The sequence below is a fragment of the Polaromonas sp. LjRoot131 genome, from assembly GCF_964252805.1.
Lineage (GTDB): Bacteria > Pseudomonadota > Gammaproteobacteria > Burkholderiales > Burkholderiaceae_C > Polaromonas.
The window spans coordinates 440,091-494,449 of sequence record NZ_CAXUPF020000002.1 but is presented as its reverse complement, the minus strand read 5'-3'; the positions used below and the strand labels follow the sequence as shown (position 1 = coordinate 494,449).

Sequence of the window (54,359 nt, the reverse complement as noted above, 5' to 3'; positions counted from 1 at the left end):
CCGGCGCGGACCTCGTTGTCACCGTGACGCGCTCCAAGCAGCCGCTGTTTGACGGCGCCTGGCTGCAGCGCGGCGCAGCCATCTGCGCGGTGGGCACCAGCCTGCCCAACGGCACCGAGATCGACCAGGTCAGCCGGGCGCGCAGCGACCGCGTGATCGTCGAGTGGAAGCCGCAAAGCCTGGTGGAAGCCGGCGAGATCGTGATCGGGCTGGCCGACAAAAGCCTGGATGCCTCGCAGATCAGCGACCTGCCCGAGCTGCTGGGCAGCGAAGCGCCCTGGCGCCGTTCGCCCGAGGACATCATATTGTTCAAAGCCGTCGGCGTGGGCCTGAGCGACCTGGTCGCCGCGCGGCGTGTGGTGGAGGGTTTGCGCGGGCACATCGCCGCGAAAGAGACTGTCACCGCCAGCCAGTACTGAAAGCCGGCTCCGGGCCCTTCAGGTCCGTGGCTGCCAGGTTGCGTCCTGGACTTTCTGGAGTTCGTCACTCACGCACTGCGTGAGCGCGCGCATGATGTCGGTGACGGCCGCCGCCTTGAGGTACATCGCGCAGACCGGGAACTCGGCGCGCGGCTCCAGCGGCAGGACCTTGAGCTTGTCGGAAAAGAAATTGGCGCTGGCCGAATCCACGATGGCCACGCCCTGGTCCAGCTCGGCCAGCCGCACCGCCATCTGGTAGGTGCGCACCGCCGTCTTGCCCTGCTGCCAGTTGAAGCGGTTGGCATAACGCGAATAGATGCGGCCCAGCGGGTCCTTGCCCGAGAGCTCTATCAGCTCCATGGTCGCCAGCGCCTCGGCCGAAATCGATTTGTTGCGCGCGTATTTGCCGAGCCGCGCGGGCAGGCAGGCAGCCACCAGCTGCAGGTGGCCTATCTCCACGCAGTCCAGCGAGGGATGCAGCGGCGGGTCGAAAGCGATGGCCAGGTCCACCTCGTGCATGAGCAGCTTTTGCATCATGTCCTCGGTGTGGCCGGTGTTGAGCTCGCTGCGCATTTTCGGAAACAGTTTTCGGGCGGCCAGCACCGCGGACGGCAGCACGCTGTTGGCCAGCGAGGCCACGGCCGCCACGCGCACCGCCTTGTCGGCGCCCAGCTTGAGGTTGCGCGCCAGTTCGCGCACCGCGTCCAGGCCGCCCGTGGCCTGCTCCACAACGGGAGCCAATGCGTGCGTCTCCTTCGTCGCCACCAGCCGCTTGCCTTCGCGGTTGAAGAGCGCGAAGCCGACGGTCGCCTCGGCGTGCTGCAGGGCCTTGGTCACGGCGGGCTGCGACACATGCAGCAGGCGCGCCGCGCCGCTGATGGTGCCGGTGCGCAGGATGGCCTGCAGGACTTCAATGTGGCGGGTTCTCATAGAAACAAGCGTTGTGGTTGGCGGCGCCCACCTTGGAAGGCAAAGGCCTGAAGCCGGGCAGGCCCGTCAAGGCATTTTGCATTGAAATCCGCGTGGAGCCGAGGTATTTGACACCCCCGCACCCTCGCGCGCGCTCAGGCTTTGTACTGCTGCGCCAGGCTCTGGGCCAGGTCTATGAAATTCTTTTCGGCAGGCGAGTTGCCGTCGTCCCGGCTCACCAGCGTGATGGGCGCCACCAGAGCCGGCCTGGCATTGCGGATGCGGCAGTACACCACGCTCTCACGGTGGAAATCCTTCATGGATGCGGGAACCACGGAAACGCCCGCACCGGCCGCGACCAGACTGATGTTGGTCAGCATGCGATCCACCTCCGAGGCGATCCTGAGTGTGAAGCCCGCGTTCTCGCACGCCTCGATCAGGTTCGAATACATGCCCGGCGCGCCGTGCCTGCGCACCAGGATGAACTGCTCGTCGGCCAGGGACTTCAAGTCAAGGGCCGGCATCTTGCCCTTGGCGGCGCCTGCCACCAGCGCATGGCCCACCGGCAGGATCAACAGCATCTCTTCTTCGAGCAGGGAAACAAAGCTCACGCCGCGCGGATGGCTGACAGGGGTGCGCAAAATCGCGACATTGACCTTGCCCCTGTCTATGCCCTCGGTCAGCTCGGCCGCATTGGCTTCCCTGAGATCCAGGTGCACATCGGGGTAAGCGCCGCGGTAGGCGCGGATGATGCCGGGAATCAAGGGATGGGCCGCGGCCGAGCTGGTAAAGCCTATGGACAGCGTGCCTTCAAAGCCCTGCGCGGCGCGCGCGGCGCGCTTCGCGCCCTGCTCGACACCCCGCAGGATGGCCTGGGCTTCCTGCACAAACACCGCGCCACCGGCCGTCAGCGCCGCGCCCTTGGGATGGCGGCGGAACAACTCAAAGCCCAATTCCTCTTCCAGCAGCCGGATCTGGTGGCTCAGCGGCGGCTGCTGCATGTTCAGCCGTTCGGCGGCGCGCGTGAAATGCTGCTCCTCGGCAACCATCAGGAAATAACGCAGATGTCTGAGTTCCATGAGGTCGACCCATCTTTTTTTAGTATCAGCGATGTAGCTTCCGGATTTTATGCATATACCCATTGCGCCGGGTGACGCCTTGGCGTCTTTACTCTTGCCGTCCATCCTCGGAAAAGCGCCGTACGGCGCGGCGCCCAAGCCACCGCATCAGGATCGCCCGTAGACTGGGTCATCGATGACCAGAACCAGAAAAACGCTCCGCCATCCCATCGCGCAGATGGCCCTCGCTTTTGCCGCCGGCATGCTGCTGGGGCATTTCTTCCCCTCAGCCGGCGCGCAGATGAAACCCTTTAGCGACGGCTTTTTGCGCCTGGTCGGTATGCTGATCGGATTGCTGATTTTTTGCCTGGTGGTGTCCGGCATCGCCGGCATGCGCAGCCGGCTCCAAGCCACGCAGGTGGGTGTCAAGGCCATCGTCTACTACGAGACCATGACCGTCATCTCGCTGGCGGCGGGCATCCTGGGCGCCACACTGCTGGCACCGGGCAAGGGCTTTGCACCGATTTTTTCCGATGCCGTGCCGGCCGCCGTGCCGGCCGCGGGCAGCAAGACCCGCTTTCTGCTCGACATCATCCCATCGACATTTACCAGCGCCTTCACCGGCGGCAACAGCCTGCAGATCCTGCTGCTGGCGACGCTCTCGGGCATCGCGCTGGGGCGCGTGGGCGAACGCGGCAGCGGGCTGCTGGAACTCATCGAGTCGGTGCAACAGGTGCTGCAGGGCATGGTCGGCATGGTCCTGAAGCTGGCGCCGCTGGCGGCCTTTGGCGCCATGGCCTTCATGATAGGCCGCTACGGCATCTCCTCCATGCTGCCGCTGCTGCATTTTGTCGCCGCGATCTATCTCGTCAGCATCCTCTTCGTCTGCGTCGCGCTGGGCCTGGTCGCGCGCGCCGCCGGCTGCAACATCTTTCGCCTGATCGCCTACGTGAAGGAAGAACTGATGCTGGTCTTCTTCACCAGTTCATCGATCGCCGCCCTGCCGGGCCTGCTGGTGAAGCTGGAAAAAATGGGCTGCGCCAAACCAGTGGTGCGCCTGATGCTGCCGACCGGCTACAGCTTCAACCTGAACGGCAGCAACATCTACATCGCCATGGCGGCGGTCTTCCTCGCGCAAGTCTCGCACGTCGAACTGGGGTTCTGGCATTTGCTGTCACTGCTGGGCATCGCGATGCTGACGTCCAAGAGCGCCACCAGCATCGCCGGTTCCGCTTTCGTGGCCCTGACCGCGACGCTGGCCAGCCTGAACATTATTCCGGTGGCCGGCATTGTCCTGCTGCTGGGCATAGAGCGGCTCATGAAATGCCGCTCGCTCACCAACGTGATCGGCAATTGCGTGGGCTGCATCGCCGTGTGCGCCTGGGAAAAAGCGCTGGACCGCCAGGCCATGCATCAGGCCCTGGCGGGCAAGCCCTCCTCGGCCGCGGCCAACCAGATCTGATGCAAACGATCGCCCAGGCACTCCGCGCGGCCTTCGAACAAGATATTCAGGCACTCGCGCCGCTCAAGCCGCCGATATAGCTCGGCCCGCTCCGCGTAGCTGTCGGCCATGCGAACGGCGGCGGCGACATAGTCCTCCACGCTGGCGGCAATAGTCCAGTCCGGCAGGCCCAGTCGCCTGAACAGGGCTTCGTCGATGTGCTCGAACACCTCGGGTCCCGTCTTGCACACGCCGGGCAGGCCGACCGTCACTGCGTCGGTGATGCCGTTGGTATTGCCGAAAGGAAACGGGCTCAGGAACATGTCGCAGCGGCTGAAGATGGCCAGGTAATCCGGGTAGGGCTGGTGCGCGTAGATCTCGGCGTCGGGCAGGTAGCGGCGTATCAACCGGCGGACCTGCGGATAGATCAGCCCGGTCGCCTGCCCGATCAGGAAATGAAAACGGACCTGCTTGCGCGTCCCCGCGCGTATCTTCTGGCAGGCCAGCAGAAACTTCGGGTTGAGCTTCATGGTGGTCGCGGCCACGGCGATGTTGACGACGGCCGCGTCCTGCCGCTGCGGCCGCGCGAGTGAGACCTCGATGGCCGAGGGCCGGTAAGGTTGCCCGTCTTTCGGCAGGCGCAGCAGGGTTTCGCTGAAGCAGGCAGGGTCGCCGACAAAATCGTCTTCCACACTGATGTAGTCGATGCGGTCGGAATGCGTGGTGGCGGGGTGGCCCAGCGCGGCCACTTGCACAGGCGCCAGGCGCTGGTTGGCCGCGAACATCGTGATGGGGAACATGCCGACGCTGGGCATGTAGAACACGGCGGGCCTGAGGGCGCCGGCCAGCGCGTGCAGCTGGCGCAGGCAGGCGATCATGTCGTTGGGCGCGGCAAAATCAATCACCTCGTCAAACACCGCTCGCCCCAGTTCGTCGATGTTGCCGGAGTAGGCAATGGCCACCAGGCGGAAATGCCGGCGCGCGGCCTCCAGGCTCCTGGAATGCGTGCGGTAAATCGAATGCCCGCCGGAGAACCACTCGAGCAACACCAGCATGATGGGCTTGTCCACGCTTTGCACGGCGAGCGCGGGCGCAACACGGTCCAGGCCCAGCGCTTCGAGCTTTTTGCGGACCAGGCGGTTGATGGGGCGCTTGATTTCATGGCGGCCGGGCAGGTCGGCATAGCTGCAATGCATGTAAACGTCATGCAGGATGCCCACCGGCAGGATGTCCAGGCGTTCGATTTCATCGAGGTGGGCGGGCAGCCAGGCCAGCAGCGCCTCGCGCTTGGAATGCGCGGCGGGCGAGCCGAGGAAGCGCGGCGACAGCAGGGCCACGAACAGCGCGGCGGCCAGCCTCTTGTTCTGCCGCCACAGCAACTCCACGTCCAGCGGGATTTCCGATTCAGGCGAATACAGGAAGCAGAACTTCACGAGGTCCCGCTCGCTCACGTGGAACTCCGGCGCGCCGGAGCCCAGGAAGTTGAGCGACCTCAGGATGTGGTCGCAATGCACAAAAGCACTGGCGGCGAACAGCGCCGACAGCCAGCGCTGGAAATTGATGAGCTGGCCAAAGCCGCCGGGCGAAACATGAAAAGTCGGATCCGAAAACAGGGCCGAGATGGCGCTGGTGAGGCGGGTCAGGCCGTGCGCGTCGCGCTCCCGCACGCCTATGGCTGCCGACAGGCTGAGCGCGAAGTTGCCGTCCAGGTTGCCGTAATTCCGGTCGATGAGCAGCAGCAGCTTGACCAGCTCGCGCGCGGCCGGCTCCTGCTGCCGTGAATAGCACAGGTATTCAAAATTCTCGAGCGAAAAGATGTCGTCGGTCATGTACGCCCCTGTCGCAGAAAGCCGAAGGCCGCCGGCCCGGCAGCGCCAGTATCGCCGCAGCCGCCCATCCCGACTACCTCGCCCTTCCCCCTCACTGGCCCAACCGCGAAAAAGTGCGGTCCAGGGTGTCCTGGGCGCGCGCGAGCTTGTCCCGCTGCGCCTTGAGCCAGGCGGCATCCTGGTCCAGCCGGCCCTTCTCGGCCGCCAGCATCCTCACGGTCTCGGCGCGCTGCGGGCCGCCCAGGCCCTTGCTGGAGGCCAGCATGTTCTGCGCGGTCAGCGAGGTGCGAAAGCGTTCCTGCGTCAGCGGGAATTCCGCCTTCGGAAAATCAAAAGACTTCACCGCTTCGGCATACAGCTGCCTGACGACGTCGAAGGGGATGTCGGCCGGCTTGAGCTTGTTGGCACGCCCGTAGTTGACCAGGTCCGAGGCGAAATGGTGGCCGACCCGGAAGGGAACGTCGGCGTCGCGCTGCAGGATGTCGGCCAGCTCGGTGGTGGTGGAATACTCGGCGTCGACTTCCTGCAGCGCGCGCTGGCGGTCGATGACGAGGTGGTTCATCAGGTCGGCCAGCTTCACGAAGGCATTGGCCGTGAGGTCCAGGGTTTTTCCGACCTGGTCGCGTTTGTAGTCGGGCATGCCGGGCGTGACGTTGTGCGCCTCCAGCTGGAAGGTGAAGGCCCCGCCCACCACTTCGCTGGCTTGCAGCCGCAGCACGTTGAGGGCATAGGGGTTGCGCTTTTGCGGCATGATGCTGCTCGTGCCGGTGAGCCGCCCTTCCTGGATGGTGATCCACGGAGACGTCTGGTGGTACTGGGTGTGCATGTCCTGCACCAGCAAGCCTATCGCCAGCGCCGCGTTGCTGCACAGGCCCACGAGCTCCACACCCTGGTCGAGTGCGCCTAGCTGGGCCGCGTCGTAGGAGTTTTCCACCACGCCGTCAAACCCCAGCAGTTCCGCCAGGCGCCGGCGATCGACCGGAAAGCTCGAGGTGCCGAGCGCGCCCGCGCCCAGCGGGCTCATGTTGAGGCGCGCATAGGCTTCCTTCAGGCGCGCGCTGTCGCGCCCGAAGACCGAGGCAAACGCCAGCAGGTAGTGCGCGTAGGTGGTGGGCTGGGCCTGCACGCCGTTGGTGTAGGCCGGCACGATGGTGTCCAGGTTGTTTTCGGCCACGGCCAGCAGCTGCGCCTTCGATTCGATCATCGCCGCCATCAGCGCCAGCGTGCGCTCACGCTGCATCAGGCGCCGCGTGGTGGACAGGATGTCCTGGCGGCTGCGGCCTGAATGCATGCGCGAACCGTCGGGACCGGCCAGCGCCAGGATCAGCGGCTCGTACTGCAGATAGTCCCCGGGACGTTTGGCGCCGGGCTGGTTGCCGTCTTTGATCACCTGGTCGACCGCCCGCGCGATCTTTTTGCCGAGCTCAGGCGGGACGATTTTGGTCTCGACCACCATGACGGTCGAGGCCTTGTTCATCTCGCCGAGGAAATGAAAGTTGTCGTGCTCGGGCTGGCCGGCCGGCTTGTCCGCGGCGATGGCAGCGGCGGACAGCGCCACCACCAGCAGCGGGACCAGCACCAGCCGCCCGGCGCGGCGTGACAGCCTGGCGAGACCGGAAGCCGCGGCGGATGAGGGTCCGGCAAGTTTCATTCTTCGCCTGCGCTGGATGGCGTGGACACCACGGAAATGATGAGCTTGTCCGCGCCGTTGCCGGGAGGGGGGAATGCGGTATCGGCAAGAGGCGCCATCCAGTCGCCGCCGGCCATGTCCGACTGCAGCGCGGCGGTGGCGGCGGCCGACGCCGCGCTGGTCAGGCTGTTGTTCATCAGGCCGCCGAGGCTGCGCAGCACAGTGCCGGAACCGGTGGCGGAAATCGTCGTGACGTCCGAGGACTGGCTGAAGGGCTGCCCGTTCGGCGCGCTGGCACTGATAAGCAACAGGCCGTTTTCCACCTGCAGCTTGTTGGTGCCGCCGTCTATGCGAACGCCGTAGCTGCCGCCGGACCCTGACACGCGCATGCTGCCGCTGCCGCCCGTGCTGATGGAGTTGAAAGCGTTGGCGCTGCTGCCGACGATGGAAAGGCCTTCAGCGGAGCCGGCGGTTGTCGCCTGGATGTCGATGTCGCCGCTGCCCGAGGTGATGCTGACGCCGTTGGCGGCACCCGAGGCCGCACTGCGCAACAGGACCGCCGGCGCGGCCGACGCCGCGCCGCTGTTGCCCGTGACCGAGAGCTTTCCCGACACCGTGGAGATGACCGCGGAGCTGGTCGCCGTCGAGGGATAGACGGTGACGCCGCTGCCGTAGGTGGAACTGCCGGTGACACTCACCGACCCGCTGCCGGTGGCGCGTATGACGTTGTTGCCGGTCAGCACGCCCAGCCCGTCGCCGTAGACGCTGCTGCCGGTGATCGCGAGCGCGCCGTTCTCGACGCTGAGCAAAGCCTTGCCGCCGCCGTAGATGCTGACGCCGTTGCCCTGGTCGGCGGCGTTGCCGACCAGCGTCACGTTGCCCGCGCCGGTGGTCTGGATGCGGTTGGCGACGTTCTGGATGGCGATGCCGTGGTCCAGCTCCGCGATGTTCGGCGAATGGAAGTTGCCGGCCAGCGTGATGTTGCCGCCCTGTGAGGCGATGTTGTTGACCGAGTTGGTGCTGGTGGCGTTGCCGCCCAGGGCGATGGCATCCGAGGTGCCTATCGAGTCGCCGCGCAAGGTGATGTCGCCGGTCACGGTGCTGACGTTCACACCGCTCGAATTGCCGGTGGAGTTCAGGTAGATGCCGTAGCCGCCGAAGCTGCTGGTGCTGTTGCCGTTGACGGCAATCGCGCCGCTGCCGGTCGTGATGTTGATCGCCGCATTGGCGCCGGACGGCGCGATGTCCACCCCGCGCCCCGAGTAGCTGGTGCCGTCCACCGTCAGCGCGCCCGACTGCGTGCCCAGGTTGATGCTGGCATAGGCGCCGCTGGCATCCAGCGACACGGCCTTGAAGGAGCCGGTGGTGGGGTTGACCACGCTGTTGTTGGCCAGCAGCTTGAGCGCGCCGGCCGTGCTGTTGATGTTGACCTGCGAGGCGGTGGCCGCGCTGGTGCCGCTGCCCGAGCTCAGCAGGCCCAGCGCCGGCGTGGTGCCGCCCGAGGTGTTGCCGGCCACCGTGATGTTGCCGTCGGAGAAGATGCTGATGGAAGAGCCGGAACCCGTCGAGTTGAGCACCGTGCCGTAGCTGCCGGTGCTGCTGCCGCCCAGGGTGATGGCGCCACCCGCCGTAGCGTTGAGCACCACGGCGCCGTTGCCGGAGGCCGCGAGGTAAACGCCGCGGCCGGCGCCGGCAAAGCCGTTGGCATTGGCCTGGATGGTCAGGTTGCCGCTGCCCACGCTGAGTTTTTGCGTGGAGCCGCTGGCTGTCGAGCAGATCAGCACGCCGAAACCCGAGCTGGCATTGCCGCTGATCGTCAGGTTGCCGGAGCCGCTGGCGGCCACGGTGTTGTTGGTGCTGAAAATGCGCGTGCCGTTGCCGCTGCCCAGGTTGGTGCTGTCCACCGTGATGGAGCCGGCGCCGCTGGTGAGCACGTTGCTGCCGCCGGTGAGCACAAAGGCGTCGCCGGTCGCGCTGGTGCTGGCGACGTTGGCCAGGATGGAGATGTTGCCGCCGCCGGCATTGAGCGTGGAGGCGCCGGATATATTCACCGCGCTGGTGGTGGCGCTTGTCGAGGTGGAGGCGCCGCGTATCGTGATGTTGCCGCCGCTGGTGCTCAGCGTGGCGCCATTCAGTGCCACGCCCGAGGCGCCGCTCTGGTTGGTGGCGGCATAGCCGGTCAGCGGATTGCTGCCGCCGCTGATGGTGATGGCCCCACCGTTGGTGGTGATGGTGCTGCCCGTCAAGGCCACCGAGCCGTTGCCGGTGTCGCCGTAGTTGGAGACCAGCGAGACATTGAGGCTTTTGCCGGTGCCGTTGGAAATGACGCGGCCGCTGCCGATGATGATGTTGCGGTGCGCCTGCAGGGTCAGCGAGGCATTGCCCACACCCTTGACGTTGTCCAGCACATTGATGTCGCCCGACGTGCCGCCGACGGCAGAAGTCTGGACGATCACGTTGGCGCCTTCGGACAGCGAGGCGTTGAGCACGGCCGAACTCAGGTTGGAACTGGCTGCGCCGCTGGAGGTGAAAGGGGAGCTCCCGGTCGCGCCGACGCTGGCCGTGCTCGTGATGTTGATGTTGTAGGGATCGATCAGCCAGGTGCCGCCCTTGCCGGAGGCCGCGCTGATGTCCACCGAGCCCGTCGCCTCCAGGTTGTGGCCCGAGGTCTCGACCAGGCCGCCGCCGCCGGTCTGCCCGCCGCCCAGCACGGTGATGCCGCCGTGAAACTGCGTGCTGTCGGTGGACCAGAGAATGACCTTGCCGCCGTCGCCGCTGCTGAGCGCATCGGCGTGGATGCGGGCGTCTTCGCCCATGTAAGTCCCGACGGCCTGGCGCTCGGTGCCGCTGCCCTGGTAGTTGCCGCCCACCAGCACGGTGCCGCCGCCGGCGTCGCCCGAAGCATCGATACGAGCGGCGTCGAAGACGCCGACGTACTGGCCCAGGGCCTTGACGCTGCCGCCGGTTTCGCCGGCGTTGCGGCCGGAGACGTCGATGCGGCCGCTGATCGCGACGATGCCGGCGTCGCCACCGTCGAGCAGGACGGTCCCATTGCGGCGCTGCAGGCTGGTCGCCTCAATCACGCCTTCGTTGTTGACCACATTGGACAGCAACGCGTCGCCGGACCGCGCCGACATGACGACCACACCGCCATTGGCCTTGAGCAGGCCCTGGTTCACCACGCTGGCGCCCAGCGAAGGGTCGCTGACCTGCATGTTGATCAGGCCGTCGCCGTTGAAGTCCAGCGTGATTTTCTCGCCGGCGCCCAGCATCACGCTGCCCAGGCGGGCCGTGATGCTGCCTTCGTTGCGCACCTGCGCGCCCAGCAAGGCCACGTAGCCGCCGTCGGCCGCGACGATGCTGCCCTGGTTGATCACGGCGCCGCCCGCGCCACCGGCGTCAAAGCGATTGCTACCGGCCATGAAATTGGCATCGGAGAGGTTCAGCGAGCTGGCCACCAGGCCGCCGACATTGACGGCGGAGCCCTGGCCGAACAGGATACCCGAGGGGTTGATGAGGAAGACCTGGCCGTTCGCATTGAGCTGGCCCATGATCTGCGAGGCATCGCTGGAGGTGACGCGGTTGAGCGCCACCGCAGAGGCCGAGGGCTGCGCGAAATTGACTTTGGCCGCGCTGCCGATGTTGAAGGTGTTCCAGGTGGCGACCATGCGGTCGCTGCCCTGCACCACGTTCATGACGTTGCCGCTCTGGCTGATGCTGCCGCTGCCGGCCGTGACCTGGCCGTTGGTCGGCAGGGCGCCGGCGTCCAGCGCATACACCCGCAGCGGGTAAATGCTGCACAGCGCCGACAGGACGGCGGCGCTCAGCGGCGTCAGCGCCGGGCGGTTTCTCCGGGTGAAGGGAAATGAAGAGGCCGGGGAAGAAAGGTGTGCCATGCGAACTCCTCAGAATGTGTAGTTGATGCCGACACCGATCGCGCGGATCGTGGTGCCGACGCCTGCGGTGCCGAAGACGCCGGCGACGGCGTAGTTGTAGTTGGCCAGCGGCTGGTTGCGCAGCAGCACGTACTGCCCGAAGATCCTGACCTGCTTGCTCCAGGCATAGGAAAAACCGACGGCCTGGGAGGTCGCGCCCATGCCCTCGGTCGAGCAGTTCACGCCGTTGCCGGAAATCATGCTGCAGTCGCCCGCGAAGGCCTTGGCATGGCTGGCGCGCAGTTGCCAGGCGCCTATCTTGTGCGAGATGCCGAGCATGTAGGCACGGCGGCGGTAGCTGGACATGTCACTCGAGGTGACGCTGGTGTTGATGACGCCGGACTCGGCGTAGTTCAGCTCGTCGGCGATCAGCGACACCTTGGTGGCGCCGAAATCGTAGGCCACGCCGACGCGCACGCTGTAGTCGTTTGACGACGTTCCCTGGGTGACGTGGGTGTTGGTGCCGACGCCGCGCGCGTTGCGGCCCAGGCTGGCGATGCCGAAGTAGTTCACATGCTGCTCGGCCGCCACCACGGCGGAGAAGCCGCCGTTCTCATACGACAGGCTGCCGCCGTAGAGGTAGCCGGTGTCGACGTCGGGCGCGGCCTTCATGCCGTTGTTCGAATACGCCAGCTTGAGCTGGAAACCACCCATCTTCGGCGTCCAGTAGCCGTACATACCGGCCTGGCGGCGGTTGAAGGCGGTGTCGTCGTTGTTGTTCACCGCCGCCGTGCCCACCGGGCCGGAGTTTTTGGTGATGCTGGTGGCAAAACCCGGCGAACCGATGATGTTGTAGTGCGCGGCGCTGGTGGTAGCCCCGAAAGGGTCGAAGGACGTGGTGCTCTCCTTGAGCGGCATGTCCCAGTTGCCGTACATCGCGGTGCCGGCATCGGGATGGGCGATCGCCACGCCGGTGTTGCGCAGCTCCTGCCGGTGCGTCCAGTCCGGCGTGGCGTCGACGCCGGCGGCGCCCGCGCTCAGCGACAGGCCCAGCTCCAGCTGCCACAGCGCCTTCCACTGTTCATAAATCGGGATGCCGCCGCGTGCGCCTATGTAAGACACGTTGTCGCGCGCGCGCCAGAAACCCGACATGTTGCGACCGTTGGGTGTGGCCAGCTTGCTCTGGTCGGCGGGCGCCGCGGGCGTCGCACCCGAGCGGCTCACGTATTCGGGAATGATGCCCAGCGAGCCGTACAGCAGCATGCCGTCTTCGGCTTCCTCGAAATCCTCGCTCCGGCTGCGGCTGCTGGAGGCCAGGCCGGTGAAGGCCTGGGGTGAGCCCGAGACCGACAGCCACAGGCGGCGCGCGCTTTTCGGTTCGCTGGCCGGGTTGACACCCGGCGACACCGCGTAGCTCGCATTGAAGACCAGATCCTTGTTGTAGACGTTCAGGCCGACACCGTAGCCGTAGCGGCTTGCGCGGTTTTCGCTGTTGTCCCAGGGTTTCTTGTTGACCGTCACGCGCCCCGCGTCGGCGAACAGCGCGCCTTCCACGACGGAGTTGCCCACCATGCCCAGGGTCTTGCGCAGTTCCAGCCGGGCCAGCATGCCCTGGTCGCCCGCGGCTTCGCCGACCGGGTAGGCGCGCACGCCGCTGGAGCCGCCCAGGCTCATTTTCTCCGACGCATCCAGGTTCTTGTCGGCGTACTGCGCGCTGACCGATCCCAGCAGGGAGAAGCCGCCGCCGAGTTGCTGCTGGCGGCTGAAGGACAGGTTGAGTTTTTTGTAGTCGCCGGCCGCATTCGCGGTGAAGCGGTCCAGCGCGGCGTCGTTGGGCGTTTCCTTTTTCAGGTGGCCCATGCCCAGGCGCGCGCTCCAGCTGTTGCCGGCCGCCGCGCCGGTCCATTCATCACGCCAGTCGCCGGAGAGGCCGGCGCTCAGCACGTGGGCGGACTTGTCGACGGTGGTGCTGCCTGTGGTGTCCTGGAAGTGCCGGTATTCCGCCGCCACCGACAGGTTGACGTTGGCGCGCCGGCTGCGCAGCAGCGCGGCGTTGAGGAACAGCGTGCTGACGCGGGCTTCGCCGCTGGCCTGCACTTCCTTGAGGTTTTTGCCGATGTTGTATTGCAGGCCCGCGAAGTTCGCGCCGGCCGTCAGGCCGGTCGTGCCCAGGGGCTGCTGGTAGCCGACGCCGGCGATGCGCAGGCCCTCGAAGGTCTGCTGCGTGTTCAGGCTGAAGCTTTCGCCCATGCCCAGCGCGTCGTTGAGGGCCAGGCTGACGGACAGCCGGTTGGCGCCCGTGTAATAGCTGCCGCCGTTGTCTATGCTGACGCGCGAGGTGATCGCGCCCATCTCGCTGAGCTTGACGATGATGTCGGTGGCGCCCGGCTGCGCTGACGGGCGCAGCACCGCCTTGACCGACACGCCGGTGATGTCGGACAGCCGCAGCAGCGTATTTTCCAGGTCGAGTTCCTGGATCACCTCGCCCGGCTTCAGCCCCGCGAGGTAGCGGTCCACCAGTTCCCGGTTCAGGCGCACGCCGGCGTCGGGCTCGGCCGTCACCCGGCCGATGACGCCTTCACGGATGCCGAGGGCGACCACGCCACCCTGTATTTCCTGCGCGGGCAGGTAGGCGCGCGCCACCAGGTAGCCCTGGGCGCGGTAGTAGGCCGTGATTTTGGCGGCGGCTTTGCCCAGCCCGGCGAAGTCCAGCTCGCGGCCGACAAACTCCTGCAGCTGCTCCTGCAGCACCGCGGCCGGCAGGGAGCGGTTGCCGCTGAGCACAAAGCCGGTGACCTGGATGCCCGGCCCACCGGCGGGAAGGCCCTGGCCCTCGTCGTTGCCTTCCGTCTCTTTTTCGATGCGCGCGGGGCGCTGCAGCGCTGCCGGCGCGCCGGTACTTTCGGCGGGTGAGAGCTGCTGCCGGTTGGCGTCAAACAGGGTGCCGGCGCTGGGCGGCGTTTGCGCATGGGCGGTGAAAGGCGCGGCGGCCAGCATCGCGCAGATTTGCGATGCGAGGATTTTTCGCCGGTGCGTGGCAAGGCGTGGGGATTCCATATTGTTGTTCTCTTGTCTTGTTGTTGTGTTTGCGCCTGTGGTGCGCGTCGGCTCTCTTTTGTGTCCCTGTTTTTCTTTGGCTTTTCCCTGTTTGTCTCAGCTCTTCGCTAGTTGCCGGCGGCCGGGAAAATTTTTGCGGCGACGTCGCGTGACTCAAAAATGTCAGCCGCCTCGTGGCCCGCCTGCGGCACGACCATGACTTCGCGCGTCACGGGTGTCTGCCACTTCCGGGCCAGGAATTGCTCGTAGCGCAGGTAGTTCCTGTGCCGGTCCAGCCGGTCCGTGCCCTGCATGGCGGCGCCGCAGGATTTGTCGAGCGACTCGTAGGCGGGGTCGTTGTCGTCCGCGCCCACCAGATAAAGGACCTTGCGCGCCGCATAACGCTTGAACAGCTGCTCGCCGTCCAGGCCCTGGCCATAAGGAACCATGTTGGCCAGGCCGTAACGGAAGTTGTTGTAGCCGGGGCACAGGATGCTGTTCACCGGCTTGAAGTCCCCGCCCTCGGGACGGCTGGCGTCCAGGTACAGGTAGGAAGACGGGCTGGAGACCACGTAGCGCACGCGGATGCCCGCCTTGCGCAACGCCTCCTCGCTGTTGTTCAGCACGGCGTACCGCTGCATCAGCTGCCCGCCGGCCGAGTGGCCGATGAAGACGATTTCCTTGAGCACGGGGAAACGCTGGCCCGTGACCAGGTAGCGGGCGATGTCGTCCAGCACGCCGCAGGAGTTGATGGCCTCCTTGCCGCGGGAGTCCTGGCACTGCATCCAGTTGCCGCCGCGCCAGAGCGGGATCTTGCTGTCCGGCGACGGGTCCGACGCCGTCAGGAAATGCGGCACCAGCAGCAAGGTGCTGGAGGCATCGAGTTGCGCGGCCCGGAGCAGCCCCTGGCCCACGCCAAAGTAGCGGTCGGCATCGCGCTGCACGCCATGCACAAAAACAACTGCGCGGCGGATGCCGGCGTCCGGCCGGCGCATGTCGAGGTTGGAATAGACGGCAAAGGGATAGGCGGCGCCCGCGGTTTCGAGGTCGATCACCTGCTCACGGGGCGGTTCGCCGGCAGCCTTGTCGGCTGCGGCGAAGAGACGCGCACACAACAGAGCCAGGCCCATTGCCACGGCTACTTGTAACCATCTATTGCGAATGCACGTCATATCGAATCCCGCCTTGTCGAAAAAGTCGGATCGAAAAGGCTTGACGCGTTGTGCGCAGATGCTGGCTCTGGCATATGCACACAAATGGATTACAAATCCAGCGTTCCTTCGCGACCTTCTGGCTGGCTACGGGAAAGGCGGTTTGTAACAACCTGCAAATCCCGGCGCCGTTTTTCGCGATTCTAGGAACGCATTTGCAGCATGTAAAATATCTTGATTCGGGCTATTGGATACTTTTAAAGTATTCAGAATGGATGCCCTTCACCCTCCAGCCACCCGCCGCGAGGCCTGCCCCACGCCGCGGGAATCGCCCCAAACCCGTACGACCGGCTCGCCGTCCCAGGCTTTTGGCAGGGTGCTCCGGCCCTAGGCCTGCGCGGCCTTAGCCTTGGCCACCTCGTGCCTCAGCTGGTCGAAACCGGTCGCCGGCACGGTCTCTGCCTGGCGGTCGGCGATGTCGCTGAACCTCATCATCAGCGCCTCGGGATGGCACTCCCCGGCGGAAAGAAAGATGCCCTGGGTCATGGTGATGTTGGCCTGCTCAAAACTGCCGGCGCCCGCCAGCAAGGTCATACGGGTCGGGGCATCATCGGCGACCAGGGCCACCAGGCCCGGGCTTACCGCCTCCGGCGCCAGCAGGGCGAGGTCTTCCACCGTGAGCAAGTCCTCGGTCATGGCCGTCGCGGCAGTGGGTGCAAGGCAGTTGACGCGCACGTTGTGGCGCTCACCTTCCAGCGCCAGAGTTTGCATCAGCCCCACCAGCGCCATCTTGGCCGCGCCGTAATTGGCCTGGCCGAAGTTTCCGTACAGGCCGGACGACGAGGACGTCATCACGATGCGGCCGTACTGCTGCTCGCGCATCAGGTTCCAGACCGCATGGGTGCAATGCACCGCGCCCATGAGGTGAACCTCCATCACGAGCCGGAAATCGTCGAGGCTCATCTTGGCAAAACTTTTGTCGCGCAGGATGCCGGCGTTGTTGACCAGGATGTCGACACGGCCCCAGCGCGCGACGGCGGCCTTGACCATCAGCGCGACCTGGACGGGGTTGGTGACGTCCACGTCGATGGCAAAGGCGGCGCCGCCCAGGGCCTCAATGGCTTTCACCACAGCGTCGGCGGGCGAGCCCGGCGTGCCGGCGCCTATGTCGCTGACCACGACGCGGGCGCCGTGGCGCGCGAGCTCCAGCGCATGCGCCCGGCCCAGCCCCCGGCCGGCGCCCGTGACGATGGCGACCTTGTTATGCAGCAGTTTTGTCATTTCGTTTCTCTTTCCATGCTTTGATAAAAAAATCAGGCGACTTCAAACAGGCCCGCGGCACCCATGCCGCCGCCCACACACATGGCGACCACCACGTAGCGGACGCCGCGCCGTTTTCCTTCGATGAGCGCGTGGCCGGCCAGGCGCGCGCCCGTCATGCCGTAGGGGTGGCCTATGGACACACTTCCGCCGTTGACGTTGTAGGCCTCCGGGTCTATGCCCAGATGGTCGCGGCAATACAGCGCCTGGCAGGCGAATGCCTCGTTGAGTTCCCACAGACCGATGTCGTCGATGCCGAGGCCGTGTAGCTTGAGAAGTTTCGGGATCGCATACACGGGCCCGATTCCCATCTCTTCCGGCGCCGTGCCGGCCACGGCCATGCCGCGGTAAATGCCCAGCGCGTTCAAGCCCTTTTGCTGCGCGAGCTTGCCGCTCATGAGGACACAGGCGCTGGCGCCATCGGACAACTGGCTCGCGTTGCCGGCGGTGACAGTGCCGCCATCAACGACCGGTTTCAGGGCGGCCAGGGATCCGGCCGTGGTACCGGGCCGGTTGCCTTCATCGCGGTTAAAGATGACGTTCTCGGCAACAGCATCCTCGCCGGGCACGGCCCTCAGCATCGTCGCTTCTATCGGCACGATCTCCGCGAGGAAACGCCCCTCGGCCTGCGCCCGCGCCGTGCGTTGCTGCGACAGCAGCGCGTAGGCGTCCTGCGCCTCGCGCGATATGCGGTATTTCGCAGCGACGTGTTCGGCCGTCAGCAGCATGGACATATAGGCGTGCGCTTCGAACTTCGTGACCCGTGGATCCTGCTCGGCCTGCATCCACTCGAAGTAGCGGTTCTGCACCTGGGAAATGTTCTCCTGCCCGCCGGCGACCAAGACCTCCATGCCGTCGACCATGATCTGCTTGGCGGCCGTGGCGATCGCCATGAGGCCGGACGCGCACTGGCGGTCCACGGTCTGGGCACTGACGATGTTGGGCAAGCCGGCCGCGATGACCGCCTGCCGCGCGATGTTGGAGGCTGCCGTGCCCGCCGTGAGCACCGAGCCGATGACCGCGTCGTCGATGCGGCCGGGCTCAATGCCGGCTCTCTGCACCGCATGGCGGATGGCATGCGCCATCAGGGCCGGTGACTTGATGTTGTTCAAAGAACCGCGAAAGGCCTTGCCTATGGGCGTGCGGGCCGTGGAAACGATGACAGCGTCGATCATGGATAAGTTCTGTGAGGGTTGAATCGGTGCGGCCGTGCCCCTCCCCTGCGCGGGAAGCCACGCGCCGGGCGGATGCGCGCTCGGGTGGTCAGGCGCTCAGCGCGGCTTCACGCGGCGACACGCGACAGCGACGCAGGAGGTGCCGTGGGCGCCGCAGAGGTGGCACGGACCACACCGGCGCGGGCCAGTGCCGCGACGGCCTCCGTTCCCACGCCGATTTCAGAGAGCAGTGCCTGCGTGCTTTGCCCCAGCGACTCGGCGCCCCGCGCGCTGGGCCCGCCTTCGTCGGCGTAGCTGAAGCCCAGGCCGCGTGTGCGCACTTCCCGCTGCTGCTGCGAAAAGCGGAAGTCCGGCAAGCCAAGGCGGCCGCTGCCGTCGGTTTCGCGCAGGAATTCGCCCAGCCTGCGCACGCGGGCGGCCGGCACGCCGGCGGCGTTCAGCCGCGTTTCCAGGTCGGCGGCTTGCCGGTTGGCGAATGCCGCGCGCAGCCGGCCGATCACATAATCGGCATCCCGCGGGACAACAAAACCCCGGCCCGGCGCATTGAAGGCCTCGAGGTCCAGCGCGCGCGCGTCTTCGCAGAGCTCCTCCATGCCGAGCGTCGCGGCGAGTTTTCGGAACTGCTGCGGCGTGTTGGCCGCGACAGCCAGCCAACCGTCCGAGCATTGGTAGGTGTCCGCCGCCGGGCTGCCGGTGTAACCCCGGTTGCCGATGCGCCGGGGTTCGGTGCCGTCGGTCAGGAAGGCGCTCGCGTTCGGGTACATCAGCATCAGCGAGGCCTGCACCATGGAGGCATCGATGTACTGGCCCGCACCGTCGCGTGCGCGGCGGTGCAGCGCGGAGACGATGGACAGCGCCCCCAGCATGCCCACCGCCACGTCGATCACCGGGAAACCGACCTTGAGCGGCGGCGCATCCGGGTGTTCGCCCGACATCATCATCATGCCGGTCAGCGCCTGCACCACGTGGTCGTAGGCGCCGCGCCCGGACCATTCGCCTTCCTGGCCGTAGCCGGAAATCGAGCAATAAACGATGTCGGGCTTGATGGCCTTGATGGCCTCGAAATCAAGCCCATACCTGGCCACCACACCGGGGCGGAAATTCTCGATGAAGACATCCGCCGTCAGCGCCAGGGAGCGCAGCATCTCCGCGCCTTCCGGCGAGCGGATGTCCAGGGCCAGGGAGCGCTTCCCGGCATTCAGGGCGACGAAGCCGGTGGGCGTGTCCCCCTCGCTCGCGTTCTTGCCGGTCCGCATGACTTCGCCGCCGTCCGGCGGCTCGATCTTGATGACCTCCGCACCCATCTGCGCGAGGTAGAAGGAGGCCAGGGGGCCGGCGATGACGTGCGACAGGTCGAGCACACGAACGCCTTCCAGCGGTTTTGACATTTTTCTTGCTCTCTTTTGTGGGCTTGTTTTTTAACTCGCGGTGATACCGGTGAGCTTGATGATCTCGGCCCATTTGCGGTATTCGCTGCGGACAAAAGCCGCGTCGGCCTGCGGGCTGTCGCTGTAGACCACCCGGTTGCCCGCGGCTTCAAACTGGGTTTTGATCGCCGGGTCCGCCAGGGCGCGCACGGTGGAGGCATAAAGCTTCGCGGCCACTTCGGGTGACGCCTTGGCGGGCAGCCAGAAGCCAAACCAGAACTCCTGCACGGTGAGTTCGTTGCGCATGGCCTCGTTGAGTGTCGGCACGTTGGGCAATTCCTTCAGGCGCGCGGCCGACGTGACGGCCAGGGCGCGCAACTTGCCGCCCTTGACCTGGGGAATCGCCGTGCCGGCGATCGCAAAGGCAAACGCCGTGTCGCCGCGCAGCAATGAAAGCGGAATCTCGACCGAACCCTTCAGGGGAATGTGCGTGGCCTGCGCGCCGCTCAAGGACAGCAAGGTCGCGCCGCCCAGGTGCGCGGCCGAGCCTATGCCGCCCGAGCCGTAGTTCATCTTCCCCGGGTTCGCGAGCAGCGCCGCCACCAGGTCTTCGACCTTGCGGTAAGGCGAGTTGTCGGCCACGACCAGCACGCTGGGCGAGGTGCCGATCAGCGTGACCGGCATGAAATCGCCGACCGGGTCAAATTTGAGCGAGGGCTGCAGGGCTTTCTGGATCAGGTGCGAATTCGATCCCAGCAGCACGGTATAGCCATCGGCCGGCTGCTGCGCGACATACTGCGCAGCCAGCACGCCACCCGCGCCGACCTTGTTCTCGACCACGATGGCCTGGCCCAGCACCTCGCCCAGTTTGGGGCCCAGTTGCCGCGCCAATATGTCCGGCCCGCCACCCGCGGCATAGGGCACAACGACACGCACGAGTTTGTTGGGATAGGAAGCATCGGCGCGCGCGGCGGGCGACGCGAACAAGGCGGCGGAACAGGCGCTGAGGCAAAACGATCGGCGGTCCATGGTTGTCTCCTTTTGTGGTTTTCCCGAAGGATAGGACTACCGCAGGATATCTAAAAGTGATATCTTTTCAGTGATTGATTACTTTAGGTTATCGCTATGTCCGCAGCTCCCTCACAAGTTGACCACCTGGTGGCGCGCCTGCGCTTTAGGCACCTGCGGCTCATCACCGAACTGCAGCGCGACGGCAGCCTGCGCGCCGCGGCGCAAACACTGAACCTGACCCAGCCCGCCGTGAGCAAGGCGCTCGGTGAGATTGAAAGCGCTTTCGGGTTCGCGCTGTTCACACGCACGGCGCGCGGCGTCACACCGACCGCCCAGGGCGCCATCGCGATCCGCGGTGCGGCACTGCTGCTGCAGGAGCTGGCCCACTTGCGCAGCGAAGCGCAGGCCGGCGAACACGCGGCCGCGATCATCCGCATAGGCGCGCCGCCGTTTGTGGCCCAGGGCTACCTGCCCAAGGTGCTGGCCAGGCTGGCCCAGCGCGACCCACCGGTGCGCGTCCACTTGTTAGAGGAACGTGTGCCTGTGCTGATCCAGGCCTTGCTGCAAGGCGAGGTGGATGCGCTGGTCACCAGCCATCCCATGCAGATGCCCGAAGCCGGGCCCGCGGCCCTGCGCTTTGAAAGATTGTTCGAGGTGGAGTTCAGCGTCATCGCGCCGCCCGGGCACCCGCTCACGCGCGCGCGCAAGGTCGACTGGCAGCAACTCGCGCGCGAACCCTGGGTGATGCCCGCCAAAACCTCGATGGCACGGCGCGTGATGGAGGAAAGTTTTATGCGGGCCGGCGCCGTCCCGCCGCTGCCGGTCATCGAATCCACCAGCCCAGTGACCAACGTGCAACTGGTCGCCGCCGGCGCCGGCCTGAGCATCGCACCAACCACCACCTCGCGCCACGCGCAAAGCCTGGGGCAGGTCAAGTCACTGAAGGTGTCGCCGGCGATTCCGCCGTCGCCTGTGGAGCTGATTTATCGTGGCGCGGTGGCGAACCCCCGGGTGGAATTGCTGCGCGAGGCGCTGGGGTTGCGCTGAGGCAAACAGATGTTGGTGCGGCTGGCGGGGATCGAACCCACGACCCTTGGCTTCGGAGGCCAATACTCTATCCACTGAGCTACAGCCGCAACGCTGGAAACGGTTTGCGCCGGAATTCGCGGCCCGATGGGCGCGAAATCAGGGCGATTTGCATCGCGCGGGCGGTTTACGCCGCGCAACGTGCCCGATTCTACCAGCCGGCCGCGGCGCCCCCCGGGCTCCGCAAGGCCCCAGTTATAATGTGAGGTTGCTGAGCAAGCGCTGTACAGGCGCGCCCCACCAATACGCGATAGCCCCCCGATTTTTAGTTTTTTGAGGACGCCATGAGCGCAAACGACCACACCACGGCCCACGAAGAAGCCCACACTGGCCCGATCAAGACGCCCCAGCAACTGCTGGCAGCGGTTTTTTTCTCTTTTGTCGTCCCCGTTTTCGCCATCATCGGCCTGGTTTATTACGTCGCCTCGGCCAACAAGCCTGCCGCCGGCGCCGACGAAGATGCCAAGGCCGTCGCCCAGCGCATCCAGAAAATCGGTTCGGTTGAAATCCGCGATGCAAACCGCCCCCTCAAGTCCGGCGAAGAAGTCTACAAAGCCGTGTGCGTGAGCTGCCACGCCACGGGCGCCGCCGGCTCACCGAAGTTCGGCGACGCGGGCGCCTGGGCCCCACGCATCAAGACCGGCTTCGACGCGCTCTGGCATTCGGCCCTCAAGGGCAAGGGCAGCATGCCTGCCCAGTCGGGCGGCGACTTTGACGACACCGAAATCGGCAAGGCCGTGGTGTACATGACGGCTGCCGCCGGCGGCAAGTTCGCCGAACCCAAAGCGCCTGCCGCTGCAGCCTCGGCGCCTGCCGACGCAACAGCCGCTGCCGCCCCGCCGGCAGACGTGGTGGCCGCCCTGGCCGCCGCCAACAAAGGCGCCGCACCCGCTGCAGCACCGGCCACCGCCGCTGGCGCCGTCCCCGCGCTGTACGGCCAGGTGTGCGCCGCCTGCCACGTAGCAGGTGTGGCCAACGCCCCCAAGCTGGGCGACAAGGCCGCCTGGGCCCCGCGTGTGGCCGCCGGCGTCGATGCACTGACCGCCAGCGCCATCAAGGGCAAGGGCGCGATGCCTCCCAAGGGTGGCTCCTCAGCCTCCGATAGCGAGATCAAGGCCGTGGTGCAGTACATGGTCAACGCCGCCAAATAAGCGGCTCGCCTCCTCCATCAAAAAGCCGGTCACTGACCGGCTTTTTTTGTATCTCCCGCAAATGTCAAACGGCGGCGGGCGGCTGCTTTTCGTTCAAGGCCTGCGGGCTGCGCACATACCCAAAGCGCGCCGGCAAATCACGGGCGGGATATTCCTCGGGCACCCACAGGCCCTGCTCCACCGCGTCGGCGGCATGCGTCATGTCCTGGGTGTGGACCAGGCCGAAGCCCAGGTCGGTTTCCAGGTAGACGCGGCCCGCTTCATCGACGATGCAGCGCTGGGTGCGCGCGGGCGTGCCGGTATGCGATGTAACCGCAAACGAAGGTGCTGGACCGATGCGCCAGACCAGCGGTGTAGCTTCAAGCTCCACATACACGCGTTGCGGGCCGTTCTGGAAAAACCAGCGGCCGGCGGCGTCGCTCTCGTAATTGCGCTGGATGAAATCGATCAGCTTGTCGTGCTTGAGCAGCGAGCCCTTGGCGGCCTTGTTGCGCGCGGTATCGGCGCCGGGAACACCGCTGAAAGGCCCGGCGGCCTGGGCCCTGTCGTCGCGCATATACCAGTTGCCGCGCGCGTCCAGCCCGAGCCAGCCGTAGCAGTCGGGAACGTTGGGCCATTTGGCGATCGCTTGTCGAACTATGTCGTCCATGGCCCTATTTTGCCCCCCGGCCTATAACTGCGCCGCCAGAAAGGCGGTGACGGCGTCGGGCATGGCGCGCACATGGCCGGGGAAGGGCGCGGAGGGAAAGCCCACATGGCCGCCCTGGGCCGGCTGCCACAGCGTGACATGAGGGCCGGCTTCCGCGGCCTGCGGCAGGCTGGACGCCGGCACAAAGGGATCGTTGAGCGCGTTCAAGGCCAGCGCGGGCACGGCGATCCGGTGCAGGTGCGGCTTGGCGGAGGCCCGCGACCAGTAGTCGTCGGCGTCCTTGAAGCCGTGGACGGGCGCGGTGAAGACGTTGTCGAAAGCGTACAGGTCGCGCGCGGCCAGCAGTCGGTCGCGGTCGAACAGCCCGGGGTGCTGCTCGAGCTTCAGCAAGGCTTTGGGCACCATGGTCTTGAGGAACATGCGGGTGTAGACCTGGCGGTTGAAACCCCGGCCTATGGCCCAGCCGCTGGCGGCGAGGTCCAGCGGCGAACACACGGAGGCGATGCCGGCGACGACCTGCCGGGCCTCGGCGCCCATCTCGCCGGCCCAGCGCATCAGCGCGTTGCCGCCCAGGGAGATGCCGACGGCCATCAACGGCCCGCTGCGCTGGCCCGCGAAGCGCCGCAGTATCCAGTCGATCTCGGCGAAATCGCCCGAGTGGTAGGCGCGCGGCGCGAGGTTGAGCTCGCCAGAGCAGCCGCGGAAGTGCGGAATCGCGCAGGCCCAGCCGCGTTCGCGCGCGGCGTCGGCAAGCGCTTCGGCGTAGTGGCTGGCGGAGGAGCCTTCAAGGCCGTGGAACACCACCAACAAGGGCTTTTGCGCGGGGCTTGTGTCATCAGCCGAATCGCCGGTGACCAGCCAGTCGACGTCAACAAAATCCTCATCCGGCGTTGTCCACCGCTCACGGCGGAACACCGGCTGCGGGCCCAGGAAGCGGCGCGAGCGCAAGGCGGCCCAGATGGTTTGCAGGTTGCCGCCCGGGAGCCACCAGGGCGCGGCATAGTTCATGGCGGGTTCCACGCGCAGGCCCGGTCAGTGAAGAACGGTGGGTGTTTCCGACACTTCCTGCATTTCGCGCGGCGTGCCGGGACTGGCATGGTGGGCCACCAGGCGCCAGCCCTGTGCGGTCTTGTGGTACACGTTGGTGGCGATGACGTAGGCGTGGCGCGGGCCCTCTTCGGTCAGCACCTCGATGCGCTCGAGCACGCTGTGCACGCTGGCGCTCATGGTTTCGACCTTGCGCACCTTGATGGCCTGCGCGCGTATGGTGCCGTTGGAGAACATCGCGTCAAACGTCGCGCGTATGGCCGCCGGCCCGACCAGCCGGGCGCCCCCCGGGTGCACGCAGACGATGTCGTCATCGTCGCCCCAGCAGGCCATGAGCTTTTCAATGTCGCCGCTTTGCAGCGCCTCGTAAAAAGCCGCTTCGATGTCATCGGCGTTGCCGGTGCTGGCGGGCGGGACTCTGGGTTTGGGCATGGAGGCAATCAAAAGGGTTCGGGCAAGGGGGTCGCCGGCGTCAATCCTGCCCGGCATTTGGTGTTGAATTCTGCGCGGGATTGCGCGCCGCAGCAAGCCAGGCCCGGACCACGCCTTGCATGCTGCCGCCGCCCAAGCGCCCGCCGCCGCTCTGGTTGGCCTGCCACAGCAACTCCGGCGCGGCCACATGGGTGCCGGGCGGCAAGGCCTGCAGCGCGGCATCGACAAACTCGGCGAGCTTGGCGGGCCGCACCGGCTGCTCGGCCTGGGGGATCATGAACTTGAGGGTGGACAGCATCCAGGCTGCGACCTTCTCCAGAAAGTTCTTCCCCGCAGCGTCCTGCGCCTTGCGCGCCGAGCGCACCAGCAGCAGGCGTTCAAAACCCAGGGCGGCGACGGCCTGCTCGTCGAGATTGGCCAGGCCGCGCTTGAGTGCGTCGGGCAGGCGCCCGGTGGCATGCGGCACCACCACGACCAGGGTCTGCACGCCGCATCGCTTGAACCACTGCGCCAGCGCGGGCAACTCTGAAGGCGCCGGCGTCCAGAGCGTGCGCTCACGTCCGTAATACATGCGCGGCGGCTCGAACATGACCAGCCCGGTATGCGCCGGCTGCGGCCTGGCGGCCCATTGCGCTATCGGCAAGGGTGCACCCGTCAGCGCGATGCCGACGCCTGACAGCCCGGTCGCCATGGCTTCGGTGGCCAGCACTTCGGTGTGCGCATAGCGGCCGCTGCCGGCCAGGCGGCGCAGCACCTCGTTGCCCAGCACGCCGGCGGCGCCGGCCACCAGCAGGCGCGGCTTGCCGGGGGCGGCGGGTACGGGGCGCATCGCGGACTGCAGGGCCTGCAGCGGGTTGCCCGCGGCGGAAGGCTGGGAAGGAAAGGACATTCGACTATGTTAGTGTTGCGGCTTGCATTTTCGGAGGCACCGACATGACGATATCCCGCTTTTTGACATTCACCTTCGCGGCTCTGCTGGGCCTGCTGCTCACGGGCTGCGGCTACAACGACTTCCAGCGCCTGGACGAGCAGAGCAAGTCGGCCTGGTCCGAGGTCCTGAACCAGTACCAGCGCCGCGCCGACCTGGTGCCCAACATCGTCGCCACGGTCAAGGGCGAAGCCCAGTTTGAGCAGGACACGCTGACCAAGGTGGTGGAAGCGCGCGCCAAGGCGACTTCCATCCAGGTGACGCCCGAAACCCTGAACGACCCGGCGGCCTTCCGCAAATTCCAGGCGGCGCAGGGCGAGCTCGGCGGCGCGCTGAGCCGCCTCATGGTGGTCAGCGAGCGCTACCCCGACCTCAAGGCCAACCAGGGCTTCCGCGACCTGCGCGTACAGCTCGAAGGCACCGAGAACCGCATCACCGTGGCGCGCAACCGTTACATCCAGACCGTGCAGGAATACAACGTGCTCGCGCGCAGCTTTCCGAGCAACCTGACGGCCATGGTCTTCGGCTACCAGGTCAAGCCCAACTTCTCGGTGCAGAACGAGGCGCAGATCTCCACGCCGCCGGTGGTGGACTTCAACAAGAAATAAAACGCAGCGGACCCGGCTGTGCAGCGACCCGCGCGACTCCTTCACCGCGGCACCCTGCTGGTGCTGGGCCTGCTGCTGGCCGCCTGGCTGCCGCTGGCGGCCTGGGCGCAGGGCGGCGTGCAGGCGGTGCCGGCGCTGACGGCCCATGTCATGGACAGCACCGGCACGCTGGATGCCGCGCAGCGCGAGGCGCTCGAAGCCAAACTCACGGCGTTTGAACAAAGCCGGGGCGCGCAGATTGTGTTCCTCATCGTGCCGACGACACAGCCGGAAGACATCGCCGCCTACGCGCAGCGCGTGGGCGACAGCTGGAAGATTGGCCGCAAGGGCATCGGCGACGGCCTCCTGTTGGTGGTGGCCAAAAATGACCGCAAGGTGCGCATCGAAACCACCAAGGCGCTGGAAGGCGCGATCCCCGACCTGGCGGCGCGCCAGGTCATAGACACGGCCGTCACACCGCGCTTCAAGCAGGGCGACTTCGCCGGCGGGCTCACCGCCGCGGCCGACCAGCTTATTGCGCGGATCAGCGGCGAAAACCTGCCCGCGCCTGAACAGGGCGGCAGCGGCAACGAGGGTTTTGAATGGACGGACCTGGCCGTCTTCCTGTTTTTTGCCGTGCCGATAGGCGGGCGAATTGCGGCCATGGTCCTGGGACGCAAATTCGGCTCCCTGGCCACCGGCGGCGTGGTCGGCGTGCTGGCCTGGATTTTCACCAGCAGCCTGATCGTGGCCGGCCTGGCCGTCCTGGTGGGCACGGTGTTCGCGCTGGTCGCCAGCCTGGGCGCGCTGGGCAGCGGCGGACGCTCCTCGGGCGGCTGGACCAGCGGGGGTGTGGGCAGCGGCGGTGGCGGCTGGAGCGGCGGCAGCAGCAGCAGTGATGGCGGCGGCTTCAACAGCGGTGGTGGTGGCGATTTTGGCGGTGGCGGCGCCTCGGGAGACTGGTAGGCACATGCTCAACAAACTCAAAACCATCCTCAAGCATCTCTGGCTCGACACATCGGACGCCAGGCGCGCCATTCCGCCCGACATGCTGGAACGGCTCACGCGGCGCGTGGCGGCCAGCGAACGGCGCCACAGCGGCGAAATCCGTATCTGTGTGGAGGCGTCCCTGCCAATGAGCTATCTGCGGCGGCTGGGCGATCGGTTGCCCATTCCCGTCCTCACGCGCCAGCGCGCGGTCACGATGTTCGGCAAGCTGCGGGTCTGGGACACCGAGCACAACAACGGCGTGCTGATTTATGTGCTGCTGGCCGAGCGTGCGATCGAGATCGTCGCGGACCGCGGCGTGGCGCGGCAGGTGCGCCCGGATCAATGGCAGGCCATGGTGGCCCGCATGGCGGCTGCCTTCCGCGAGCAGCGTTATGAAGACGGGCTGACGCAGGCGCTGGAAGAAACTTCTGCGGTGCTGATGGAGCACTTCGCGATGGATGACTCGCAAGAGGGCGTGGGGACGAATTCCAACGAATTACCTGATACGCCGCTGCTGCAGTAAGGGCTTGGATAAGAGCCACTCACAAAACCCAGCGAAGCGGTCCTGGCTAGACGCGTCGCCGCAGACAGTGCACCTGCACGGCAAGGCGGCGCAACAACGCCAGGGGGCTTTTGAGGGGCTTCGCCCTCAAGGCGACAGCAGGACGCCTAGTACAAATAGTGCCGTCAGCACGACCAGCACCCGCCGCACCCACGTCATGCGCGAACGCTTCCCCCTGCGGTGCGGTGAAAGTTCATCCCCCCATGTCAGACTGTCCAGTGCGCTGTCCATAGCCCCACCTCGTTGCTTGGTTTGAAATCCTGTGCCAACGATAAGGCGGGGCTGGGCTCGCCGGCTGTCATTTAGCGTGTCGAGTTGTTATTTGCAGCGTTTGCGCAACAGCATGAGCGCTAAAGGCCTACCGGCCGCGTGCCGCCCACAAAAAAGCCCCTGGCTTTCGGCAGGGGCTTGATGCGACCCGGCGGAACCGGAGGCTTGTGTGTTACTTCTTCTGGCGATACTTGCGCAAGGCGGCGATCTGCGCGGCCATGACGGCGAGTTCAGACTGGGCCATGGCGATGTCGATGTCGCTCTTGGCGTTCTTCAGCGCTTCCTCGGCAGCAGCCTTGGCTTCGCTGGCCTTGGCTTCGTCCAGGTCCTTGCCGCGGATGGCGGTGTCGCTCAACACCGTCACGCAGTTGGGCTGCACTTCGAGCAGGCCGCCGGCCACGAAGACGAACTCTTCCGTGCCGTCGGCTTTTTCAATGCGCACGGCACCCGGCTTGATGCGGGTGATCAGCGGCGTGTGGCGCGGGTAAATGCCCAGTTCGCCAGCCTCGCCGGGCAATGCCACGAACTTGGCTTCGCCCGAGAAGATGGACTCTTCTGCGGATACGACGTCGACGTGAATGGTGCTCATCTTTTTACTCCTTGAAAAAAGTCGGGCTAAAGCAAGTAAGCGGCTGTCTGGCTAGGCGGCGCGCGGAAATGTGCAAGTGCACATTGAGCACGCCAACAACGCCAGGCGGCCGGTTACGCCGCTTTAGGCGACTTTTTTGGCTTTTTCGAAGGCTTCGTCGATCGTCCCGACCATGTAGAAAGCCTGTTCCGGCAGGTGATCGCACTCACCAGACACAATCATCTTGAAGCCGCGAATCGTTTCGGCCAGGCTGACGTACTTGCCGGGCGAACCGGTAAACACTTCAGCGACGTGGAAAGGCTGCGACAGGAAACGCTGGATCTTGCGCGCGCGGGCCACGGCCAGCTTGTCTTCAGGGGCCAGTTCGTCCATACCCAGAATCGCGATGATGTCGCGCAGTTCCTTGTAGCGCTGCAGCGTGCCCTGCACGGCGCGGGCCGTTGCGTAGTGGTCTTCACCGACGACGTTCGGGTCCAGCTGGCGGCTGGTGGAGTCGAGCGGGTCGACCGCAGGGTAGATACCCAGCGAGGCGATGTCACGCGAGAGCACCACGGTGGAGTCCAGGTGGGCGAAGGTGGTGGCGGGCGACGGGTCGGTCAAGTCATCGGCAGGGACGTAAACGGCCTGGATGGAAGTGATGGAGCCGACCTTGGTGGAGGTAATACGCTCTTGCAGGCGGCCCATTTCTTCGGCCAGCGTCGGCTGGTAGCCCACGGCGGAAGGCATACGGCCCAGCAGCGCGGACACTTCGGTACCGGCCAGGGTGTAGCGGTAGATGTTGTCCACGAAGAACAGCACGTCGCGGCCTTCGTCACGGAAGGATTCAGCGATCGTCAGGCCGGTCAGCGCGACGCGCAAACGGTTTCCTGGGGGCTCGTTCATCTGGCCGTAGACCATGGCCACTTTGGATTCGCCGAGGTTCTCGAGGTTCACGACGCCGGAGTCGGCCATCTCGTGGTAGAAGTCATTGCCTTCGCGGGTACGCTCACCCACACCGGCGAACACGGACAAACCCGAGTGCGCCTTGGCGATGTTGTTGATCAGCTCCATCATGTTCACGGTCTTGCCGACGCCGGCGCCGCCGAACAGGCCCACCTTGCCGCCCTTGGCGAAGGGGCAAACCAGGTCAATCACCTTGATGCCGGTTTCCAGCAGTTCCTGCGATGGCGAGAGTTCGTCATAAGCAGGCGCCTTGCGGTGGATAGGGGCGGTCAGGGTCTGGTCGACCGGGCCGCGCTCGTCGATGGGCGCGCCCAGCACGTCCATGATGCGGCCCAGCGTGGCCTTGCCCACGGGAACCGTGATGTTGGCGCCGGTGTTGTACACCATGTTGCCGCGGCGCAGGCCGTCGGAGGTGCCCAGCGCGATGGTGCGCACGATGCCGTCGCCCAGCTGCTGCTGGACTTCCAGCGTCAGCGCGGAGCCTTCCATTTTCAGCGCGTCATAGATCTTGGGCATCTGGTCGCGCGCGAATTCCACGTCAACCACCGCACCAATACACTGAACAATCTTGCCTTGAGCTTGAGCCATGATTGAATCCTCTTTCGTTTCTAACGTTTCTTTAAATCTGGAATCGGCTGTGGCGGCTTAAACCGCAGCAGCACCGGCAACGATTTCCGAAAGTTCTTTCGTGATCGCCGCTTGACGCGTTTTGTTGTAAACCAGCTTGAGCTCGCCGATCACGCTGCCGGCGTTGTCGGTGGCGGCCTTCATGGCCACCATGCGGGCGGACTGCTCGGATGCCATGTTCTCGGCGACCGCCTGGTAAACCAGTGCTTCCACGTAGCGAACCAGCAGGTCGTCAATCACCGTCTGCGCGTCGGGCTCGTAGATGTAGTCCCAGCCATGCTGGTCCTTGTCGGCTTGCAGGTGCGCCGCAGTCAGCGGCAGCAGCTGTTCGACCACCGGTTCCTGGCGCATGGTGTTGATGAACTTGGTGTACGACAGGTACACCGCGTTGATCTTGCCTTCGGCGTACGCGTCGAGCAGCACCTTGACGGGGCCGATCAGCTTTTCCAGGTGCGGCTTGTCGCCGAGCTGGGTCGCGTGCGACACCACCTTGGCGCCGACACGGTTGAGAAAACCGAGGCCCTTGTTGCCGATGGCGACCGCCCTCGCGTCATGGCCGGCGGCTTGCACTTCCTTGAGCTTGGCCGTCACGGCGCGCAGCACGTTGGTGTTCATGCCGCCGCACAGGCCCTTGTCGGTGGTCACCACGATGAACCCGGTGGCCTTGGCGTCGTTGGACTCCATGAACGCGTGGGTGTATTCGGGGTTGGCCTGACTCAGGTTGGCCGTGATGTTGCGGATCTTGTCGCTGTAAGGACGGGCAGCGCGCATCCGCTCCTGCGCCTTGCGCATCTTGGAGGCGGCCACCATCTCCATGGCCTTGGTGATCTTCTTGGTGTTTTCCACCGATTTGATCTTGCCGCGTATTTCCTTGCCTGCTGCCATATGGATTCCTAAGGGGTTCCTGAGGGTTGCTTAATTACTTGCCTTGACGATGAAGCCGGGCGAGATCAGGCAAACGACTTCTTGAACTCGGCCACGGCCGTGTTCAGTTCAGCCTCAGCATCCTTGTCCATGGCCTTGTTGGCTTCGAGCTTGGCCATCAGGGCCGCGTTCTTGTCCTTCAGGTAGGCGTGCAGGCCGTGCTCGAAAGCCAGGACCTTCTTGACTTCCACGTCGTCCATGAAGCCCTTGTTCACGGCGAACAGCGTGGCGGCCATGTTGGAGATGGACAGGGGCGAGTACTGGGCCTGCTTGAGCAGTTCGGTCACGCGGGCGCCGCGGTCCAGCTGCTTGCGGGTGGCTTCGTCCAGGTCGGAAGCGAACTGCGCGAAGGCAGCCAGTTCACGGTACTGGGCCAGGTCGGTACGGATACCGCCGGACAGGTTCTTGATCAACTTGGTCTGGGCTGCACCACCGACGCGCGACACCGAGATACCGGCGTTGATGGCGGGGCGGATACCGGCGTTGAACAGGCTGGTTTCCAGGAAGATCTGGCCGTCGGTGATCGAGATCACGTTGGTCGGAACGAAAGCGGACACGTCGCCGGCCTGCGTTTCGATGATGGGCAGCGCGGTCAGCGAACCGGTCTTGCCTTTGACCGCACCCTTGGTGAAGTCTTCAACATACTTCTCGTTCACGCGGGCTGCGCGCTCGAGCAGGCGGCTGTGCAGATAGAACACGTCGCCGGGATAGGCTTCGCGGCCTGGCGGACGGCGCAGCAGCAGCGAAACCTGGCGGTAGGCCACGGCCTGCTTGGACAAATCGTCATACACGATCAGCGCGTCTTCGCCGCGGTCGCGGAAGTATTCGCCCATGGTGCAGCCGGAGTAGGCGCTGACGTATTGCATGGCGGCCGACTCGGAAGCGGAAGCCGCCACGACGATGGTGTATTCCATGGCGCCGGCTTGTTCCAGCGAGCGCACCACGTTCTTGATCGAAGAAGCCTTCTGGCCGATCGCGACGTAGACGCAGGAAACGCCCTTGCCCTTCTGGTTGATGATGGCGTCGATGGCCACGGCCGTCTTGCCGGTCTGGCGGTCGCCGATGATCAGTTCGCGCTGGCCGCGGCCGACGGGCACCATGGAGTCGATGGACTTCAGGCCGGTCTGCAGGGGCTGGTCGACGGATTTACGGGCGATCACGCCGGGCGCGACCTTTTCGATCACGTCGGTGAGCTTGGCGTTGATTGGGCCCTTGCCGTCGATGGGCTGGCCCAGGGCGTTCACCACGCGGCCGAGCAGCTCGGGGCCGACAGGCACTTCCAGGATGCGGCCCGTGCACTTGACGGTGTCGCCTTCGGCGATGTGTTCGTATTCACCCAGGATCACGGAACCGACCGAGTCGCGCTCGAGGTTCAGTGCCAGGCCGTAGGTGGGGGTGCCGTCGGCGGTTGCGGGGAATTCCAGCATTTCGCCCTGCATCACGTCGGACAGGCCGTGGATGCGGACGATACCGTCGGTGACGGACACCACGGTGCCCTGGTTGCGGATGTCGCTGCTGCCGGTCAGGCCTTCGATACGGCTCTTGATCAGTTCAGAAATTTCTGCGGGATTGAGTTGCATGACTCTTTCCTTCTTTCTATGTTTGTTGGCTTAAAACCTGCGGATGGCGCCTGGGCACCGGCTCAGGAGATCAGCGCCACTTTCATTTGCTCTAAACGGGCTTTGACCGAGGTGTCCAGCACCTCGTCACCCACCACGACTCGCACGCCCCCGATCAGGGCCGGCTCCAGCTCAACCTGGAGGTTGAGCTTCTTGCCAAAACGTTTTTCCAGCGTTGCCGACAGGCCGGCCAGCGCCGCGCCGTCGAGCGCGAAAGCGCTGTAGACGGTCGCGTCGGACGAACCGCTCTGCGCATTTTTCAGGACACGGAACTGCGCGGCGATTTCCGGCAGGACGCCGAGGCGGCCGTTCTCGATCACTGTGCGCAGGAAGTTTTTCGCGGCGTCCGGCAGCTTGGTCTTGGCAACGCCCGAAATCACGTCGAACGCCTGCGCCGAAGTGACGCCGGGGTTGCCGGCGAACTGCTGCAGCTGCGCATTGGCAGCGATGGCGGCCAGCTCGTCGAGCCAGACGGCGGTGCCGCCCAGGTCGGAGCCGGAGGCCTTGAACAGCGCTTCAGCGTAGGGACGGGCAATGGTGGCTAGTTCTGCCATGTTGATGCTCGCTTAGAGTTCGGTCTTCAGGCGGCCCAGCAAGTCAGCATGCACACCGGCATTGACTTCCTTGCGCAGAATCTGCTCGGCGCCCTTGACGGCCAGCGCTGCCACCTGCTCGCGCAGGGCTTCGCGTGCCTTGACGGCTTGCTGCTCGGCTTCGACCTTGGCGGCGGCAATGATCTTGCCGCCTTCTTCGGTGGCCTTGGCCTTGGCTTCTTCGATCAGGGCCTGGCCCCGGCGCTCGGCTTCAGCCAGGCGCACGGCCGCTTCGTTGCGCGACTTGGCCAGCTCTTCTTCCACGCGCTTGTTGGCGACGGAGAGTTCGGATTTGGCTTTGTCGGCAGCAGCAAGGCCGTCAGCGATTTTTTTTGCGCGCGCGTCCAGGGCCGCCGCAATGGGTGGCCACACAAACTTCATCGTGAACCCGACCAAAATCAGGAACACGATCAGCTGGACAATTAGGGTACCGGTAATGCTCACTGCTCATCCTTTCCCTTGGGGCCCAGCCAAAAGCCGGCCCGAAGGAATGACATTCTTGGGGCTTTGATCAATGCTTACTTGGGCAGGTTGGCGATTTGCGCCAGGAAGGGGTTGGCGGTGGCGAACCACAGCGCGATACCCGTGCCGATAATGAAAGCGGCGTCGATCAGACCGGCCAGCAGGAACATCTTGGTCTGCAGTTCGCCCATCAGCTCAGGCTGGCGTGCAGCTGCTTCGAGGTATTTGCTGCCCATGATGCCGATGCCGATACAAGCGCCGACTGCGCCCAGGCCAATGATGAGGCCGGCGGCCAGAGCGACAAAACTAATAACTTCCATGATGACTCCTTAGGACTTGGTTACGAGAGAAAAACAGAAACGAAAAACGGGAATGACTTATCTGGTATCTGATCAGTGGTGATCGTGCGCCTGGCCGATGTACACCAGGGTCAGCATCATGAACACGAAGGCTTGCAGCGTGATGATCAGGATGTGGAAAATCGCCCAGGCCGAGCCCGCGATGATGTGGCCGATGGCCAGTCCGATGCCGGTTGCCGAGAGCGACCAGGCGCCGCCCATCAGGGCGATCAGCAGGAAAATCAGTTCGCCGGCATACATGTTGCCGAACAGTCGCATGCCGTGGGAGACCGTCTTGGCGACGAACTCGATGACCTGCATCAGGAAGTTGAAGGGGTACAGCGCCCAGTGGTTGCCGAAGGGCGCGGTGAACAGTTCGTGGATCCAGCCGCCCACGCCCTTGATCTTGACGTTGTAGACCAGGCAGGTGATCAGCACGCCCATGGACAGGCCCATGGTGATGGAAAGATCGGCGGTGGGCACCGAACGCATATAGGCGTGGTGCGCGTCATGGCCGGCGACGCCGTAAATCCAGGCCCAGATGACCGGCAGCAGGTCGACCGGCAGCAAGTCCATGGCGTTCAGCAGGAAAATCCAGACAAACACGGTCAGGGCCAGCGGCGCGACAAGCTTGCGGCTTTCGGCGTTGTGCACGATGCCCTTGGCCTGCGCGTCGACCATTTCAACGAGGATTTCAACCGCGGCCTGGAAACGGCCGGGAACGCCGGAGGTGGCCTTGCGGGCGGCCTTCCAGAGCAGGAAACATCCGATCACACCCAGCAGGATGGTGAAGATGGTGGAGTCGATATTGATGACGCTCAGATCGAACGGGCCAACAAGTTCCTTGTTGCGCCAGTGCGTCAGGTGGTGAACGATGTATTCACCAGCGGTTGGACCGCCATGTCCAGCAGCATTCTCAGCAGCCATTTATTGCTCGCCTCAAAGTTTATTTTTCCTGACCGCGAACAACAACGCGATCCAGGACGTTTTCATTGTCACCACCAGGCCGACCAGCATGGCCGGCCAACTCAGCATCGAAACCAGCCTTGGCGCGGCAAACAGCATTGCCACCGTCAAGGCGATCTTGACCATTTCCCACAAAAAGAATCCAGCCACCGCAGTGCCTGGATTCATTGACCACACTTTGCCGGTCAAACCGCGCGCAAACAGCGCCGCCGGAATCACCACCGCCAGCGCCCCGTAGAGCGCCGACCAGCCGGCGGACCGCTGGCCTGTCAGGGCCCAAGTGGCACACGCCACCAGAACACCCACCGCCAACTGCCCCGCCAACACCGACCAGGGGGAAAGAAGCGGAACCGTTTCACGAAGCTTTTGGGCTTCTTCACGGGTCAGGGGCTTGAAAGCCTCCACATCCGCCTCAAACTCATTTGTAACTGCCCGGGAGACCGGGTTCGTTGCCGACTTCGCCGAATTTGTCATTTTCAAACCTACAAATTACGGGAAGGTTACAGGGGCCGTTATTAGCAAAGCCCTTGATTATACGTAGAAACCCCTGCACTCCCAGAAAAACCCCGGCTCGGGGTTGAATTAGGGGCCTTCCTCGCGTGCATCGGGGTAAACACCAAGCGGCTGGTTCACAATGGGCCGACAACACGGCCCGACGGCCGGTGCCGCTCCACCCCACTGAAAGATCCCCCATGCACGCCCTGATGAAATTCCTGCACCTCGCCGCCGCCATCGCCTGGCTGGGCGGGATTTCCTTCATGCTGTTCGCCCTGCGCCCCGCCGCAGCCGAGCAACTCGCGCTGCCGCAGCGCCTGCCCCTGATCGTGCAGGTCCTGCGGCGCTTTTTTGTGGGGGTCTGGGTTTCCATCGCGATCCTGCTGCTGACCGGCCTGGCCATGCTGCTGGCCGTCGGCATGAAAAGCGCGCCCACCGGCTGGCACCTGATGTTCGGCCTGGGCCTCTTGATGTTCGCGCTGTTCGGCCACCTGTATTTCGGCCCTTTCCGCCGCCTCAAGCTGGCTGTCAGTGCCTCCGACTGGCCCGAAGGCGGACGCCGCGTCGGGCAGATCGCCACCCTGGCCATCGTCAACCTCGCACTGGGCGCGCTGGCCATCGCCGCCGTCATTTTTCTCGCGTGAAGAAAAAGGCGCGGCACAAACCCCGAAAACCCGCCGGCTGGCTGGAACGCCTGAAGGCGTCGGTGCCGACCCGCGAGGCGCTGGCCGCCCATCCCTGGCTCAGGCCCGTGGCGCACCGTGTGCTGGACCCGCAGCTGTGGCGGTTGCAGCACGAAGCCGTGGCGCGCGGCGTGGCCATCGGCATCTTCTGGGCTTTTGCGCTTCCGTTCGCGCAAATCGTGGCAGCCGCGGCCCACAGCGTCTGGTGGCGCGCCAACATCCCGGTCGCGGCCGGCATCACCTTCATCACCAACCCTTTCACCGTGGGCTTCTGGCTATGGCTGGCCTACCAGGTCGGCAGCCTGCTGCTCGATGCCCCGCCGCCGGTGCATATCTCCGAAGGCGTGGGCGTGGTCGCCTGGCTGGCGTCCTTCGGCGGGCCTGCCATACTGGGCATGGGCCTGTTTGCAGTGCTGGGTTCGACCGCCGGCTACCTGCTGGTCAAGCTGGCCTGGCGCCTGCGCGTCTGGTTCAAGCGCCGCCACCGCTAAACACCGGACAATCCGGCATTCACTTTTCTCTTCTTCAACTTCACCCATGACCACGCCTCCCCCCAGCCTTCCCGACACGCCCTGCTACCTCAACGGCGAATTCACCCCTTTGAAGGACGCCAAGATCAGCGTGATGGACCGCGGCTTCATCTTCGGCGACGGCGTGTACGAAGTGGTGCCGGCCTATGGCGGCCGGCTGTTCCGCTTCGAACAGCACATGGCGCGCCTGGAACGCAGCCTGGCCGAGCTGCGCATCCCCAACCCGATGACGCGTGCCGAATGGCAGGCCGTGGCCCAGAAGCTGGTCGCGGCCCACGCGCAATCCACCGGTGCGCCGGCCGAAAGCGGCGACCAGATCGTTTATATCCAGCTCAGCCGCGGCGTCGCCATGCGCGACCACCCCATGCTGCCCGGCCTCACGCCCACCGTGTTCGCAATGGCCAACGCCATGAAACTCCCCAGCGCGCAGCAGCGCGAGGCGGGTGTGGCCTGCGTCACGGCCAACGACTTCCGCTGGGAAAAAGCCCACATCAAGAGCACCAGCCTGCTGGGCGCGGTGTTCGCGCGCCAGATCAGCGTCGATGCCGGCGCGGTGGAAACCGTGATGTTCCGCGGCGAGCACCTCAGCGAAGCCTCCTCGAGCAACGTCTGGATCGTCAAGGACGGCAAGGTCATGGGCCCGCCCAAGGACAACCTGGTGCTCGAAGGCATACGCTTCGGCCTGATCGAGGAGATCTGCCGCGCCGCCGGCATTCCCTTTGAGCTGCGCCGCATCACACGCGCCGAAGTGCTGGCCGCCGATGAGATCCTGCTGTCTTCGGCCACCAAGGAAGTGCTGCCGGTCACCCAGCTCGACGGCCAGCCCGTGGGCCACGGGCTGGAAAAGGGCAGGCCCGGCCCCATCTATGCCAAGCTGTACGCCCAATACCAGCGTGCCACACAGGCCTGAAAGGACCCCTTGCCATGACGACATCGCCCAATACGCCGAACAACCCGAAAATCATCGGAGTCCCCGGCTCCGAGCCTTCGCGCCAGGAGTCGCTGATCGAATACCCGTCGCAGTTCCCCATCAAGGTCATGGGCCACAAGGTCGAAGGCCTGGTCGCCGCCATCACCTCGGTGGCGCACCAGTTCGACCCGGCCTTCGACGCCTCCACCATTGAATTGCGCGAAAGCAAGGGCGGCAACTACCTCGGCGTAACCATCACCGTCACGGCCACCAGCCGCGAACAGCTCGACGAGCTCTACCGCACGCTGTCGACGCATCCGATGGTCAAAGTGGTTCTCTAAACACGATTCACCACGATTGAGCCGCAGATGCAGGCCGAAACACGCCAACTGGGCCGGGTCGACTACCTGCCCACTTACGAAGCCATGCAAGCCTTCACGGCGGCCCGCCACCCGGCCGGCGCCGCTGAAGGCGGGCCGCAGGCGGCGCAGGATGAGCCTGACCAGCTGTGGATCTGCGAACACCCGCCGGTCTATACCCAGGGCCTGGCGGGCAAGCCGGACCATGTCCTGAACCCCGGCGCCATCCCGGTGGTACAGACCAACCGCGGCGGCCAGGTGACCTACCACGGCCCCGGCCAGGTCGTGGCCTACCCGCTGGTCGACCTCAAGCGCGCCGGCTACTACGTCAAGGAATACGTCTACCGGATTGAAGAATCCGTCATCAAGACCCTGGCGCACTTCGGCGTCACCGGCCACCGCGTGGCCGGCTCGCCCGGGATTTATGTGCGCCTGGACGACCCAGCCGCCCATGCCGCGCTGACTGGCCCGGTGAACCCGGCCGACCCTTTCCAGGGCCTGGGCAAGATCGCCGCCCTGGGCATCAAGGTCAGCCGGCATTGCACCTACCACGGCGTGGCGCTCAACGTCGCCATGGACCTGGAACCCTTCTCGCGCATCAACCCTTGCGGCTACGTGGGACTGCAAACCACAGACCTTTCTACAATCGGGGTATCGGCAAGCTGGCAGGAAGCCGCGGATGTGCTGGGCCGCAAGCTCGTCACCTACCTGGCGCCCTGAGGCGCGAAGCCACCTGCCGCCAACACGAAACACATTCATGAGCACACCCGACCCCCTCCAAACCACGGCCAACCCGGTGGTCCGCGAAGTCCAGGCCCTGGAAGGCTACAACCCGCTGGCCAAACAAAAGGCCGCGGCCAAGCTCTCGCGCATCCCCGTCAAGGTGGTGCAGGGCGAAATGCTCAAAAAGCCCGACTGGATACGCGTCAAGGCCGGCAGCCCGACCACGCGCTTCTATGAGATCAAGCAGATCCTGCGCGAGAACAAGCTCAACACCGTCTGCGAGGAAGCCAGCTGCCCCAACATCGGCGAATGTTTCGGCAAGGGCACGGCCACCTTCATGATCATGGGCGACAAGTGCACGCGCCGCTGCCCCTTCTGCGACGTCGGCCACGGCCGGCCCGACCCGCTGGACAAGGATGAGCCGCTGAACCTGGCCAAAACCATCGCCGCGCTCAAGCTCAAGTACGTCGTGATCACCAGCGTGGACCGCGACGACCTGCGCGACGGCGGTAGCGGCCATTTTGTCGAGTGCATCCAGAAAATCCGCGAGCTCTCGCCCGCCACCACGATTGAAATCCTGGTGCCCGACTTCCGCGGCCGCGACGACCGCGCGCTCGAGATCCTGAAAGCCGCGCCGCCCGATGTGATGAACCACAACCTCGAAACCGCGCCGCGCCTTTATAAAGAAGCGCGCCCCGGCAGCGACTACGCCTTCAGCCTGAATCTGCTCAAAAAATTCAAGGCCCTGCACCCCGATGTGCCGACCAAGAGCGGCATCATGGTCGGCCTGGGCGAGACCGACGAGGAAATCCTGCAGGTGATGCGCGACATGCGCGCCCACAACATCGACATGCTGACCATAGGCCAGTACCTCGCACCGTCCACCAGCCATTTGCCGGTGCGCCGCTACGTGCACCCCGACACCTTCAAGATGTTCGAGGAAGAGGCCTACAAGATGGGCTTCACCCACGCCGCCGTCGGCGCCATGGTGCGCAGCAGCTACCACGCCGACCAGCAGGCCCATGCGGCCGGTGTCGCCGACAAAGCCGACGCGGCCATCGCCACGCTCTGACCCACGCAAGATGACCGCGCCGCAAGGCTCCCTGTCGCTGCGCCGCTACGGCGCCTCGCACGGCAGCCATGCGCATGGGCACTTCCAGGTCCTGCTGGGCCTGGATGGTGTGCTTGAGCTGGAAGTGCAGGGGCGCGGGCGCCGCATCGCGGCCGGCCAGGGTTGCGTGATCGCGCCCGGCGAACACCACGATTTCGAATCGCGCGAAGGCAGCCGCTGCATCGTGCTGGACACCCCGCACGCCGCCTGGGCACGCTGCGCAAATGATCCGCTCAAAACAGCGCAAGCCCTGGCCCTGGGCAACTACCTGGCCCACGCCCTGGAGCAGCGCGGCAGCCTGGCGCAGCATTACGGCCCGGCCTTGCTGCTGGAGGCCTGGCAGCCGCAACCGGCATCGCCTTCACGCTACCAGCGCCCCATCCACTGGGAACGGCTCGCCGGCTGGACGCAACAGCGCCTGCACGAGCCGCTCAGCGTGGCGCAGCTCGCCGCGCAGGTGTTTTTAAGCCCCACGCAGTTCGCCGTACGCTGCCGCCGCGAAACCGGCCTCAGCGTGATGCACTGGCTGCGCCGGCAGCGCCTGGACCTGGCCCGGCAACTGCGCACCCGCGGCATGAGCGTGGCCGACACCGCGCTGCACTGCGGCTACCACTCGCCCTCGGCACTGACCGCCGCCCTCAGGCGGCAGTCACAGGCTCAATAGCGGTTGGGATTGTTGGGCCGGCGGTCGTAGCGGTCGCGCACGCCATCGCCGTCACGGTCATAGCGTGGGCCGCCGTAGCCGGGGCCGCCGCCGCGGTAATGCGGCCCATTGTCATAAGGCACGGGATAGGCCACGCAGCCCGACAAGGCCATAAAGCCGATCACCGACAGCAAAAGAATGGAAAGCTTTTTCATGAGAGTCTCCTCGAAGTGGGATGAGAGCCCTCATTTCAAGCCCGGGCCGTGCCCGGCAGGTGTCCGCCCCGCGCCTGGGACGTGAAGCTGGTTACCGGATGTAGGCATTCGTGTAGGACACAGACCCCGTTAAACCCCATTTGCGCGACGGCAGACCGTGCTTGCGCGACGACGGCGGGCGCCGCGGCTTTTATGCTCACGCCATGCCTGCCAATTTTTATGCGCTGGGTGCCATCGCCCTCTGGATCTCCCTGGCCTCGCTCGGGGTCTCGCTCAAACACGTTCCGCCTTTTCTGCTCACCGGGGTCGCGCTGCTGATCGGCAGCACGCTGGCCCTGCCCTTTGTTGTGCGCGACCGGACGCAGTGGAAGATTCCCACCTCCACCCTGGCGCTGGGCGTCTACGGCCTCTTCGGCTATCACTTCCTGCTCTTCATCGCGCTGCGGCATGCGCCTGCCGTCGAGGCCAACCTCGTCAACTATTTATGGCCGCTGTTCATGGTGGTGCTGGCGCCGCTGTTTTTGCGCGGCGTGCAGCTGCGCGCGGTGCATGTGGCCGCGGCCCTGCTGGGTTTTGCCGGCGCGGCGATTGCCATCCTGGGTGCGGCCGGCGGCACTGCCTCGGGTGGCTGGTCTTGGGGCTACCTGCCGGCGCTGGCTTCGGCTTTTATCTGGGCCAGCTACTCGCTGCTCACCAAACGCGTCCCGGCTTTCCCCACCGCGGCCATAGGCTTGTTCGGCTTGGTGTCGGGCGGGCTTTCACTGCTGTGCCACTGGGCGCTGGAGCCGGCCGCCGCGCTGTCCGCACAGGACTGGCTGCTGCTGGCCGTGATGGGCCTGGGCCCGCTGGGCGCGGCATTTTTCCTCTGGGACAAGGCCCTCAAGCTCGGCGACGCGCGGCAGATCGGCATCCTGAGCTACCTGACGCCGCTGGGCTCCACCGCGCTCTTGATGCTGGTCAGCGGCCGCGCGCTGAGCTGGAGCATAGGCCTGGCGGCCGCGATGATCATAGGCGCGGCGGTGCTGGGCACGCGGGCACGCTAGGCGCCGCGAGCGCACGGATGGCCAGCGCCACCGCCAGCGCGGCGGCGGCCAGGACTGACGCGACCGCGAAGGTGATGCGCATGCCGGTGGCCACCGCCTCGGGGTTTGCCGACGTGATGTCACTGGCCGCCGAGGCGAACGCGAACACCGCGCCCATGACTGAAGCGCCGGTGATGAGCCCAAGGTTGCGCGACAGGCTGAGCAGGCCGGACACCACGCCGCGGCGGTCCGGCGCGACCTCCGCCATGACGGCCGTGTTGTTGGCGGCCTGGAACAGCTGGTAGCCGGGCGTCAGCACGGCGATGGCGGCGACGTAGCCCGCCAGGCCGAACAGCCCCGGCAGCACGGACAGTGCCACCGAGCCGGCCACCATGGCGGCCAGGCCCGCGATGGCCGTGCGCGGCGCGCCCAGGCGGTCGACCAGGCGGCCCGCCGGCACACCGCTCAGCGCGGCGATCACCGGCCCCGCCGCCAGCACCAGCCCCACCAGCGCCGTGCCCAGCCCCAGCGCGCGCGACAGGTAGAAGGGCCCGACCACCAAGGTCGCCATCATCACCGTCGCGACCAGCGCGTTCATCGCGAGGCTGGCGCTCAGCACCGGGTCGCGGAACATCGCCAGTCGCACCAGCGGCGATGCGGCCCTGGCTTCGGCGAACACAAACAGGCCGGCGCCCACGGCGGCGGCCGACAGCAGCGCGATGTTGAGCGCGCCGAAACTGCCGCGCCCCAGGGTCACGGCCAGCGCATAGGCCGCCAGCGTCAGGGCCAGCAGCAGCGTGCCCACGGCGTCGAAACCGGCCCTGCCGGACTGACCGGCCGCGGCGGGACGATCCGGCGGCAGGTGGCGCCAAGCCAGGAACAGCGCAAGCAGGCCCAGCGGCACATTGACAAAAAACAGAGCCCGCCAGCCGAAGCCGGCAATCAGCACCCCGCCCATCGAGGGGCCCAGGGCGGTGCCCACCGCGGACATGGTCCCGAGCAGGCCCATGGCGCTGCCGGTCCTGGCCTTGGGCACCGTCTCGCCGACAAAAGCCATGGTCAGCGCCATCATGGCGGCAGCGCCCAGGCCTTGCGCCGCCCGGGCCGTGACCAGCAGCCCCAGCGTGGGCGCGACGGCGCACAGCACCGAAGCCGCCGTGAACAGGGCAATACCGGCCAGCAGCAGGCGCCGCCGGCCCACGACGTCGCCCAGCCGCCCAACGCCGACGATCAAGGTGGTGATGGCCAGCAGGTAGGCCAGGACTATCCACTGGACTTCCTGGAAAGAGGCGTTAAAGGCCTGCGTCAGGGTGGGCAGGCCCACATTGGCGATGCTGGTGCCCAGTGAGGACAGCAGCATGGACAGCGACAGGCCGGCCAGCGCCCAGCGCATGGAAGCTGGCATGGACGGCACGGCGGCCTCAGCGGGTTTGACAGGGATTGGCTTGGACATGGGCTGCGCTTTCTTCATTTGGCTGCTCCCGAAATGGAGCTGTCTAAAGCGTAGGTCTTTGCCTCACATAGCGGAAGGCGCAGCATTTGCACTTTATTCGTGCGTTTAACGCCATATCACAGGCAAATGCGCTATGGTGCGGCCATGTCCACCCCCGATTTCAACCTGCTGGCCGTGCTCGACGTGCTGCTCGCCGAAGGCAGCGTGGCAGGGGCCGCCAGGCGCTTGCGGCTCAGCCCCTCGGCCATGAGCCGGGCGCTGGCGCGCCTGCGCGAGACCACCGGCGACCCGCTGCTGGTCCGGGCCGGGCGCGGCCTGGTGCCCACGCCGCGGGCCATCGAATTACGCGAACAGGTCGGCCGGCTGGTGCAGGACGCGCAAGCCGTGCTGCGCCCCGCCGAAAAATTGGACCTCACCCGGCTGGTGCGCACCTTCACCCTGCGCACCCGCGAAGGCTTTGTCGAGAACTTCGGGCCGGCGCTGCTGGCCCGCGTCGGCCGCGAAGCCCCCGGCGTGCGCCTGTGTTTTGTGCAAAAGCTCGACAAGGACAGCACGCCGCTGCGCGACGGCGCCGTCGACCTGGAAACCGGCGTGATCGGCAATTCCACGGCACCAGAGTTGCGCGTGCAAGCCCTGTTCCGCGACCGTTTTATAGGCGCGGTGCGCCTGGGCCACCCGCTGGCCGAAGGCGAAATCACACCGGCCCGCTATGCGGCCGCCCGGCACATTGCCGTCTCGCGGCGCGGCCTGGGCGCGGAACCGGTGGACGAGGCGCTGGCGCCGCTCGGGCTGCAAAGAGCGGTCGCCACCATCGTCGGCGGCTTTTCGGCCGCGCTGGCCCTGGCCCGGGAGTCCGACCTGGTCGCCAGCGTGCCCGAGCGGCACACCGGCAAGCTGCGCGCCGGCATGCTGAGCTTTCGCCTGCCGGTCGCCACGCCGGACATCACCGTGTCGCTGATGTGGCACCCGCGGCTGGATGCCGACCCGGCGCACCGCTGGCTGCGCGCCTGCGTGCGCGAGGTGTGCGCCGGGCAAGCGGCCTGAGCGCCTGGCACTACGGCGAAGCGCCACGCTTCAGCGCTCAGTCCTTCAGCGCCACAGCACCTGCACGGCCAGTCCCGGCACCGCGTTGCGCAGCTCCAGCTGTGTGCCGTGCGCCTGCGCCACCAGCCGGCACAGGTACATGCCCAGGCCCACGCCGCCGGTGGCACGCTGGCGCGCGCCGTCGGTGCGAAAAAAAGGCTCGGTCAAATGCGCCAGCTGCGCCGGGTCCACACCGGGGCCGAAGTCGCGCACTTCCAGCAGCACGCCGCCGCCCTCCACCGCCTGTAATGACACGCGCGGCGGGCTGGCCGCGCCGGCGCTGTAGCGCAGCGCGTTGTCCAGCAGGTTGCGCAGCAGCAGGCGCACGCGCATGCGGTCCAGCGCCAGCGGCGGCAGATCCGGTGCCAGGTCCAGCTCCACGGCCGCCGCCTGCGGCATGTCGGCCGCCACCTCGCGTGCCAGCGCGGCCAGGTCCACGGTCTCGCGCTGCAGGGCGGCGTGCGGGCTGGCCAGGCGTTCGCTTTCGAGCAGGTCGCTGATCAGGTCGCGCATCTCGCCGAGGTCGCGCAGCAGCGCCTCGCGCTCGCGCGGCGCGCTGCCCTCGCCCGCCACCGGCAGCAGCTCGGCATTGAGGCGCGCGCGCGTCAGCGGCGAGCGCAACTCGTGGCTCAGCGCCAGCAGCAGCCCGCGCTTGGCGTCCAGCATGGCCTTGATGTCGTGCGCCATGGTGTTGACGCGCGCGGCCAGGTCGCCGAGTTCGTCGCGCCGGCGCAGCGGGATGGGCGTGTCGAACACGCCGCGGCCGAAACGCTCGGCCCCGGCGCGTATGTCGTCCAGCGGGCGCAGCAGGCGCCGCACATAGGCGTAGGCGCCCACCAGCAGGCCCAGCAGCAGCGCCAGCGTGATCCAGCCGAACATGCCGTGCGAGGGGATGGTGCCGGGGCCGAAGATCACCTTGTGGCCGTCGGCCGTGGTCCGGCTGAGCCAGTCGCCCGCGCGGCCCCCGAATGAGCGGTGGTCGGGGTGCGACTGCCAGTTCACTTGCGGCCCCTCGATGCGGATCGAGATCGGCAGCCGCGCCGCCAGCGCCTGCGCGCGGCCCAGGTCGGGCGGCGAGCCCAGGTCGGCCACCAGCCTGTCCGTGTAGTCGATGATCAGCGGCCTGGCCGCGTCGCGCCAGCCGCTGGAAAACGCCCGCTGCATGCCGCCCATGAAAACCGCGCCCATGGCCAGCGCCAGCAGCAGGAACACCGTGATCAGCCGCAGCCGCAGCGAATGCCCCCAGCGGCGCCGCCAGCGCTCGGGCCGCGAGGGGCGGCAGTGCTTGCGCCTCATGGCGTGCCCGCCTTGCCCACCGCCAGCGTGTAGCCGGCGTTGCGCAGCGTCTTGATGCAGTCCAGCGGTTCGAGTTTTTTGCGCAGCCGGCTCACCACGATGTCGACGGCGCGTGTGTAGAGCTCGGCCTCGTGGCCGCGCAGGCGGTTCAGGATGTCGTCGCGGTTGAACACCTTGCCCGGGTCGGCCGCCAGCAGCGCCAGCAGCTCGAACTCGGTGCCGGTCAGCTCGACCTTCTCGCCCAGGCGCAGCACCTCGCGCGTTTCGGTATTGATCACCAGGCCCTCGAACACACGGCGCGGGCCGGCCGGCGCCACGGCGCGCTGGCGCCGCAGGATGGTCTGCACGCGCGCCACCAGCTCACGCGGCTCAAAAGGCTTGGGCAGGTAGTCGTCGGCGCCCAGTTCCAGGCCGACCACGCGGTCCATCACGTCGCCGCGCGCGGTCAGCATGATGACCGGGATGTCGCTTTCCTTGCGGATCTCGCGGCACAGCGCGAAGCCGTCCATCTCGGGCAGCATCACGTCCAGGATGGCCGCGTCGTAAGCCCCGGCGCGCAATTTGGCCAGCCCCTCGCCGGGGCGCAGCGCGCTGTCCAGCACGAAGTCAAAACGCGCGAAATACGCGGCCAGCGGCGCGGCCAGGTGCTCGTCGTCGTCGATCAGGAGGATGCGGGGCATGCGGCCATCATATGAAACTCGCGCGGCGCGCAAAGTACAGGCCCGCCAGCAGCAAGGCCAGCAGCGCCAGGTGGAACACCAGGTCGGGCGCCGACTGCGGCCCTATGCCGATAAAGATGGTGAACAGGCCCACCATCGTGCCGATCAGCGCGAAGGACTGGCCCAGCAGCGCCAGCTTGTACGTGCGCCGGGGCAACGCCAGGCTCAGCGCCCAGGCCGCCAGCAGCACGGCGGCGATCACCGCCTCGGCGATGCGTGCCTGGCCGTGGACATGGCCCCGCAGCAGCAGGCCGCCATGCACCAGCGCGGCCGCGCCCAGCAGGCCGGCCTCCAGCAGCAGAAAGCCGCGCAGCATGCGCCAGGGCTGGCCTGTCTTCACCATGGGTCCTGCGGTCCCAGCCGGCCCAGGTGGGTATGGCCAAAACCCGCGCTGTACTTGAGGCCGTAACCGAGCAAACGGTCAAAGCCGATGTGCGCGCACCAGACCAGCGCCGCCGCCAGCAGCAGGGGCGAAGCGCCGAGCACACCCGCGGCCAATAGGCCCACGGCGCCCAGGTAAGAGTGCGCCGCGTTGTAGGTCAATGCACCCCAGCGCGGACCGGCCAGGTAGGCCAGGAAGGACAGGTCGGGCAGCAGGAACAGCGCGGCGAACCAGCTCCAGCCCGCGCCGAACTGGGCATACGCCGCCACCGAAGCGGCCAGCACCATGAGCCCTTCGGCGCGCAGCAGCAGGCGCACGCCGCCGCTGGCGCTGCCCGGTGCGACAGCCACAGCCTGGCGGCGCACGGCCCGCGCCACGCGCGCGGGCGGAAAGAACAGCGCCTCAGCCACGATGGCCCCAGCGGCGGCCGCGCTCCATGAAGTCGCGAACTTTCTGCTGCTGCTCGGGACGCAGGTTGTCGAAGAAATCGGCCGCGGCGGCGATCACCTCGGGGCTGCCGGCCTGCAGGGCCGCGGTTTTTTCGTCGATCAGCTTTTTCGCGCCGGCCTGGTCCAGCTTGTTGCCGGCGAACAGGCCGCGAACCGCGTCACGCGGCTCGGTGGTGCCGCGCAGGGCGGTACGCTGGGCTTGCAGCTTGTCGGCCAGCACCGAGAGTTTCTGTTTCTGCGCGGCATCGAGGTCCAGCCGCGAGCCGATTTTTTCGACCATGCGGGCACGGGCTTCGGGCGAACCCATGTCGCCGTGCATGCCGCCGGGGCCGCGCTGCGCGCAGGCGCCCAGGCTGCCGATGATGAGCGCCCCGCCAAACAGGCCGAGCAGGAGTTTTTTGATGCGGTGTTTCATGAAGAGCCTTAGGGGAGGTTGGAGGTTCTTCATGGTGCCCGCGCCGGGCTCGGCCGTGTTTTCGCGCCGGTTGCGGGATGTTTCGCTTTGTTTCGGCGGGGCGAATCAATCCTGCAGCAGTGCCGCCGGGTCTTCGCTGGCCAGCACCTTCGCGGCCCAGGATTTCAGCTTGGACGCGTCGGCACGCAGGATCTGCTGCTTGACCGCCAGGATCTGCGACGGGTGCATGGAAAAACTGCGCAGGCCCAGGCCCAGCAGCAGCCGCGTCATGCCCACGTCGCCGGCCATTTCGCCGCAGACGCTGACGCCCTTGCCCTGGGCGTCGCATTCGGCGATCGTGTCGGCGATCAGGCGCAGCACCGCCGGGTGGCAGGGGTCGTAGAGATGCGACACCGTCTCGTCGGCGCGGTCTATCGCCAGCGTGTACTGGATCAGGTCGTTGGTGCCTATCGACAGGAAGTCGAAGTACTTCAGGAAGAGCTTGAGCGTGAGCGCGGCCGCCGGGATCTCGATCATCGCGCCCAGGCGCACCGGGCCGTAGGGCGTGCCGCTGTTGTCGAGCATCGCGCGCGCATGGTCGATCAGCGACATGGTCTGGCGGATTTCAGTGGCATGCGCCAGCATGGGCACCAGCAGGTTGACCTGGCCGTGCGCGGCGGCGCGCAGGATGGCACGCAGCTGTGTCAAAAACATCGGCGGGTCCGCCAGGCTCCAGCGTATGGCGCGCAGGCCCAGCGCCGGGTTCAGGTGGGTGTCCTGCGCCTTGGCGTGGCGGTCCAGTGGTTTGTCCGAGCCTATGTCCACCGTGCGTATGGTCACCGGCAGGCCGTGCATGCCTTCTATCGCCCTGCGGTAGGCCTGGTACTGCTCTTCCTCGTCGGGCAGCTTGCCGCTGCGCCCCATGAACAGGAACTCGCTGCGAAACAGCCCAACGCCGACCGCGCCGGCCGTCACCGCGCCCACCGTGTCCTCGGGCATCTCGATATTAGCCAGCAGCTCGATGCGCTGCCCGTCTATCGTCAGCGCGGGCGTGTTCTTCAGGCGGTTCAGGCGCTGGCGTTCGAGTTCGCCCTGGCGCTGCTTGAAGCCGTACTCGGCCAGGATGATGGGCGAAGGGTCGACGATCAGCACGCCGGCGTCGCCGTCGATGATGACCCAGTCGTCCTGCTTGATCAGCTGGCTGGCGCTGCGCGCGCCCACCACCGCCGGGATGTCCATGCTGCGCGCCACGATGGCCGTGTGCGAGGTCTTGCCGCCCACGTCGGTGGCAAAGCCGGCGAACAGGCTTTGCTTGAACTGCAGCATGTCGGCCGGCGAAATATCGTGCGCCACCAGCACCAGCGGCACATCGGTGGTGTCGTCCAGCAGCAGGTCCTGCTGCGAGAGCTTGCGGCCCGCGCCCGCCTGGCCCGCCGGCTGCACCGGCGAGGCCACGCCCTTCATGTGGCGCAGGATGCGCTCGACCACCTGCTCAAGGTCGGCCTTGCGCTCGCGCAGGTACTCGTCCTCCATGTCGTCGAACTGGCGCGCGATGATTTCGTACTGCGTGGTCAGCGCCCACTCGGCGTTGTAGTGGCGGTCGGTGATCCAGTGCTTCACGCCGCTGATCAGCTGCTCGTCCTGCAGCAGCATCAGGTGCACGTCCAGCAGCGCGGCGAGTTCGTGCGGCGCGTCCTTGGGCAGGTCCTGCTGCAGGCGCGTGATCTCTTCCATCACCGCGTTGCGCGAAATCCGCACCCGCGTGATCTCGTCCGCCGTCTTGGCATCGTCCACAAAATAATGCGCCACGTCGGCGCGGCTGGACGCCACCAGCACGGCACGGCCTATCGCGATCCCTCGCGAGACAGCCAGGCCGTGAACAGAGAAGGTCATGCAGCCCCCACGGTCGCTCGCTGCGCGTAGCTCCCTGCCCCCCGAGGGGGCCGCTGCGCCTGCGGCCCGGCAAAGCCGGTTCCGCGGCCCCTGCTTGCAAAGAGCGAAAGCGAGGTCATTCACCCTCTCCAAATTTATCGGCGATCAGCGCGAGGATCGCATCCATCGCCGCCTGCTCGTCGTTGCCGTGGGTCTCGACCTCGACGGTGCTGCCCAGGCCGGCGGCCAGCATCATCACGCCCATGATGCTTTTGGCATTCACGCGGCGCTCGCCCTTGCTCATGAAGACTTCGCAGCCGAAACTGCCGGCGAGTTTGGTGAGCTTGGCGGAGGCGCGGGCGTGCAGGCCCAGCTTATTGCTGATGGTCGTGCTGGTCTTGATCATGGTTTCGGCGTACCTGGTTCTGCGGAGCGGTGATGGCCACCTGCATCACGCCCTGTGTGGCCCCGATGAGGGCGCGCGCCACCAGGGCGTCGAGCGACTCGTGCCGGTAGGAGATGGTGCGCAGCAGCATGGGCAGGTTGATGCCGGTGATGAGTTTGGAATGGACGCCGTCGACGAGCTTTTGCGCCACGTTGCAGGGCGTGGCGCCGAACACGTCGGCCAGCACCAGCGCATGCGAGGTGCCCAGCTGCGCCAGCATGATGCGGGCCTGGGCCAGGGTTTCCTCGGGCGGCATGTTGGGCTGGACGTCCAGCGCGGCGACGCCGGGCGCGTTGTCGGGGAACACATGCAGCACGCACTGGCGCAGGGCGGAGGCCAGCGGGGCGTGGGCGATGATAAAAATGCCGTTCATGGGTTTGCGGGTTCCACTGAATTATCGACGCGGACACTGAGGAAATACCCATATGAGGCGATACAACAACACAATAACACCGCCATGGCCGCCTGGAAACTGGCCACCTGCCCCAGGCCCAGGGCCGCGAACACGTCGATCAGCAGGCCTATGCCCCACTGCACGACGAACACGCCGGCAAAAATCATCAGGTTGTAGGCCGACAGCGCCCGGCCGGCCAGCGAAGGCTTGAAGGCCATGCCCACCGCCGGCTGCGCCAGCCCCATGACGCTGCAGCCCATGCAGAACAGCGCCCAGCCCAGCCAGCCCGTGGACGTGCCGGCCGCGATGTTAAAGGCCAGCAGCGCGATGCTGACGGGCACGCCCCAGGTGATCAGCCGGGTCGCCGACCAGCCGTGGCGCGACAGCCAGGGATTGACCATGCCCCAGCTCCAGAAGGTCACCAGCATGCTGGCATTGATATAGAAGAGGCCGGTGGCGGCCTCAAGCGGCGTATAACCCGCGACCTTGACCATCCAGGGGCCGGCCCACAAGGTCTGCACCGCGACCAGCCCGCCGTAGTTGAAGAAGGCCATGGGCGTCATCTTGCGGAAATAGCGGCTGCGCCAGATGGGCGCGTAGCCGGCCTCCGCTTCGGCCGGCGCCGGCGAGGCGATGATCGGCCGCAGCGAAGGGCCGCCCCGAGCAAGGCCAGCCCCCTCGGGGGGCAGCACAGTACGCGAAGCGACAAGCGTGGGGGCCAGGTTCCACTTCGGCACCACCCAGGCGATGGCGGCCATGCACAGCAAAATCATGGCCGCCAGGATCCAGAACAGCGGCCGCCAGCCCGTCACCGGCATGAGCCACTGCACCGGCAGGGTCGAGGCCAGCATGCCCAGCGAACCTGTCATCAGCATCCAGGAATTGGCGCGCAGCACCGTGCCCGGCTCGAACCAGCGGCGGTAGCCCGTGAGCGGCGCCATCAGGCAGGCGCTCACGCCCATGCCCACCAGCACACGCGCGGCCAGCAGCCAGGCAAAGCTGGTCGCCAGCGAAAACGCCAGGCAACCGAGCACGGCCACACTCAAAAAGCTGAGGATCACGCGCTTGGGGCCATGGCGGTCCAGCCAGGTGCCCAGCGGCAGTTGCGTGGCGGCAAATCCCAGGAAGTAGCCGCCCGCCAGCAGCCCCAGGTCGCGCGCATGCAGTGAAAAATCCTGCGTCAGCACGGGAGACAAGGTCGCCGTGATGGCCCGCACCAGCGCCGAGCAGAAATAAGCCGCGGCAAAGGCCAGGAACACAATCGCGCCGGTCCAGGCATCCAGCCGGCCGGGCTCCAGGGCCGCGGCGGATGGGGCGGGCAAGGGACCGGGCATGGAGGGGTCTGCGGTTGTCATTCGAATTTAAGGCTGGAGAAAAAGGTCTCGGCGACCTCAGGCGCGATGCTGTCCGCATACAGCACCACCTGGAAGACCTGCGAACCCTGGGCAAAGTAAGCGGCCTGCCCGCTCACCGCCGTGCCGTCGGCGCGCCGGCCCTGGGCCTTGACCAGGATGGCGGCCGCGCCGGGCATGGTGAGCGGCGAGACCTGCGCGGGCCCGGCCTTCATATTCGCCAGCGTGAGGTTTTGCCACTGCGCGAGCACCGGCGCGGCCTGGCTCGCATCGCCCAGCTGCGCCACCGCCACGGCAAAGGTGGCGCCGCCCGCATCGCAGCCCAGCATGGACAGCGGCGTCGCCGGCCCGCCCAGGGGCACGGTTTTTTGCGCCTTGTCGGGCTTGCAGGGCAGCAGCAGCGCCAGGCGCGTGCCCTCGGGCCGCACTTCGCGCCAGTTCAGGGTGGGGCTGCAGGCCGTCAGCAGGGCCATCGTCGTCAGGAAAAGAGCGGCAACCAGCCGCAGCAAGGGGCGCGCGGCACCCCCAAAAATCATAAGCATGCCTTGGACTTTACAGGGATTCCCGCCTGGAGGCGGCATTCTGCACCGCTTTGGCGCGCAAAAAGCATCCGGCCTTGCACCAAGCTGGGCACCTTGTTTGCTCATGCCTGGCATATGCCCAGAACCCGTATCGAAGAAATTCAGGGCTTCGCACGCCATGATGCGAGCCGACCATCACGGCCGTCCGAACAGAGCCCCGGCTTGGTAAGCTTGGTCATGGTCTATTTCAAAACACACGCATTCATGGCGGCCATGCTGCTATGCGCTGCAAGCCCCGTCTGGGCTTTGGAGCTGCAGAACCAGAACTTCAGCGACGATGAAATTTTCTCGGCGGTGGTGAACCGGTTCAAGAAACCGCTTCAACACCGGTTCAACCCTGCCGCTGAGGGCGAGCGAAAACCCTTGCTGGTGCTGGGCCCCGCGCTGAAATTCGGCAAAAAAGTTCAATCCCAGACATTTACCCACCTGACGCAGCAGGAGCTGGTTGAGCAGCAAGAGGCGGTTTTTATCTTGATAGAAAAATCAGGGCGGGATGCCGAGCGGAACACACTCTATGTGGAGTACGACATACCGAGCAATGCGTCTTATGGCGTGCTGAAGGTTTACCCCAAAGATGGGGTGCTGGTGGCTGAATCCCATGACAGCTACCGATCATCCTCGGGTGCCAGAGCCACGTATGGCAAGTTGTACAAAGGTGTGGCTTGCCGGGACAACACCGAAATGGCCTATCGCTGGAATTACTACGGACGCAATGGCGCCAGCGGGCGTTGCCCTGAAAAGACGTTTACTGAATTTACGGACTAGCCAGGTCCTTCATTCACCGAACAACGCCATGCCAGCAACCGCACCCGCACACCTTCCCGGCGCCAACCAGCCGGTCTGGCGCGACCGGCTGTCGCAGCTGCTCGAATCCACCGGCGAAGGCATTTTCGGCATCGACATGGACGGCTGCTGCACCTTCATCAACCGGGCCGGCGCCGAGCAGCTGGGTTATGAAGCGGAGCAGGTGCTGGGCCGCAACATGCACGAACTCGCGCACCACTCGCATGCCGGTGGCGCGCATTACCCCGAGCAGCTGTGCCCCATCTTCAATGCCTTCCGCAAGGCCCTGCCCTGCCGCATCGACACCGAGCTGTTCTGGCGCCAGGACGGGAGCGCCTTCGCGGTCGAATATTCCTCTTACCCCATCGTCGAAGGCGGCGTGGTGCAGGGCGCGGTGGTGACCTTTGTCGACATCTCGGCGCGGCGCCAGGCCGAGGACGCGCTGCGCCAGGCGCATGCGGTGCTGGAGCAGCGCGTCAGCGAACGCACGCACGCCCTCTCGGAGGCGTTGCAGCACCTGCGCGAACTCACGGCCTACACCCACAGCGTGCGCGAGGATGAGCGCACGCGCATAGCGCGCGAGGTGCACGACGAACTCGGCAGCCTGCTGGTGGCCCTCAAGATGGACGTGGGCTGGCTGGACAAGCGCCTGGGCGAGCAGCAGCAACGCGAACCCGAAGCGGCCCAGGCCATGCGCGACACCATGCGCCACAAATGCCAGAACATGGGCCGGCTGATCGAAAGCGCCGTCGACAACGTGGGCCGCATCATCACCGACCTGCGCCCCAGCATCCTGGACCACCAGGGCTTGTGGGCCGCGCTCGACTGGCAGGCGCACGAGTTCGTGCAGTCGGCCGAGCTGGCGCTGGACTGGCAAATGGACGTGGCCGGCGCCGCACCCCTGCCCGAGCCGGGGTCCATTGCCATCTTTCGCATCTTCCAGGAAATGCTCAGCAACGTCGGCCGGCATGCCGCCGCCAGCGAAGTCGCCATCCGCATCCACGCCGATGCGGCCGGCATCAGCATCGCGGTACAGGACAACGGCCGCGGCGCCGAAGCCGCCGCCTTTGAAGCCGCCGATGCCTATGGCGTGATGGGCATGCGCGAACGCGCGCGCCACCTGGGTGGCAGCCTGGAGATCAGCAGCGAACCCGGCCGCGGCTCCACTTTCCACCTGCGCATCGCGCTGCCGGACGCGGGCGCCACCCCACCATGAACCTGCTCAAAATCCTGATCGGCGACGATCACCGCATCGTGCGCGAGGGCCTGAAGCAGGTGCTGGCCGACGCGCCCGAGATCGAGGTCGTGGCCGAGGCCGAAACCGGCCCCGACGTGCTGCTGCGCGTCGAAGCCCTGGGCGGCGACACGGGCCTGGACGCGGTGCTGCTGGACATCGCCCTGCCCGACCGCGACGGCCTGGACGTGCTGCAGGCCCTCAAGAAACAATGGCCGCGCCTGCCGGTGCTGATGCTCAGCACCTAC

Annotated in this window: 55 protein-coding genes and 1 tRNA gene (2 of these 56 cut by a window edge); 19 read left to right on the top strand and 37 right to left on the bottom strand. The window is 66.2% G+C overall.

Features of this window, described 5'->3' with window-relative positions; all coding sequences use genetic code 11:
• Window positions 1-419 carry the final stretch of an ornithine cyclodeaminase family protein gene (locus ACSQ27_RS12860; RefSeq protein ID WP_436155885.1) on the top strand. 535 nt of this gene lie to the left of the window's left edge, so 419 of the gene's 954 nt are visible here — the last part of the coding sequence; its start codon lies beyond the left edge, outside the window; the stop codon is at window positions 417-419.
• An 18-nt stretch (window positions 420-437) separates the two neighbouring features.
• Here the strand turns inward: ACSQ27_RS12860 and ACSQ27_RS12855 are convergent, their stop codons facing one another.
• Together ACSQ27_RS12855 and ACSQ27_RS12850 are read right to left on the bottom strand one after the other, a co-directional pair.
• Entirely contained in the window at window positions 438-1,349 is a 912-nt protein-coding gene (locus ACSQ27_RS12855) for a LysR family transcriptional regulator (protein WP_436155884.1), read from the bottom strand.
• 134 nt (window positions 1,350-1,483) lie between these two features.
• Complete coding sequence (locus ACSQ27_RS12850) at window positions 1,484-2,407, bottom strand: LysR substrate-binding domain-containing protein (RefSeq protein WP_436155883.1); 924 nt, start codon at window positions 2,405-2,407, stop codon at window positions 1,484-1,486.
• 175 nt (window positions 2,408-2,582) lie between these two features.
• Here ACSQ27_RS12850 and ACSQ27_RS12845 point away from each other — a divergent pair, with 175 nt between their 5' ends.
• Window positions 2,583-3,848 carry a cation:dicarboxylate symporter family transporter gene (locus tag ACSQ27_RS12845; protein ID WP_436155882.1) on the top strand — a complete coding sequence of 422 codons (1,266 nt, stop codon included), beginning with the start codon at window positions 2,583-2,585 and terminating at the stop codon, window positions 3,846-3,848.
• On the opposite strand, the gene ACSQ27_RS12840 is transcribed toward ACSQ27_RS12845, so the two are convergent.
• The 9 genes from ACSQ27_RS12840 to ACSQ27_RS12800 all read right to left on the bottom strand — a co-directional run bounded on the left by ACSQ27_RS12840 (window position 3,800) and on the right by ACSQ27_RS12800 (window position 20,239).
• Window positions 3,800-5,656: a peptide transporter gene (locus ACSQ27_RS12840; RefSeq protein WP_436155881.1), complete on the bottom strand. Its 1,857-nt coding sequence runs from the start codon at window positions 5,654-5,656 to the stop codon at window positions 3,800-3,802. The two genes, ACSQ27_RS12845 and ACSQ27_RS12840, sit on opposite strands and share 49 nt — an antisense overlap.
• Window positions 5,657-5,747: 91 nt before the next feature.
• The gene (locus ACSQ27_RS12835) at window positions 5,748-7,307 is read right to left on the bottom strand and encodes an argininosuccinate lyase (RefSeq protein WP_436155880.1); all 1,560 of its coding nucleotides are present in this window, start codon (window positions 7,305-7,307) and stop codon (window positions 5,748-5,750) included.
• Window positions 7,304-11,182 carry a beta strand repeat-containing protein gene (locus ACSQ27_RS12830; RefSeq protein WP_436155879.1) on the bottom strand — a complete coding sequence of 1,293 codons (3,879 nt, stop codon included), beginning with the start codon at window positions 11,180-11,182 and terminating at the stop codon, window positions 7,304-7,306. The genes ACSQ27_RS12835 and ACSQ27_RS12830 overlap by 4 nt, the downstream gene beginning before the upstream one ends.
• A 9-nt stretch (window positions 11,183-11,191) precedes the next feature.
• Entirely contained in the window at window positions 11,192-14,218 is a 3,027-nt protein-coding gene (locus ACSQ27_RS12825; RefSeq protein WP_436155878.1) for a ShlB/FhaC/HecB family hemolysin secretion/activation protein, read from the bottom strand.
• A 107-nt stretch (window positions 14,219-14,325) separates the two neighbouring features.
• Window positions 14,326-15,312, bottom strand: a complete 987-nt coding sequence (locus ACSQ27_RS12820; RefSeq protein WP_436155877.1) for an alpha/beta fold hydrolase — start codon at window positions 15,310-15,312, stop codon at window positions 14,326-14,328.
• 423 nt (window positions 15,313-15,735) lie between these two features.
• Window positions 15,736-16,629: an SDR family NAD(P)-dependent oxidoreductase gene (locus ACSQ27_RS12815; protein ID WP_436155876.1), complete on the bottom strand. Its 894-nt coding sequence runs from the start codon at window positions 16,627-16,629 to the stop codon at window positions 15,736-15,738.
• A gap of 32 nt (window positions 16,630-16,661) precedes the next feature.
• Window positions 16,662-17,843: an acetyl-CoA C-acyltransferase gene (locus ACSQ27_RS12810; RefSeq protein WP_436155875.1), complete on the bottom strand. Its 1,182-nt coding sequence runs from the start codon at window positions 17,841-17,843 to the stop codon at window positions 16,662-16,664.
• A 107-nt stretch (window positions 17,844-17,950) separates the two neighbouring features.
• A complete protein-coding gene (locus ACSQ27_RS12805) occupies window positions 17,951-19,231 on the bottom strand; it encodes a CaiB/BaiF CoA transferase family protein (RefSeq protein ID WP_436155874.1) in 1,281 nt (426 codons plus the stop codon).
• 30 nt (window positions 19,232-19,261) lie between these two features.
• On the bottom strand, window positions 19,262-20,239 hold the full coding sequence (locus ACSQ27_RS12800; RefSeq protein ID WP_436155873.1) for a Bug family tripartite tricarboxylate transporter substrate binding protein: 978 nt from the start codon (window positions 20,237-20,239) through the stop codon (window positions 19,262-19,264).
• Between the two features lie 96 nt (window positions 20,240-20,335).
• Between ACSQ27_RS12800 and ACSQ27_RS12795 the strand changes: the two genes are divergently transcribed.
• Window positions 20,336-21,268 carry a LysR family transcriptional regulator gene (locus tag ACSQ27_RS12795; RefSeq protein ID WP_436155872.1) on the top strand — a complete coding sequence of 311 codons (933 nt, stop codon included), beginning with the start codon at window positions 20,336-20,338 and terminating at the stop codon, window positions 21,266-21,268.
• A gap of 13 nt (window positions 21,269-21,281) precedes the next feature.
• On the opposite strand, the gene ACSQ27_RS12790 is transcribed toward ACSQ27_RS12795, so the two are convergent.
• Window positions 21,282-21,357: transfer RNA gene (locus ACSQ27_RS12790), tRNA-Arg, on the bottom strand.
• 234 nt (window positions 21,358-21,591) lie between these two features.
• On the opposite strand from ACSQ27_RS12790, the gene ACSQ27_RS12785 reads away from it, so the two are divergent.
• The gene (locus ACSQ27_RS12785; RefSeq protein ID WP_436155871.1) at window positions 21,592-22,458 is read left to right on the top strand and encodes a c-type cytochrome; all 867 of its coding nucleotides are present in this window, start codon (window positions 21,592-21,594) and stop codon (window positions 22,456-22,458) included.
• A gap of 64 nt (window positions 22,459-22,522) precedes the next feature.
• On the opposite strand, the gene ACSQ27_RS12780 is transcribed toward ACSQ27_RS12785, so the two are convergent.
• Genes ACSQ27_RS12780 through ACSQ27_RS12765 form a run of 4 tightly spaced genes read right to left on the bottom strand, consistent with a single transcriptional unit; the run spans window position 22,523 to window position 25,475 of the window.
• Window positions 22,523-23,107 (bottom strand): DUF2946 family protein, encoded by a 585-nt coding sequence (locus ACSQ27_RS12780; RefSeq protein ID WP_436155870.1) that lies wholly within the window; start codon window positions 23,105-23,107, stop codon window positions 22,523-22,525.
• A gap of 21 nt (window positions 23,108-23,128) precedes the next feature.
• Complete coding sequence (locus ACSQ27_RS12775) at window positions 23,129-24,115, bottom strand: YheT family hydrolase (protein ID WP_436155869.1); 987 nt, start codon at window positions 24,113-24,115, stop codon at window positions 23,129-23,131.
• 24 nt (window positions 24,116-24,139) lie between these two features.
• Window positions 24,140-24,586 (bottom strand): YybH family protein, encoded by a 447-nt coding sequence (locus ACSQ27_RS12770; protein ID WP_436155868.1) that lies wholly within the window; start codon window positions 24,584-24,586, stop codon window positions 24,140-24,142.
• A 40-nt stretch (window positions 24,587-24,626) separates the two neighbouring features.
• A complete protein-coding gene (locus tag ACSQ27_RS12765) occupies window positions 24,627-25,475 on the bottom strand; it encodes a hypothetical protein (RefSeq protein WP_436155867.1) in 849 nt (282 codons plus the stop codon).
• A gap of 44 nt (window positions 25,476-25,519) precedes the next feature.
• Here ACSQ27_RS12765 and ACSQ27_RS12760 point away from each other — a divergent pair, with 44 nt between their 5' ends.
• Genes ACSQ27_RS12760 through ACSQ27_RS12750 form a run of 3 tightly spaced genes read left to right on the top strand, consistent with a single transcriptional unit; the run spans window position 25,520 to window position 27,614 of the window.
• Window positions 25,520-26,122, top strand: coding sequence for a LemA family protein (locus ACSQ27_RS12760; RefSeq protein WP_436155866.1), 603 nt, complete (start codon window positions 25,520-25,522; stop codon window positions 26,120-26,122).
• 18 nt (window positions 26,123-26,140) lie between these two features.
• Window positions 26,141-27,067, top strand: a complete 927-nt coding sequence (locus tag ACSQ27_RS12755) for a TPM domain-containing protein (RefSeq protein WP_436155865.1) — start codon at window positions 26,141-26,143, stop codon at window positions 27,065-27,067.
• Between the two features lie 4 nt (window positions 27,068-27,071).
• The gene (locus tag ACSQ27_RS12750) at window positions 27,072-27,614 is read left to right on the top strand and encodes a TPM domain-containing protein (RefSeq protein ID WP_436155864.1); all 543 of its coding nucleotides are present in this window, start codon (window positions 27,072-27,074) and stop codon (window positions 27,612-27,614) included.
• A gap of 481 nt (window positions 27,615-28,095) precedes the next feature.
• On the opposite strand, the gene ACSQ27_RS12745 is transcribed toward ACSQ27_RS12750, so the two are convergent.
• The 9 genes from ACSQ27_RS12745 to ACSQ27_RS12705 form a co-directional block, all read right to left on the bottom strand.
• Entirely contained in the window at window positions 28,096-28,512 is a 417-nt protein-coding gene (locus ACSQ27_RS12745) for a F0F1 ATP synthase subunit epsilon (protein WP_436155863.1), read from the bottom strand.
• Window positions 28,513-28,635: 123 nt separating this feature from the next.
• Window positions 28,636-30,042: a F0F1 ATP synthase subunit beta gene (gene atpD, locus ACSQ27_RS12740; protein ID WP_436155862.1), complete on the bottom strand. Its 1,407-nt coding sequence runs from the start codon at window positions 30,040-30,042 to the stop codon at window positions 28,636-28,638.
• Window positions 30,043-30,099: 57 nt separating this feature from the next.
• Window positions 30,100-30,966, bottom strand: a complete 867-nt coding sequence (gene atpG, locus ACSQ27_RS12735) for a F0F1 ATP synthase subunit gamma (protein WP_074578722.1) — start codon at window positions 30,964-30,966, stop codon at window positions 30,100-30,102.
• 65 nt (window positions 30,967-31,031) lie between these two features.
• Window positions 31,032-32,585, bottom strand: coding sequence for a F0F1 ATP synthase subunit alpha (gene atpA, locus ACSQ27_RS12730; protein ID WP_411884717.1), 1,554 nt, complete (start codon window positions 32,583-32,585; stop codon window positions 31,032-31,034).
• Between the two features lie 62 nt (window positions 32,586-32,647).
• Window positions 32,648-33,178 (bottom strand): F0F1 ATP synthase subunit delta, encoded by a 531-nt coding sequence (locus tag ACSQ27_RS12725; protein ID WP_436155861.1) that lies wholly within the window; start codon window positions 33,176-33,178, stop codon window positions 32,648-32,650.
• Window positions 33,179-33,190: 12 nt separating this feature from the next.
• Window positions 33,191-33,661: a F0F1 ATP synthase subunit B gene (locus tag ACSQ27_RS12720; RefSeq protein ID WP_436155860.1), complete on the bottom strand. Its 471-nt coding sequence runs from the start codon at window positions 33,659-33,661 to the stop codon at window positions 33,191-33,193.
• A 74-nt stretch (window positions 33,662-33,735) separates the two neighbouring features.
• The gene (gene atpE / locus ACSQ27_RS12715; RefSeq protein WP_007868969.1) at window positions 33,736-33,999 is read right to left on the bottom strand and encodes a F0F1 ATP synthase subunit C; all 264 of its coding nucleotides are present in this window, start codon (window positions 33,997-33,999) and stop codon (window positions 33,736-33,738) included.
• A gap of 72 nt (window positions 34,000-34,071) precedes the next feature.
• Complete coding sequence (gene atpB / locus ACSQ27_RS12710; protein WP_436155859.1) at window positions 34,072-34,944, bottom strand: F0F1 ATP synthase subunit A; 873 nt, start codon at window positions 34,942-34,944, stop codon at window positions 34,072-34,074.
• A gap of 12 nt (window positions 34,945-34,956) precedes the next feature.
• Complete coding sequence (locus tag ACSQ27_RS12705; protein WP_436155858.1) at window positions 34,957-35,457, bottom strand: ATP synthase subunit I; 501 nt, start codon at window positions 35,455-35,457, stop codon at window positions 34,957-34,959.
• A 218-nt stretch (window positions 35,458-35,675) separates the two neighbouring features.
• Between ACSQ27_RS12705 and ACSQ27_RS12700 the strand changes: the two genes are divergently transcribed.
• From ACSQ27_RS12700 to ACSQ27_RS12670, 7 genes are read left to right on the top strand one after another with little or no spacing between them, the layout of a single operon-like run.
• Window positions 35,676-36,122, top strand: a complete 447-nt coding sequence (locus ACSQ27_RS12700; RefSeq protein WP_436155857.1) for a CopD family protein — start codon at window positions 35,676-35,678, stop codon at window positions 36,120-36,122.
• Window positions 36,119-36,652, top strand: coding sequence for a DUF2062 domain-containing protein (locus tag ACSQ27_RS12695; protein ID WP_436155856.1), 534 nt, complete (start codon window positions 36,119-36,121; stop codon window positions 36,650-36,652). Before ACSQ27_RS12700 ends, ACSQ27_RS12695 begins: the two co-directional genes overlap by 4 nt.
• A 46-nt stretch (window positions 36,653-36,698) precedes the next feature.
• Window positions 36,699-37,601 carry a D-amino acid aminotransferase gene (locus ACSQ27_RS12690; RefSeq protein ID WP_436155855.1) on the top strand — a complete coding sequence of 301 codons (903 nt, stop codon included), beginning with the start codon at window positions 36,699-36,701 and terminating at the stop codon, window positions 37,599-37,601.
• A 14-nt stretch (window positions 37,602-37,615) separates the two neighbouring features.
• A complete protein-coding gene (locus tag ACSQ27_RS12685; protein WP_436155854.1) occupies window positions 37,616-37,942 on the top strand; it encodes a YbeD family protein in 327 nt (108 codons plus the stop codon).
• A 27-nt stretch (window positions 37,943-37,969) separates the two neighbouring features.
• Window positions 37,970-38,680 (top strand): lipoyl(octanoyl) transferase LipB, encoded by a 711-nt coding sequence (gene lipB, locus ACSQ27_RS12680; RefSeq protein ID WP_436155853.1) that lies wholly within the window; start codon window positions 37,970-37,972, stop codon window positions 38,678-38,680.
• Window positions 38,681-38,717: 37 nt separating this feature from the next.
• Window positions 38,718-39,755 carry a lipoyl synthase gene (gene lipA / locus ACSQ27_RS12675; protein ID WP_436155852.1) on the top strand — a complete coding sequence of 346 codons (1,038 nt, stop codon included), beginning with the start codon at window positions 38,718-38,720 and terminating at the stop codon, window positions 39,753-39,755.
• Window positions 39,756-39,765: 10 nt separating this feature from the next.
• Window positions 39,766-40,458 (top strand): helix-turn-helix domain-containing protein, encoded by a 693-nt coding sequence (locus ACSQ27_RS12670; protein ID WP_436155851.1) that lies wholly within the window; start codon window positions 39,766-39,768, stop codon window positions 40,456-40,458.
• Here the strand turns inward: ACSQ27_RS12670 and ACSQ27_RS12665 are convergent.
• Window positions 40,452-40,652: a hypothetical protein gene (locus tag ACSQ27_RS12665; protein WP_436155850.1), complete on the bottom strand. Its 201-nt coding sequence runs from the start codon at window positions 40,650-40,652 to the stop codon at window positions 40,452-40,454. The genes ACSQ27_RS12670 and ACSQ27_RS12665 overlap by 7 nt on opposite strands.
• 203 nt (window positions 40,653-40,855) lie before the next feature.
• Here ACSQ27_RS12665 and ACSQ27_RS12660 point away from each other — a divergent pair, with 203 nt between their 5' ends.
• Complete coding sequence (locus tag ACSQ27_RS12660) at window positions 40,856-41,695, top strand: DMT family transporter (protein WP_436155849.1); 840 nt, start codon at window positions 40,856-40,858, stop codon at window positions 41,693-41,695.
• On the opposite strand, the gene ACSQ27_RS12655 is transcribed toward ACSQ27_RS12660, so the two are convergent.
• Window positions 41,658-43,127: an MFS transporter gene (locus ACSQ27_RS12655; protein ID WP_436155848.1), complete on the bottom strand. Its 1,470-nt coding sequence runs from the start codon at window positions 43,125-43,127 to the stop codon at window positions 41,658-41,660. The genes ACSQ27_RS12660 and ACSQ27_RS12655 overlap by 38 nt on opposite strands.
• Before the next feature lie 144 nt (window positions 43,128-43,271).
• Here ACSQ27_RS12655 and ACSQ27_RS12650 point away from each other — a divergent pair, with 144 nt between their 5' ends.
• A complete protein-coding gene (locus ACSQ27_RS12650) occupies window positions 43,272-44,171 on the top strand; it encodes a LysR family transcriptional regulator (RefSeq protein ID WP_436155847.1) in 900 nt (299 codons plus the stop codon).
• A 45-nt stretch (window positions 44,172-44,216) separates the two neighbouring features.
• On the opposite strand, the gene ACSQ27_RS12645 is transcribed toward ACSQ27_RS12650, so the two are convergent.
• From ACSQ27_RS12645 to ACSQ27_RS12600, 10 genes are all read right to left on the bottom strand, one after another.
• Complete coding sequence (locus ACSQ27_RS12645; protein WP_436155846.1) at window positions 44,217-45,506, bottom strand: sensor histidine kinase; 1,290 nt, start codon at window positions 45,504-45,506, stop codon at window positions 44,217-44,219.
• Window positions 45,503-46,186, bottom strand: a complete 684-nt coding sequence (locus tag ACSQ27_RS12640; RefSeq protein WP_436155845.1) for a response regulator transcription factor — start codon at window positions 46,184-46,186, stop codon at window positions 45,503-45,505. Before ACSQ27_RS12640 ends, ACSQ27_RS12645 begins: the two co-directional genes overlap by 4 nt.
• A 7-nt stretch (window positions 46,187-46,193) precedes the next feature.
• Window positions 46,194-46,568, bottom strand: coding sequence for a hypothetical protein (locus ACSQ27_RS12635; RefSeq protein ID WP_436155844.1), 375 nt, complete (start codon window positions 46,566-46,568; stop codon window positions 46,194-46,196).
• Window positions 46,562-47,017 carry a DUF4260 domain-containing protein gene (locus ACSQ27_RS12630; RefSeq protein WP_436155843.1) on the bottom strand — a complete coding sequence of 152 codons (456 nt, stop codon included), beginning with the start codon at window positions 47,015-47,017 and terminating at the stop codon, window positions 46,562-46,564. The genes ACSQ27_RS12635 and ACSQ27_RS12630 overlap by 7 nt, the downstream gene beginning before the upstream one ends.
• Entirely contained in the window at window positions 47,010-47,471 is a 462-nt protein-coding gene (locus tag ACSQ27_RS12625; RefSeq protein ID WP_436155842.1) for a Spy/CpxP family protein refolding chaperone, read from the bottom strand. The genes ACSQ27_RS12630 and ACSQ27_RS12625 overlap by 8 nt, the downstream gene beginning before the upstream one ends.
• 105 nt (window positions 47,472-47,576) lie before the next feature.
• On the bottom strand, window positions 47,577-49,343 hold the full coding sequence (gene ptsP / locus ACSQ27_RS12620) for a phosphoenolpyruvate--protein phosphotransferase (RefSeq protein WP_436155841.1): 1,767 nt from the start codon (window positions 49,341-49,343) through the stop codon (window positions 47,577-47,579).
• Between the two features lie 115 nt (window positions 49,344-49,458).
• Window positions 49,459-49,728 (bottom strand): HPr family phosphocarrier protein, encoded by a 270-nt coding sequence (locus ACSQ27_RS12615; RefSeq protein ID WP_436155840.1) that lies wholly within the window; start codon window positions 49,726-49,728, stop codon window positions 49,459-49,461.
• Window positions 49,697-50,140, bottom strand: coding sequence for a PTS sugar transporter subunit IIA (locus ACSQ27_RS12610; RefSeq protein WP_436155839.1), 444 nt, complete (start codon window positions 50,138-50,140; stop codon window positions 49,697-49,699). Before ACSQ27_RS12610 ends, ACSQ27_RS12615 begins: the two co-directional genes overlap by 32 nt.
• The gene (locus tag ACSQ27_RS12605; RefSeq protein WP_436155838.1) at window positions 50,137-51,516 is read right to left on the bottom strand and encodes an MFS transporter; all 1,380 of its coding nucleotides are present in this window, start codon (window positions 51,514-51,516) and stop codon (window positions 50,137-50,139) included. The genes ACSQ27_RS12610 and ACSQ27_RS12605 overlap by 4 nt, the downstream gene beginning before the upstream one ends.
• Window positions 51,513-52,055, bottom strand: a complete 543-nt coding sequence (locus tag ACSQ27_RS12600; protein ID WP_436155837.1) for a hypothetical protein — start codon at window positions 52,053-52,055, stop codon at window positions 51,513-51,515. Before ACSQ27_RS12600 ends, ACSQ27_RS12605 begins: the two co-directional genes overlap by 4 nt.
• A 93-nt stretch (window positions 52,056-52,148) precedes the next feature.
• Between ACSQ27_RS12600 and ACSQ27_RS12595 the strand changes: the two genes are divergently transcribed.
• The 3 genes in view from ACSQ27_RS12595 to ACSQ27_RS12585 are tightly spaced (at most 28 nt apart) and all read left to right on the top strand, a layout consistent with a single transcriptional unit that may run on beyond the window.
• The gene (locus ACSQ27_RS12595) at window positions 52,149-52,859 is read left to right on the top strand and encodes a hypothetical protein (RefSeq protein ID WP_436155836.1); all 711 of its coding nucleotides are present in this window, start codon (window positions 52,149-52,151) and stop codon (window positions 52,857-52,859) included.
• Window positions 52,860-52,887: 28 nt separating this feature from the next.
• Window positions 52,888-54,093 (top strand): PAS domain S-box protein, encoded by a 1,206-nt coding sequence (locus tag ACSQ27_RS12590; RefSeq protein ID WP_436155835.1) that lies wholly within the window; start codon window positions 52,888-52,890, stop codon window positions 54,091-54,093.
• A protein-coding gene (locus ACSQ27_RS12585) for a response regulator (RefSeq protein ID WP_436155834.1) crosses the window boundary here: on the top strand, window positions 54,090-54,359 show its start. 390 nt of this gene lie beyond the right edge of the window; only the first 270 of its 660 coding nucleotides appear in the window; its start codon is at window positions 54,090-54,092; its stop codon lies beyond the right edge, outside the window. Before ACSQ27_RS12590 ends, ACSQ27_RS12585 begins: the two co-directional genes overlap by 4 nt.

Excerpts from the sequence above, each read along its gene's own strand:
- ACSQ27_RS12855 (WP_436155884.1), bottom strand. The coding sequence starts at position 1,349 with ATGAGAACCCGCCACATTGAAGTCCTGCAGGCCATCCTGCGCACCGGC.
- ACSQ27_RS12850 (WP_436155883.1), bottom strand. The coding sequence starts at position 2,407 with ATGGAACTCAGACATCTGCGTTATTTCCTGATGGTTGCCGAGGAGCAG.
- ACSQ27_RS12845 (WP_436155882.1), top strand. The coding sequence starts at position 2,583 with ATGACCAGAACCAGAAAAACGCTCCGCCATCCCATCGCGCAGATGGCC.
- ACSQ27_RS12840 (WP_436155881.1), bottom strand. The coding sequence starts at position 5,656 with ATGACCGACGACATCTTTTCGCTCGAGAATTTTGAATACCTGTGCTAT.
- ACSQ27_RS12835 (WP_436155880.1), bottom strand. The coding sequence starts at position 7,307 with ATGAAACTTGCCGGACCCTCATCCGCCGCGGCTTCCGGTCTCGCCAGG.
- ACSQ27_RS12830 (WP_436155879.1), bottom strand. The coding sequence starts at position 11,182 with ATGGCACACCTTTCTTCCCCGGCCTCTTCATTTCCCTTCACCCGGAGA.
- ACSQ27_RS12825 (WP_436155878.1), bottom strand. The coding sequence starts at position 14,218 with ATGGAATCCCCACGCCTTGCCACGCACCGGCGAAAAATCCTCGCATCG.
- ACSQ27_RS12815 (WP_436155876.1), bottom strand. The coding sequence starts at position 16,629 with ATGACAAAACTGCTGCATAACAAGGTCGCCATCGTCACGGGCGCCGGC.
- ACSQ27_RS12810 (WP_436155875.1), bottom strand. The coding sequence starts at position 17,843 with ATGATCGACGCTGTCATCGTTTCCACGGCCCGCACGCCCATAGGCAAG.
- ACSQ27_RS12805 (WP_436155874.1), bottom strand. The coding sequence starts at position 19,231 with ATGTCAAAACCGCTGGAAGGCGTTCGTGTGCTCGACCTGTCGCACGTC.
- ACSQ27_RS12800 (WP_436155873.1), bottom strand. The coding sequence starts at position 20,239 with ATGGACCGCCGATCGTTTTGCCTCAGCGCCTGTTCCGCCGCCTTGTTC.
- ACSQ27_RS12795 (WP_436155872.1), top strand. The coding sequence starts at position 20,336 with ATGTCCGCAGCTCCCTCACAAGTTGACCACCTGGTGGCGCGCCTGCGC.
- ACSQ27_RS12785 (WP_436155871.1), top strand. The coding sequence starts at position 21,592 with ATGAGCGCAAACGACCACACCACGGCCCACGAAGAAGCCCACACTGGC.
- ACSQ27_RS12780 (WP_436155870.1), bottom strand. The coding sequence starts at position 23,107 with ATGGACGACATAGTTCGACAAGCGATCGCCAAATGGCCCAACGTTCCC.
- ACSQ27_RS12775 (WP_436155869.1), bottom strand. The coding sequence starts at position 24,115 with ATGAACTATGCCGCGCCCTGGTGGCTCCCGGGCGGCAACCTGCAAACC.
- ACSQ27_RS12770 (WP_436155868.1), bottom strand. The coding sequence starts at position 24,586 with ATGCCCAAACCCAGAGTCCCGCCCGCCAGCACCGGCAACGCCGATGAC.
- ACSQ27_RS12765 (WP_436155867.1), bottom strand. The coding sequence starts at position 25,475 with ATGTCCTTTCCTTCCCAGCCTTCCGCCGCGGGCAACCCGCTGCAGGCC.
- ACSQ27_RS12760 (WP_436155866.1), top strand. The coding sequence starts at position 25,520 with ATGACGATATCCCGCTTTTTGACATTCACCTTCGCGGCTCTGCTGGGC.
- ACSQ27_RS12750 (WP_436155864.1), top strand. The coding sequence starts at position 27,072 with ATGCTCAACAAACTCAAAACCATCCTCAAGCATCTCTGGCTCGACACA.
- ACSQ27_RS12745 (WP_436155863.1), bottom strand. The coding sequence starts at position 28,512 with ATGAGCACCATTCACGTCGACGTCGTATCCGCAGAAGAGTCCATCTTC.
- atpD (WP_436155862.1), bottom strand. The coding sequence starts at position 30,042 with ATGGCTCAAGCTCAAGGCAAGATTGTTCAGTGTATTGGTGCGGTGGTT.
- atpG (WP_074578722.1), bottom strand. The coding sequence starts at position 30,966 with ATGGCAGCAGGCAAGGAAATACGCGGCAAGATCAAATCGGTGGAAAAC.
- atpA (WP_411884717.1), bottom strand. The coding sequence starts at position 32,585 with ATGCAACTCAATCCCGCAGAAATTTCTGAACTGATCAAGAGCCGTATC.
- ACSQ27_RS12725 (WP_436155861.1), bottom strand. The coding sequence starts at position 33,178 with ATGGCAGAACTAGCCACCATTGCCCGTCCCTACGCTGAAGCGCTGTTC.
- atpE (WP_007868969.1), bottom strand. The coding sequence starts at position 33,999 with ATGGAAGTTATTAGTTTTGTCGCTCTGGCCGCCGGCCTCATCATTGGC.
- atpB (WP_436155859.1), bottom strand. The coding sequence starts at position 34,944 with ATGGCTGCTGAGAATGCTGCTGGACATGGCGGTCCAACCGCTGGTGAA.
- ACSQ27_RS12705 (WP_436155858.1), bottom strand. The coding sequence starts at position 35,457 with ATGACAAATTCGGCGAAGTCGGCAACGAACCCGGTCTCCCGGGCAGTT.
- ACSQ27_RS12700 (WP_436155857.1), top strand. The coding sequence starts at position 35,676 with ATGCACGCCCTGATGAAATTCCTGCACCTCGCCGCCGCCATCGCCTGG.
- ACSQ27_RS12690 (WP_436155855.1), top strand. The coding sequence starts at position 36,699 with ATGACCACGCCTCCCCCCAGCCTTCCCGACACGCCCTGCTACCTCAAC.
- ACSQ27_RS12685 (WP_436155854.1), top strand. The coding sequence starts at position 37,616 with ATGACGACATCGCCCAATACGCCGAACAACCCGAAAATCATCGGAGTC.
- lipB (WP_436155853.1), top strand. The coding sequence starts at position 37,970 with ATGCAGGCCGAAACACGCCAACTGGGCCGGGTCGACTACCTGCCCACT.
- lipA (WP_436155852.1), top strand. The coding sequence starts at position 38,718 with ATGAGCACACCCGACCCCCTCCAAACCACGGCCAACCCGGTGGTCCGC.
- ACSQ27_RS12670 (WP_436155851.1), top strand. The coding sequence starts at position 39,766 with ATGACCGCGCCGCAAGGCTCCCTGTCGCTGCGCCGCTACGGCGCCTCG.
- ACSQ27_RS12665 (WP_436155850.1), bottom strand. The coding sequence starts at position 40,652 with ATGAAAAAGCTTTCCATTCTTTTGCTGTCGGTGATCGGCTTTATGGCC.
- ACSQ27_RS12660 (WP_436155849.1), top strand. The coding sequence starts at position 40,856 with ATGCCTGCCAATTTTTATGCGCTGGGTGCCATCGCCCTCTGGATCTCC.
- ACSQ27_RS12655 (WP_436155848.1), bottom strand. The coding sequence starts at position 43,127 with ATGTCCAAGCCAATCCCTGTCAAACCCGCTGAGGCCGCCGTGCCGTCC.
- ACSQ27_RS12650 (WP_436155847.1), top strand. The coding sequence starts at position 43,272 with ATGTCCACCCCCGATTTCAACCTGCTGGCCGTGCTCGACGTGCTGCTC.
- ACSQ27_RS12645 (WP_436155846.1), bottom strand. The coding sequence starts at position 45,506 with ATGAGGCGCAAGCACTGCCGCCCCTCGCGGCCCGAGCGCTGGCGGCGC.
- ACSQ27_RS12640 (WP_436155845.1), bottom strand. The coding sequence starts at position 46,186 with ATGCCCCGCATCCTCCTGATCGACGACGACGAGCACCTGGCCGCGCCG.
- ACSQ27_RS12635 (WP_436155844.1), bottom strand. The coding sequence starts at position 46,568 with ATGGTGAAGACAGGCCAGCCCTGGCGCATGCTGCGCGGCTTTCTGCTG.
- ACSQ27_RS12625 (WP_436155842.1), bottom strand. The coding sequence starts at position 47,471 with ATGAAACACCGCATCAAAAAACTCCTGCTCGGCCTGTTTGGCGGGGCG.
- ptsP (WP_436155841.1), bottom strand. The coding sequence starts at position 49,343 with ATGACCTTCTCTGTTCACGGCCTGGCTGTCTCGCGAGGGATCGCGATA.
- ACSQ27_RS12615 (WP_436155840.1), bottom strand. The coding sequence starts at position 49,728 with ATGATCAAGACCAGCACGACCATCAGCAATAAGCTGGGCCTGCACGCC.
- ACSQ27_RS12610 (WP_436155839.1), bottom strand. The coding sequence starts at position 50,140 with ATGAACGGCATTTTTATCATCGCCCACGCCCCGCTGGCCTCCGCCCTG.
- ACSQ27_RS12605 (WP_436155838.1), bottom strand. The coding sequence starts at position 51,516 with ATGACAACCGCAGACCCCTCCATGCCCGGTCCCTTGCCCGCCCCATCC.
- ACSQ27_RS12600 (WP_436155837.1), bottom strand. The coding sequence starts at position 52,055 with ATGCTTATGATTTTTGGGGGTGCCGCGCGCCCCTTGCTGCGGCTGGTT.
- ACSQ27_RS12590 (WP_436155835.1), top strand. The coding sequence starts at position 52,888 with ATGCCAGCAACCGCACCCGCACACCTTCCCGGCGCCAACCAGCCGGTC.